The 57,671-nt window shown below is 61.7% G+C and carries 49 protein-coding genes and 1 pseudogene (1 of these 50 running past the window's edge); 27 read left to right on the top strand and 23 right to left on the bottom strand.

The features are described from left to right. A protein-coding gene (gene deoC / locus K7B09_RS12440; RefSeq protein ID WP_223629784.1) for a deoxyribose-phosphate aldolase crosses the window boundary here: on the bottom strand, positions 1 to 562 show its 5' portion. Its footprint begins 170 nt before the window's first position; 562 of the gene's 732 nt are visible here — the first part of the coding sequence; it begins with the start codon at positions 560 to 562; its stop codon lies beyond the left edge, outside the window. A 386-nt stretch (positions 563 to 948) separates the two neighbouring features. On the opposite strand from deoC, the gene K7B09_RS12435 reads away from it, so the two are divergent. Both K7B09_RS12435 and K7B09_RS12430 read left to right on the top strand, forming a co-directional pair. Continuing rightward, complete coding sequence (locus K7B09_RS12435; RefSeq protein ID WP_223629783.1) at positions 949 to 1,443, top strand: M35 family metallo-endopeptidase; 495 nt, start codon at positions 949 to 951, stop codon at positions 1,441 to 1,443. Between the two features lie 86 nt (positions 1,444 to 1,529). Then, positions 1,530 to 3,056 carry an esterase/lipase family protein gene (locus K7B09_RS12430; RefSeq protein WP_223629782.1) on the top strand — a complete coding sequence of 509 codons (1,527 nt, stop codon included), beginning with the start codon at positions 1,530 to 1,532 and terminating at the stop codon, positions 3,054 to 3,056. A gap of 15 nt (positions 3,057 to 3,071) precedes the next feature. Here K7B09_RS12430 and K7B09_RS12425 read toward each other — a convergent pair whose 3' ends face one another. Continuing rightward, on the bottom strand, positions 3,072 to 3,407 hold the full coding sequence (locus K7B09_RS12425) for a DUF3817 domain-containing protein (protein ID WP_223629781.1): 336 nt from the start codon (positions 3,405 to 3,407) through the stop codon (positions 3,072 to 3,074). Positions 3,408 to 3,482: 75 nt separating this feature from the next. Next, entirely contained in the window at positions 3,483 to 4,340 is an 858-nt protein-coding gene (locus K7B09_RS12420) for a PA4780 family RIO1-like protein kinase (RefSeq protein ID WP_223629780.1), read from the bottom strand. 129 nt (positions 4,341 to 4,469) lie between these two features. Between K7B09_RS12420 and K7B09_RS12415 the strand changes: the two genes are divergently transcribed. The 4 genes from K7B09_RS12415 (at position 4,470) to K7B09_RS12400 (ending at position 8,068) form a co-directional block, all read left to right on the top strand. Then, positions 4,470 to 5,192, top strand: a complete 723-nt coding sequence (locus tag K7B09_RS12415) for an rRNA pseudouridine synthase (protein ID WP_223629779.1) — start codon at positions 4,470 to 4,472, stop codon at positions 5,190 to 5,192. Positions 5,193 to 5,297: 105 nt separating this feature from the next. Next, positions 5,298 to 6,449 (top strand): SPFH domain-containing protein, encoded by a 1,152-nt coding sequence (locus K7B09_RS12410; protein WP_223629778.1) that lies wholly within the window; start codon positions 5,298 to 5,300, stop codon positions 6,447 to 6,449. 21 nt (positions 6,450 to 6,470) lie between these two features. Further along, the gene (locus K7B09_RS12405) at positions 6,471 to 7,808 is read left to right on the top strand and encodes a TFIIB-type zinc ribbon-containing protein (RefSeq protein WP_223629777.1); all 1,338 of its coding nucleotides are present in this window, start codon (positions 6,471 to 6,473) and stop codon (positions 7,806 to 7,808) included. Next, on the top strand, positions 7,805 to 8,068 hold the full coding sequence (locus tag K7B09_RS12400) for a hypothetical protein (RefSeq protein WP_223629776.1): 264 nt from the start codon (positions 7,805 to 7,807) through the stop codon (positions 8,066 to 8,068). The genes K7B09_RS12405 and K7B09_RS12400 overlap by 4 nt, the downstream gene beginning before the upstream one ends. Before the next feature lie 63 nt (positions 8,069 to 8,131). Here K7B09_RS12400 and K7B09_RS12395 read toward each other — a convergent pair whose 3' ends face one another. The 3 genes from K7B09_RS12395 to pyrC form a co-directional block, all read right to left on the bottom strand. After that, a complete protein-coding gene (locus tag K7B09_RS12395; protein ID WP_223629775.1) occupies positions 8,132 to 8,416 on the bottom strand; it encodes a hypothetical protein in 285 nt (94 codons plus the stop codon). Positions 8,417 to 8,542: 126 nt separating this feature from the next. After that, positions 8,543 to 10,192: a sensor domain-containing diguanylate cyclase gene (locus K7B09_RS12390; protein WP_223629774.1), complete on the bottom strand. Its 1,650-nt coding sequence runs from the start codon at positions 10,190 to 10,192 to the stop codon at positions 8,543 to 8,545. A gap of 12 nt (positions 10,193 to 10,204) precedes the next feature. Next, complete coding sequence (gene pyrC / locus K7B09_RS12385) at positions 10,205 to 11,290, bottom strand: dihydroorotase (protein ID WP_223629773.1); 1,086 nt, start codon at positions 11,288 to 11,290, stop codon at positions 10,205 to 10,207. A gap of 154 nt (positions 11,291 to 11,444) precedes the next feature. Between pyrC and K7B09_RS12380 the strand changes: the two genes are divergently transcribed. Beyond that, the gene (locus K7B09_RS12380) at positions 11,445 to 12,515 is read left to right on the top strand and encodes a sensor domain-containing diguanylate cyclase (protein WP_223629772.1); all 1,071 of its coding nucleotides are present in this window, start codon (positions 11,445 to 11,447) and stop codon (positions 12,513 to 12,515) included. Between the two features lie 5 nt (positions 12,516 to 12,520). Here the strand turns inward: K7B09_RS12380 and K7B09_RS12375 are convergent, their stop codons facing one another. The 3 genes from K7B09_RS12375 to K7B09_RS12365 form a co-directional block, all read right to left on the bottom strand. Beyond that, entirely contained in the window at positions 12,521 to 14,086 is a 1,566-nt protein-coding gene (locus tag K7B09_RS12375) for an ABC transporter permease (RefSeq protein ID WP_223629771.1), read from the bottom strand. A gap of 1 nt (position 14,087) precedes the next feature. After that, the gene (locus K7B09_RS12370) at positions 14,088 to 14,966 is read right to left on the bottom strand and encodes an ABC transporter ATP-binding protein (RefSeq protein WP_223629770.1); all 879 of its coding nucleotides are present in this window, start codon (positions 14,964 to 14,966) and stop codon (positions 14,088 to 14,090) included. 354 nt (positions 14,967 to 15,320) lie between these two features. After that, positions 15,321 to 15,701, bottom strand: coding sequence for a YajD family HNH nuclease (locus K7B09_RS12365; protein WP_223629769.1), 381 nt, complete (start codon positions 15,699 to 15,701; stop codon positions 15,321 to 15,323). A 129-nt stretch (positions 15,702 to 15,830) separates the two neighbouring features. Between K7B09_RS12365 and K7B09_RS12360 the strand changes: the two genes are divergently transcribed. Continuing rightward, positions 15,831 to 16,274: a hypothetical protein gene (locus K7B09_RS12360; protein WP_223629768.1), complete on the top strand. Its 444-nt coding sequence runs from the start codon at positions 15,831 to 15,833 to the stop codon at positions 16,272 to 16,274. Positions 16,275 to 16,387: 113 nt separating this feature from the next. After that, positions 16,388 to 17,701 (top strand): metal-dependent hydrolase family protein, encoded by a 1,314-nt coding sequence (locus K7B09_RS12355; protein WP_223629767.1) that lies wholly within the window; start codon positions 16,388 to 16,390, stop codon positions 17,699 to 17,701. A gap of 310 nt (positions 17,702 to 18,011) precedes the next feature. On the opposite strand, the gene K7B09_RS12350 is transcribed toward K7B09_RS12355, so the two are convergent. After that, positions 18,012 to 18,404 (bottom strand): VOC family protein, encoded by a 393-nt coding sequence (locus tag K7B09_RS12350; protein WP_223629766.1) that lies wholly within the window; start codon positions 18,402 to 18,404, stop codon positions 18,012 to 18,014. A gap of 300 nt (positions 18,405 to 18,704) precedes the next feature. On the opposite strand from K7B09_RS12350, the gene K7B09_RS12345 reads away from it, so the two are divergent. Next, positions 18,705 to 19,145 carry an FKBP-type peptidyl-prolyl cis-trans isomerase gene (locus tag K7B09_RS12345; RefSeq protein ID WP_223629765.1) on the top strand — a complete coding sequence of 147 codons (441 nt, stop codon included), beginning with the start codon at positions 18,705 to 18,707 and terminating at the stop codon, positions 19,143 to 19,145. A 161-nt stretch (positions 19,146 to 19,306) separates the two neighbouring features. Further along, complete coding sequence (locus K7B09_RS12340; protein WP_223629764.1) at positions 19,307 to 19,960, top strand: class I SAM-dependent methyltransferase; 654 nt, start codon at positions 19,307 to 19,309, stop codon at positions 19,958 to 19,960. Between the two features lie 193 nt (positions 19,961 to 20,153). On the opposite strand, the gene K7B09_RS12335 is transcribed toward K7B09_RS12340, so the two are convergent. Both K7B09_RS12335 and K7B09_RS12330 read right to left on the bottom strand, forming a co-directional pair. Continuing rightward, positions 20,154 to 20,837, bottom strand: coding sequence for a type 1 glutamine amidotransferase domain-containing protein (locus K7B09_RS12335; RefSeq protein ID WP_223629763.1), 684 nt, complete (start codon positions 20,835 to 20,837; stop codon positions 20,154 to 20,156). A 171-nt stretch (positions 20,838 to 21,008) separates the two neighbouring features. Continuing rightward, positions 21,009 to 22,004, bottom strand: coding sequence for an LLM class flavin-dependent oxidoreductase (locus K7B09_RS12330; RefSeq protein WP_223629762.1), 996 nt, complete (start codon positions 22,002 to 22,004; stop codon positions 21,009 to 21,011). A gap of 136 nt (positions 22,005 to 22,140) precedes the next feature. Here K7B09_RS12330 and K7B09_RS12325 point away from each other — a divergent pair, with 136 nt between their 5' ends. Together K7B09_RS12325 and K7B09_RS12320 are read left to right on the top strand one after the other, a co-directional pair. Beyond that, the gene (locus K7B09_RS12325; RefSeq protein WP_223629761.1) at positions 22,141 to 22,830 is read left to right on the top strand and encodes a transposase; all 690 of its coding nucleotides are present in this window, start codon (positions 22,141 to 22,143) and stop codon (positions 22,828 to 22,830) included. A 28-nt stretch (positions 22,831 to 22,858) separates the two neighbouring features. Then, complete coding sequence (locus K7B09_RS12320) at positions 22,859 to 23,149, top strand: hypothetical protein (RefSeq protein ID WP_223629760.1); 291 nt, start codon at positions 22,859 to 22,861, stop codon at positions 23,147 to 23,149. Positions 23,150 to 23,182: 33 nt separating this feature from the next. Here the strand turns inward: K7B09_RS12320 and K7B09_RS12315 are convergent, their stop codons facing one another. The 4 genes from K7B09_RS12315 to K7B09_RS12300 all read right to left on the bottom strand — a co-directional run bounded on the left by K7B09_RS12315 (position 23,183) and on the right by K7B09_RS12300 (position 30,919). Beyond that, on the bottom strand, positions 23,183 to 23,578 hold the full coding sequence (locus K7B09_RS12315) for a phospholipase effector Tle1 domain-containing protein (RefSeq protein WP_223629759.1): 396 nt from the start codon (positions 23,576 to 23,578) through the stop codon (positions 23,183 to 23,185). 100 nt (positions 23,579 to 23,678) lie between these two features. Then, positions 23,679 to 24,665 (bottom strand): ComEC/Rec2 family competence protein, encoded by a 987-nt coding sequence (locus tag K7B09_RS12310; protein ID WP_223629758.1) that lies wholly within the window; start codon positions 24,663 to 24,665, stop codon positions 23,679 to 23,681. A gap of 642 nt (positions 24,666 to 25,307) precedes the next feature. Then, the gene (locus tag K7B09_RS12305; RefSeq protein ID WP_223629757.1) at positions 25,308 to 28,844 is read right to left on the bottom strand and encodes a methylmalonyl-CoA mutase family protein; all 3,537 of its coding nucleotides are present in this window, start codon (positions 28,842 to 28,844) and stop codon (positions 25,308 to 25,310) included. Positions 28,845 to 28,924: 80 nt separating this feature from the next. Continuing rightward, positions 28,925 to 30,919 carry a serine hydrolase domain-containing protein gene (locus K7B09_RS12300; RefSeq protein WP_223629756.1) on the bottom strand — a complete coding sequence of 665 codons (1,995 nt, stop codon included), beginning with the start codon at positions 30,917 to 30,919 and terminating at the stop codon, positions 28,925 to 28,927. A gap of 161 nt (positions 30,920 to 31,080) precedes the next feature. On the opposite strand from K7B09_RS12300, the gene K7B09_RS12295 reads away from it, so the two are divergent. From K7B09_RS12295 to K7B09_RS12275, 5 genes are all read left to right on the top strand, one after another. Then, entirely contained in the window at positions 31,081 to 31,893 is an 813-nt protein-coding gene (locus K7B09_RS12295) for a ChaN family lipoprotein (protein ID WP_223629755.1), read from the top strand. A 243-nt stretch (positions 31,894 to 32,136) separates the two neighbouring features. Further along, positions 32,137 to 35,052, top strand: coding sequence for a ligand-binding sensor domain-containing diguanylate cyclase (locus tag K7B09_RS12290; protein WP_223629754.1), 2,916 nt, complete (start codon positions 32,137 to 32,139; stop codon positions 35,050 to 35,052). Between the two features lie 172 nt (positions 35,053 to 35,224). Beyond that, positions 35,225 to 36,325 carry a Glu/Leu/Phe/Val dehydrogenase dimerization domain-containing protein gene (locus tag K7B09_RS12285; protein ID WP_223629753.1) on the top strand — a complete coding sequence of 367 codons (1,101 nt, stop codon included), beginning with the start codon at positions 35,225 to 35,227 and terminating at the stop codon, positions 36,323 to 36,325. Between the two features lie 2 nt (positions 36,326 to 36,327). Next, positions 36,328 to 37,485, top strand: a complete 1,158-nt coding sequence (locus tag K7B09_RS12280; RefSeq protein WP_223629752.1) for an isovaleryl-CoA dehydrogenase — start codon at positions 36,328 to 36,330, stop codon at positions 37,483 to 37,485. A 56-nt stretch (positions 37,486 to 37,541) separates the two neighbouring features. Further along, on the top strand, positions 37,542 to 39,056 hold the full coding sequence (locus tag K7B09_RS12275) for a DUF3369 domain-containing protein (RefSeq protein ID WP_223629751.1): 1,515 nt from the start codon (positions 37,542 to 37,544) through the stop codon (positions 39,054 to 39,056). A 36-nt stretch (positions 39,057 to 39,092) separates the two neighbouring features. Here the strand turns inward: K7B09_RS12275 and K7B09_RS12270 are convergent, their stop codons facing one another. Next, positions 39,093 to 42,848, bottom strand: a complete 3,756-nt coding sequence (locus K7B09_RS12270) for a sensor histidine kinase (RefSeq protein WP_223629750.1) — start codon at positions 42,846 to 42,848, stop codon at positions 39,093 to 39,095. Between the two features lie 72 nt (positions 42,849 to 42,920). Beyond that, entirely contained in the window at positions 42,921 to 45,752 is a 2,832-nt protein-coding gene (locus K7B09_RS12265; protein WP_223629749.1) for a S8 family serine peptidase, read from the bottom strand. Between the two features lie 316 nt (positions 45,753 to 46,068). On the opposite strand from K7B09_RS12265, the gene K7B09_RS12260 reads away from it, so the two are divergent. The 3 genes from K7B09_RS12260 to K7B09_RS12250 all read left to right on the top strand — a co-directional run bounded on the left by K7B09_RS12260 (position 46,069) and on the right by K7B09_RS12250 (position 48,205). Next, positions 46,069 to 47,244, top strand: a complete 1,176-nt coding sequence (locus K7B09_RS12260; protein ID WP_223629748.1) for a thiolase family protein — start codon at positions 46,069 to 46,071, stop codon at positions 47,242 to 47,244. A 122-nt stretch (positions 47,245 to 47,366) separates the two neighbouring features. Continuing rightward, the gene (locus tag K7B09_RS12255; RefSeq protein WP_223629747.1) at positions 47,367 to 47,681 is read left to right on the top strand and encodes a hypothetical protein; all 315 of its coding nucleotides are present in this window, start codon (positions 47,367 to 47,369) and stop codon (positions 47,679 to 47,681) included. 206 nt (positions 47,682 to 47,887) lie between these two features. Continuing rightward, the gene (locus K7B09_RS12250; protein ID WP_223629746.1) at positions 47,888 to 48,205 is read left to right on the top strand and encodes a hypothetical protein; all 318 of its coding nucleotides are present in this window, start codon (positions 47,888 to 47,890) and stop codon (positions 48,203 to 48,205) included. Positions 48,206 to 48,327: 122 nt separating this feature from the next. Here the strand turns inward: K7B09_RS12250 and K7B09_RS12245 are convergent, their stop codons facing one another. Genes K7B09_RS12245 through rlmD form a run of 5 tightly spaced genes read right to left on the bottom strand, consistent with a single transcriptional unit; the run spans position 48,328 to position 52,573 of the window. Continuing rightward, complete coding sequence (locus K7B09_RS12245) at positions 48,328 to 49,086, bottom strand: S-methyl-5'-thioinosine phosphorylase (protein WP_223629745.1); 759 nt, start codon at positions 49,084 to 49,086, stop codon at positions 48,328 to 48,330. A 3-nt stretch (positions 49,087 to 49,089) separates the two neighbouring features. Beyond that, positions 49,090 to 49,647, bottom strand: a complete 558-nt coding sequence (locus tag K7B09_RS12240) for a hypoxanthine-guanine phosphoribosyltransferase (protein ID WP_223629744.1) — start codon at positions 49,645 to 49,647, stop codon at positions 49,090 to 49,092. Beyond that, positions 49,644 to 50,696, bottom strand: coding sequence for a beta-N-acetylhexosaminidase (gene nagZ / locus K7B09_RS12235; protein WP_223629743.1), 1,053 nt, complete (start codon positions 50,694 to 50,696; stop codon positions 49,644 to 49,646). The genes K7B09_RS12240 and nagZ overlap by 4 nt, the downstream gene beginning before the upstream one ends. After that, entirely contained in the window at positions 50,697 to 51,224 is a 528-nt protein-coding gene (locus K7B09_RS12230) for a CYTH domain-containing protein (RefSeq protein ID WP_223629793.1), read from the bottom strand. It abuts the gene before it with no gap. Positions 51,225 to 51,226: 2 nt separating this feature from the next. Continuing rightward, positions 51,227 to 52,573 (bottom strand): 23S rRNA (uracil(1939)-C(5))-methyltransferase RlmD, encoded by a 1,347-nt coding sequence (rlmD, locus tag K7B09_RS12225; protein WP_223629742.1) that lies wholly within the window; start codon positions 52,571 to 52,573, stop codon positions 51,227 to 51,229. Between the two features lie 109 nt (positions 52,574 to 52,682). Between rlmD and K7B09_RS12220 the strand changes: the two genes are divergently transcribed. The 6 genes and pseudogenes from K7B09_RS12220 to K7B09_RS12195 all read left to right on the top strand — a co-directional run bounded on the left by K7B09_RS12220 (position 52,683) and on the right by K7B09_RS12195 (position 57,185). Further along, positions 52,683 to 54,293: a carboxyl transferase domain-containing protein gene (locus K7B09_RS12220; RefSeq protein ID WP_223629741.1), complete on the top strand. Its 1,611-nt coding sequence runs from the start codon at positions 52,683 to 52,685 to the stop codon at positions 54,291 to 54,293. Positions 54,294 to 54,400: 107 nt separating this feature from the next. Next, complete coding sequence (locus tag K7B09_RS12215) at positions 54,401 to 54,895, top strand: bactofilin family protein (protein WP_223629740.1); 495 nt, start codon at positions 54,401 to 54,403, stop codon at positions 54,893 to 54,895. After that, positions 54,892 to 55,248, top strand: a complete 357-nt coding sequence (locus tag K7B09_RS12210; protein ID WP_223629739.1) for a hypothetical protein — start codon at positions 54,892 to 54,894, stop codon at positions 55,246 to 55,248. The genes K7B09_RS12215 and K7B09_RS12210 overlap by 4 nt, the downstream gene beginning before the upstream one ends. 43 nt (positions 55,249 to 55,291) lie before the next feature. Further along, a pseudogene (locus K7B09_RS13365) lies at positions 55,292 to 55,642 on the top strand (integrase core domain-containing protein); the annotation flags it as partial. A gap of 29 nt (positions 55,643 to 55,671) precedes the next feature. Continuing rightward, positions 55,672 to 56,766, top strand: coding sequence for an RHS repeat-associated core domain-containing protein (locus K7B09_RS12200; protein ID WP_484600476.1), 1,095 nt, complete (start codon positions 55,672 to 55,674; stop codon positions 56,764 to 56,766). Between the two features lie 2 nt (positions 56,767 to 56,768). Then, the gene (locus K7B09_RS12195; protein ID WP_223629737.1) at positions 56,769 to 57,185 is read left to right on the top strand and encodes a hypothetical protein; all 417 of its coding nucleotides are present in this window, start codon (positions 56,769 to 56,771) and stop codon (positions 57,183 to 57,185) included. The last annotated feature ends 486 nt before the right edge of the window (positions 57,186 to 57,671 follow it).

Here is a 57,671-nt window from a genome sequence, read left to right as displayed (position 1 = left end):
CACGCTCGGCAATCGCATCCAGCATCAATGTGGCTGCCGGCAACGTGGCATTGACTGGCACTTTGCCGGTGGATGTTTTGAGGAAATCCACCCCTGCATCCAACCCGATCGCGCTTGCATCGCGGATCAATGCAGGGCTGGCCAACTCGCCGGTTTCCAAAATCAATTTCAAGGTGATGCCGGTTCCGCAGGCTTGCCGGCAGGCCTCCACACCCGCTTTGGCACGCGCGGCATCGCCTGCCCTCAACGCCCGCCACGCCAATACCATGTCGATTTCATCGGCACCAGCCGCAACCGCACGACGGGTTTCCCGATGCACCCGCTGCGGGTCATCGCCACCTTCCGGAAAGTTCACCACGCTGGCAATCTTGATCGGTGTCCCGGCCAATGCTTCACGCGCACTGGTGACGTGCTCGGGGTACACGCACACCGCCGCAGGCTGGCCATACGGTGTGCACGCCGATGCACACAGGGCGCGAATCCTGATCGGACTATCGTCCTCCCCCAAACTGGTGAGGTCCAACAGCGCCAGCAAGCGGCTGGCAAGGAGTGATTGCGGCATGAACGAACACTCGAGACTGGCGAGTGCGCCAGCGTAAGCAGTTGCCGACTGGCAAGTCTTGATTTGGGACAAATTCACGCAGGTTCACCCGCCCACCCGCTGCTGGCGCAATGCCGGGTGCCGCAACGACTCCCCATTCACGAAGCCATCGCTGTCCGCTCGCCACCGATGCCTGCGTTAACCCCGGTACGGCAATGCATTCCGGAGTTCCGGACTTGCGCCCCGCAATCGCAGCGACCGGTATCGGTCCAGCGGATGCATGCCGATTCCCCCGACATTTAAGGAGTACACCGATGGGATTCAACTGTTCTGGACTTGGCCCGGCCGATCAACAAATCTTGATAAATCTGCAGCCCACCATCATTGGAACCTTGCGTGGTGCTGCCATGAAGATCCAGCAAGGCGGTGGACGCGCTGAAAGCAAGAAATGGTTCGGGGATGACAGCAACCAATGGATGAGTGAGCTGGGGCCGAAGTTGTCGATGCTGGCCAGCATGATCAATGTCAAGCCCATCGACGTGCATTTTTCGAAGCTGCAAAAGCGCTGTGGTGGCGAATTTGCGGCGGCAAAAATGCCGTTGGATGGCTGGCAGGATTTCACCGATGGGCAGAAACCGATGAGCCAGGCCGAAGGTCAGAATTTCCGCATCATTCTCAATTTGAGCTGGAATTCATCGCCACTCTATCGGCCATTCAAACGCCCGGCAGACAGTAAATTCCAGACCATGGTGCATGAGTGCACGCATCTGTTCCTGAACACCGATGACGATGCTTATGGCGTGCCCATGTGCGAAGTCACCGCCGCCCGTACCCCCGCCATTGCCAAGAAAACCGCTGATTGCTGGGGCTATTTCGTGGAGGAGTTTCGCAGTCAGGGCTGACCTGCCGACAATGCAGGCCTTGCAATGCCTCGCCAATGGCATTGCAAGGTCGATCGCAACCCTCACCGCATGCATGGATGCCCGTCATGGCCAAGCTTGAACGCCCGTTTTTTCCGATCATCTACGTGCGCGGTTACGCGATGACGCGCGATGAAATCGTGCAGACCACCTCGACGCCATATATGGGGTTCGAGGCTGGTTCGACCAAGGTGCGGCAGGCGCAGGATGGCAGCATCGTCAAGTTTGTCTTCGAATCGCCGTTGGTGCGATTGATGAAGGACTACAACTACCGCGACGTCTATGCCGCCGGTGCCGAACAAGCCGACAAGCTGCCGGCGCGTAGCTTGGTCATCCACCGCTATTACGATGAGGCCGACCCTGCATTTGGCAATGGCAAGACTCCGTCCATCCCGGAAGCTGCCGCGGCGCTGGGGCAACGCATTGCACGTTTGCGTGACAGCGTATGTGGCGACGATACCGAGGCGCGCAAAGCGTTCAAGGTGTATCTGGTTGCACACTCGATGGGCGGGTTGATTTGCCGTTGCCTGTTGCAAAACCAGGACGTGGCCAGCGCTGAAATTCGTGGCCTGGTGGACAAGGTGTTCACCTATGCCACGCCGCATAACGGCATCGAATTGGGCGGAATGAATGTGCCCAGCTTCTTGTCGATGAATGACATGGACAACTTCAGCCGCCCGCGCATGGCCGAGTATTTGCAGACCGCGCCCGATCAGGTCAACACGCTGGGCAATTCAGGCTTCCCCGCGGCGCGGCTGTTTTGCCTGATCGGCACCAATAGCCGCGACTACGCCGTGGCACATGGCCTGTCGTCGATGGCGGTAGGACAAATGAGCGATGGCTTGGTGAAAATCGAGAATGCGTATGTGGCGGGTTGTCCGCGCGCATTCGTCAACCGCAGCCACAGCGGATTTTTCGGCATTGTCAATTCCGAGGAGGGCTACCAGAATCTGGTGCGCTTCCTCTTCGGGGACATGGCTGCCACTGGCCGGTTGCAGTTCAAAGCCCTGCCCTTTCCACCGGAGGTCGAACGTGCGCGCAAACAAGGCAAGCACATCCAAACCGCCTACTACATCGAGACTACGGTTGCCCCACGCGGGGCCTACACCTACGAACTGACGGCGCGCAACAAGGCACAGGAAAGCGCGGTACGCCGCCAGTATGACGAGCTGTTTGATGCTGCTGGCAACCTGATGCCGGATGCGCGCTCGCCAACCCTGTTTTCCGTGTTCCTGGACAGCTCGAAAATTCTGGCGGGCAGTGAAGTCGCGTTTTCAATCGACCTGGCAGTGTTGAATGCCGGTTATGAAATCGATGGTGTACTGTTCCTGAAACAGCATATCCCGGGCGAATACCTGTTCCGCGATACCGTGGTGTTGTTTGCCAAACGCGAGGACAACGGCCAGTGGGCGTTGCGCTATGTGCTAACCGGTGATCATTGGGCCACCGATAAAAAATCGGCCACGGCATTGGCCAGCCTCGGCAGCCATGCCGCCAGCGTCAACATGGCATCTGCAACCCAATTCAGCATTCCGTTGGCCTCGACCAAGGGCTTCCAAGCGGAACTGGTGGTCTCCCTGGCGGCATGGGTGTGATGCTTTGCCGCTGGTCTATGCCGACCGCGGCGCCAGCAAGCCGCGCTTGCGATACCACAACTCCAACGGCAGCGTGAACAACGGGGGTATCGCCGCGAACAAGGCCAACAGCAGCGCCCACAGCGGCCAGCGCAATTGTGTCCCGGCAACAAGGGCAACCACCACATAACCGATAAAGGCCAGCCCATGCAGGCGGCCAAACAACCACACGCCCAGATCCGTGCTGCCGCTGCCGTACTTCAAATACATGCCTGCCAACAGGCCGGCCCAGGTGAAGGCTTCGATCAAGGCAATCGCTGCAAATGCCTTGCCTGCCCAAGTTGTTGTCGATGCTGCTGGTGCTGTTGTCATGCCTGTTGCGTCCTCGTATGCAGGGGGGGCTTGTGCGTGTTCGATTTCAACCTCATCTGGCTACGCCAGCGGACATCAGTCCATCTCGGCCGCCGCTTCGCGGCCTTGTTGGCGAATTAGGGCTTCTTCACGCGCATCGTTGATGGCATGCCGCACCCCCTCCAGGTCTGGCTTGGTGGTGTCGTGCACGAACGTACCGGTCAATTCGGTGTCCGGGTGCAATTCACCGGCCTCGTACAACGCCCACATCTCTTCGCCGTACCATGTATCCAGCAGCTCCGGCGCCCACGCACCCAAACTGGCGGTAAGGTTGTTGACATCGCGCAGCAGCATGCTGCGCGATGCATTGTTGCCGGCGGCGCTGACCACCTGCGGGAAATCGATGATCACGGGGCCGTCGGGACCCACCAGTACGTTGTATTCCGACAAATCGCCGTGAATCAGCCCCACGCAGAGCATGTTCACCACTTGCCGCATCAGGCAACGATGAAAGTCGCAGGCTTGGGCGTGCGACAGCTCCACTTCACCCAGCCGCGGTGCCGAATGTCCATCGGCATCCACTATCAGTTGCATCACCAATACGCCGTGGAAATAGCCGTAGGGCTCGGGCACGCGCACACCGGCATCGCGCAACTGGTACAGCGCGTCCACCTCGGTGTTCTTCCAGGCGGTTTCCTGCTGCTTGCGGCCGTATTTGCTGGCCTTGCCAATCGCGCGCGCCTCGCGGCTGCCGCGTACCTTGCGTCCTTCCTGATATTGCACGCGCTGCTGGAAACTGCGCTGCGCCATGTCTTTGTAGACCTTGGCGCAACGGATCTGATCGCCCGCGCGCACCACATAGACCGCCGCTTCCTTGCCGCTTTTCAAGGGCCGCAGCACCGCATCGATCACGCCATCGTCGATCAAGGGTTGCAGGCCGGTGGGAGTTTTCATGCCATCTCGAAGTTCAAGAGTAAGGCGCAGGCCGGAAAACCCTGTGCGCCAGCGAAGGGTTGCAGCAATAGAGTGCCTGATCGCTACACTGCCTGTCCTGAATCACGCGCCAGTCACCCGAGAACCTGCATGCCCACTCCCATTCGACTGGCCAAATACGTGGCCGACCTGGCCCATTGTTCGCGGATCGAAGCCGAGCAATACATCAAGAATGGCTGGGTGTCGGTGGATGGCCGCGTCAGCGAAGACCCGGCGCTACCGGTGCTGGGCAATACCGTGGTGCTGGATGCCGCCGCGCAATTGGAGGCCATTGAACCGGCCACCGTGCTGCTGCACAAGCCTGCCGGCTACGACACCATCAGCGGCCGCAACATGGCCGCCGCTCTGGTGCAGGCGGGCAACCACTGGCCCGAAGACCCGTCCGGCGTGCGCGTGCTGGAACGCCACTTCCAACGGCTGACGCCATTGGTGCCGCTGGATGCCGAAGCCAGCGGCCTGATGGTGCTGACCCAGGATGGCCGCGTGTGGCGGCGATTGACCGAAGACGGCGACGCGATCGAACAGGAATTCGTGGTGGAAGTCAGCGGCAACATCGCCCCGTACGGGCTGCGCAAACTCAACCATGGCCTGCATTACAACGGCCGCGCACTGCCGCCCTGCAAGGTGAGCTGGCAAAACGAAATTCGCCTGCGGTTTGCCCTCAAGGGCGTACAAGGCGGACAGTTGCGGGATATGTGCGCACAAGTGGGGCTGGACGTGGTGGCCATCCGCCGCCTGCGCATCGGCAAGGTTGCACTGGCCAAAATGCCGGTGGGCCTGTGGCGCTACCTGCCGGTGGGGGAACGGTTCTAACACTTTGAGTCTATCCCCCTTCGCACACTGGCCCTGTGGCCCCGAAATGTGTAGTTTGTCGAACAACGCGGGACCCCCCGCAGCCACGAATCACGGAGAGATGTCATGGGTCTTATTCAAGCGGTGAAAGGTGCAGTCGGCGGCATGCTGGGTGACCAGTGGAAGGACTTCTACACCATTCCCGATGGCCTGCCGCCCACCGCGGCGCTGTTTGCCGCGGTTCCCCACGGCACCAATGCCGGGCGTGGCTCCAACACGCATGGCTCGTCCAACATCATTACCAATGGCTCGAAGATCATCGTGCCGGAAGGCTACGGCCTGCTGCTGTTCCAGGACGGCAAGATCACCGGATTTGCGGCCGAAGCCGGCGGCTATGAATGGAAATCGGACGACCTCAATTCGAAGTCGATCTTCTCCGGCGACGGCATCGTCGATTCGCTGATCATGCAAAGCTGGGAGCGCTTCAAGTTCGGCGGCCAACCCGGCTCGCAGCAAGCTGCGTACTTCGTATCCCTGAAGGAGCTGCCAGACAATCGCTTCGGCACGCAGTCGGAGATCTATTGGGACGACGCGTTCTTGAACACGCAGGTCGGCGCGGTGACACGCGGCTCGTACACGATGAAGATCGTGGATCCCATTTTGTTCGTGAAAAACTTTGTGCCGGCCGCGTATCTGCAACCGGGCCAGGTGTTCGACTTCACCGACATCGACAACGCCGCAGCCAGCCAATTGTTCAACGAAGTGGTGGGCTCGCTGGCGCCGGCATTCAGCCTGTACTCCAACGATCCCAGCAAGGGCAACCGCATCAGCAAGCTCCAGCAGGATTCGATCGGGTTTGCCAAGAGCCTGTCGGAGGCGGTGGAAAACGCCTACCAATGGAAGTCCGACCGCGGCTTGATGATTGCCAAAACCGCGATCATCTCGATTGAGTACGACGCCAACACCAAGGAACTGCTCAAAACCGTGCAGCGCGCCGATGCGCTGTCGGGTGCACGCGGCAATTCCAACCTGCAGGCCAGCGTGGCCGCAGGGATGCAGGCCGCCGGCGAGAACGGCGGCGCAGCCGGCATGATGGGCATTGGCATGGCCAGCGGCATGATGGGCGGCATGGCGGGTTTGCAGCAGCCAGTCGCCCCGCCCGCCCCGGCGGCTGACGACCCAATTGCGAAGCTGAAGAAGGCCAAGGAAATGCTGGATCTGGGCCTGATTTCGCAAGCCGATTACGACGCCCTGAAAGCCAAGGCGCTGGGCCTGTAAGCCACCTATCAGGTCATCACCATGTCCAACACCACTCCCCCGCCGCCGCTGCCCCCCAGCGGCGCGGGCTCCCCCCCGCCGATGCCAACCGGCCCGGGTTCACCGCGCGATGTCCCGCCGTTGCCGGGCAGCTCGCCGATTGACCCGGCAACCCTGCCCAAACCGCTGCGCGATGAAATCCTGGCCCCCGATCCGGTGGCCATCGACACCGCTGCGGAAGAGCTGAAGGACGGTGCCAATCACTGCCCCAAATGCGGTGCCACTGATATCAAGCAGCGCCCCGGCACGGACTTGCTGATCTGCCTGTACTGCCGCAATGAATGGCATGGCGCACGGGTGGAAGAAGAGTTCGGGTTGGGCGAAAACATCGACCAACTCAACAGCACGGTGATTGCCTCTGGCGCGCAGAACATCGCCGCTGATGTCAGCGCAGTGATGACCTACAAATGCACCGGCTGCGGTGCTGAAGTGACGGTCAATACCGAAAATGCGATGACCGCGCGTTGCCACTGGTGCCGGCATGTGTTCGGCGTCAACGAGCAAATCGCCAATGGCGCGGTGCCCGATGCCGTGTTGCCGTTCCACATCAAGAAAGATGATGCCGTGGCACGCATTCGTCAATTCGTGGACAAACGCAAATTCCTCGCACTGAAAGCGTTCAAGGAACAATTCACGCCGGAAAACGTGGTAGGCGTGTACCTGCCGTACATGATCGTGGATAGCAACGCGAGTGCCGATGTGGCCGGCATGGCCGAAATCAAAACCCGCGAATACACCCGTGGCAGCGACAACGACAAAAAGACCTACTACGATGCCGATGTGTACCAAGTAGCGCGGCATGTGGACTTCACCGTGGACGATTTGCCGCTGGAGTCCTCCAGCGAACGCGGCAACCTCAACACTGGCGTCAACACCAACAACATCATCAATACCATCCTGCCGTTTGACACCAAGAACGCAGTGAAGTGGAACGCCTCGTATCTTTCCGGCTTCACGTCAGAAAAGCGTGATTTGGATGTAGAACAACTGCGGCCGCATCTGGAAGATCAGCTACTCTCCATCGCGCGTGCGCAGGTGGAAGACTCGGTGAGCGGATACGACCGCGGTGTGCGTTGGGAACAAGAGCGCCTGCAAGTGCATGGCTCGCGTTGGGTGGCGATGTATCTGCCGGTCTGGCTGTATTCCTACCATCAGCCCGGTGCCAATGGCGGCATGCTGCACTACATCGCGGTGAACGGCCGCACCGGCGAAACCATGGGCAGCGTGCCGATCCAGCAATGGAAGCTGCTGGCCACCGCCCTCAGCGTGGGCACCTTGCTTGAAGTCATCGCACTTTGGATTGTGGGGCATTCGTCATGAGCGACGGTGGACTTGAACTGCTTGCACTCGGCCCAGCCGGTGCCGCCGGGCTGTACTGGTACTTGTATCGGTACTACCGCAATACCGACAAATCCCACGCCTTTGAACGTGAAACCCAGGTCGAAGCCAAACCGGTGACCGGTGCCGAAAACGACCGCAAAGTCGATGAGGTCAAAGGCACGCGCAACAAACGCATCGAAGACGATAACGTGCACGACTATCGCGAGCGCGTGCAGCGACTAGGTGGGGACTCGTCCTGATTGAGCCGGGTTGCATCCACGTGGGAAACAGCGCACCTGCCCATCACCCGGGCAGGTGTTTGTTTATCCGCGTGCACCGAGTTCCCGCTCGGCGATAGCGGCTGCAGCTTGCAAGGCATTGGCATACGTGCTGCGAATCCGCCCCGCATCATCGGCAGCCGCTTGCAGTCCTTGGGCGTACGCAGACAGCAACTCGCGGGCGTTGTACTGGTGGCCAAGGTCATTGATTGTCTTTGCCACGGCATCGCGCAGATACCAGTCGATATTGACCCCTGACTCGGCCTGCTTGGCCAGATCCATTATGCGCAACACATGCGGAGTGACCAGACCAACAACAGTGGCTTTCATACAGTCGACCTATGGGGGATGCCGAACCGGGAAGATACCCTACACACGCCGGTGGCACCTGACTGGCAGTTCAGCCAATCAAACGTCAGCCCCAAATGCCGCCGGGCAACGAATGCAATGCCGTATTCAGCCAAGCCATTTTTCAGCATCTTCCCCTGCAAACACGCATACCCCCAATGCCCCACTCTTGGCCCGGTACATGGCGGTGTCCGCAGCGCGCAGATAGGCATCGATGCTGGTCAGGCCGGATGCGCTGCTGACCAAACCGATACTCGCGCTGATGACCACGGTGTGCGCGTCGATCAGGTACGGCTGGTCCAGCGCAGCCGCAATCTGGCAAGCGCGGTCGGCGGCTTCGGCGGGGTCGATGGACTCCAACAGCACGTTGAACTCATCGCCACTCATGCGAGCGACCAGATCAACCGCTCGCACGCAGGCTTCGAGCCGGCGCGCCACTTGCTGCAATAGCTGGTCGCCCACAGGGTGCCCGTGGCTGTCATTGACCGCCTTGAACCCGTTGAGATCCAGCAACAGCACGGCGAACGTCGTGCGGCCCTCGCCGGCCGGCCCGCCATCACCATCCGCCAGCGCGTTCCGATGCAGCGCGATGACATGTGCGAGGCGATCGCGGAACAACGGCCGGCCGGGCAAGTTGGTCAGGGCATCGTAGGAACTGCCGCGTTCGGCCAAGTCGCTCAACGAGCCGGCCATGCGCACGGCCACGCCATCTTCGAACTGGGCGAGCCCACGCCAATTGACCCAGAGCAGCCGCCCTGAGCCGTGAATCGCACGGAAGTCCACCGAAAAGTTCGGGCTGCTTCCCGCCAGATGGCTGCGGTAGGCCGTCTGCACGCGCCCGCGATCCTCGGGATCGATCAGCTGCGCAAGAAAGCGCCAACCACCGTCATGCACGTGATCGATATCGCCCAGCCCGACGATCTGGTGAAAGCGTTCGGACACGTGCAGGACGTCCGTGCGCAGGTCCCAATCCCAGATGCCGTCATTGGATCCGCGCGTCGCCAGCGAATAGCGGTTGTCGGAGCGCAGCAACTCGAGTTCGGTGTTCTTCTGCCGGGTGACGTCGATCATCAGGCCGATCATCCGGTTCGGCCGCCCCGGCTCAACCACTGCGCGGCACAGATCGCGCACCCACACCACCCTGCCGGACTTGGCAATCAGCCGGTAGCTCATTTCGTAGGCATGGCTATGCGTGGCGTTGTAGGCGGCATCATCGATGCGCATCGCCTCCGCCAGATCATCGGGATGCACATGCGCCCGCCAAAAGCCCGGGTCAGCCCGCCACTCCTCCACCGAGTAGCCGAACAGCCGTTCCACCTGCGGGCTCAGGAAGGTATTGCCCACGCCGATTTCAGCTTCCCACACCACGCCATCAATGGTTTCCAGCAGGCGCAAGAAGCGCTGACGGACCTCCACCAGCACTTGCTCGGTGACCTCGGTAATTTCAATGAGCACGCCCTGGCGGCTGATCACCCGATCCACCGCGTCGGTTTCCGGGTGAAGCTGCAAGCGCACCCAGTGATAGTCCGCGTTGGCAAATCGCAGCCGGAACACCGGCATGCCCGCGCGCAAGGTGCCGATGTCGTCAGGATGCACGAATTCAAGCAGCGACCTGCCGAGCGCCGCCTCCTGCGCATGGCCGGTGCGCGTATGCCACGCCGGATTTAGGTAGGTGATCTGCCATAGTGCATCGGTTTGCACCACCGCCTCGGGCAGCAGCTGCAGCAGGTGGCCGGACGGCGTGGAGGGGTTGGACATACGGAACTATAGTCAGCGCAGCGCAACCGTCCAGCCCAGGGTTTCCCCTGGCGCCAGTGGCACCAGGGTGCGCTCGCCATACGGCAACTCGCTGGGGATCGCCCAGTCCTGTTTGCGTAGCGTCAGCGTGCCGGTATTGCGTGGCAGGCGGTAGAAGTCGGCACCGAAATGACTGGCGAAACCCTCCAACCGCTGCAGCCGGCCAGCCGCCTCGAATGCCGTGGCGTACAGCTCCAGCGCGTGCAAGCCGGTGTAGCAGCCAGCGCAGCCGCAGTCGGCTTCCTTGTCGCCGCGTGCATGCGGGGCCGAATCGGTACCCAGAAAGAACCGCGCATCGCCGCTGGTTGCCGCATCCAGCAGCGCTTGGCGATGCCGCTCGCGCTTGAGTACCGGCAAGCAGTAGTAATGCGGGCGGAGGCCGCCGGTAAAAATGGCATTGCGGTTGTACAGCAGGTGATGCGCGGTGATCGTTGCGGCGATATCGCCACCGGAATCACGCACATAGTCCGCCGCATCCCGGGTGGTGATGTGCTCCAACACCACGCGCAGGCCGGGGAAATCACGGCGCAGCGGAATGAGGATGTTGTCGATGAACATCTTTTCGCGGTCGAAGATGTCGATCTGGCGGTCGGTCACTTCGCCGTGCACCGCCAGCACCATGCCGGTTGCCTGCATCGCCTCCAGCGCCGCGCAGGCGTGCTTCAAGTCCGTCACGCCGGAATCGGAATTGGTGGTGGCACCGGCCGGGTACAACTTCACCGCATGCACCAGGCCACTGGCCTTGGCGCGTTGGATTTCCTCAGCTGGCGTCTTGTCGGTGAGGTACAGCGTCATCAGCGGCTCGAAGTCCGAGCCGGCCGGCCGCGCCGCCAGGATGCGCTCGCGATACGCCACAGCCAGTGCCGTGGTGGTCACCGGCGGCCGCAGATTCGGCATCACGATGGCGCGGCGAAACTGCTTTGCCGTATGCTGCAGCACCGCCTGCAACAGCGCATCGTCGCGCAGGTGCAGATGCCAGTCGTCGGGCCGGGTCAGGGTCAGCGTGGTACCCGCGGGGACCTGTGCGGGATCGGGAACATGGTGGGCAAGCGTGGGCATGGAGGCTCCGGGGCCGGGACGGCTGACCGGGCAATTTTGCCAGAGGCTGCATTAAGAAGAGCCCAAATGCGGCCAGAGACCATTCGCCTGGAAATATCATTCGTTCTTCCGGCCAGCTTTTGAACAATTCCGGAAATTGAAAGAAGATGCGCTGATGCACACCGCCTCCACGCCGCCACCGGCCAATCTGTTCGCACCGCTTGCCGACACACTGACCACGGCAACATCGCTGGAAGGGTTGGTTCGCCCCTTGCTTGAACTGCTCGAGGTGGCCAGCGGGCTGGAGTCGACCTATATGACGACGATCGATGAAACCGTAGGCGTGCAGCATGTGCTTTATTCACGCAATTCGCGCAGCCTGATCATCCCGGAAGGGCTCACCGTTCCGTGGGGTGACACCTTGTGCAAGCGCGCGCTGGAAGAAGGCCGCAGCTACACGGATGACGTGGCCGGTTGCTGGGGGGATTCCGATGCCGCGCAGGCATTGGGGATTGCCACCTATGCCAGCACCCCCATTCGGGGCGCGGACGGCGCACTGCATGGCACCCTGTGTGCAGCCAGCAACCAACGGCTGCCGCTGCGTGACGGTACCGAGCGCGTACTGAATCTGTTTGCCTATCTCATCGGCCGGCAAGTGGAACGCGAGCAACTGCTGCAGTCCTTGCAGGCCGCCAATAGCCAACTCCAGCGCAATGCCATGACCGACGTGGTGACCGGCCTGCCCAATCGCCGCGCACTGCTGGAGGAGCTGGACCGCCGCCTGCGCCATCGCGCACGCGATGGCGGCGACGTCCTGATCGCGTTTATCGATCTGGATGGATTCAAACATATCAATGACCACTTTGGGCATGACGCCGGCGATCATTTCCTTGTCGCCATTGGCAGTGCACTGGCGTCCTGCCACCGCTCCGATGATTTCTGTGCCCGTATTGGCGGCGATGAATTCGTGGTGGTTGGCAGTGTCCCTGCAGATAGCGAAAACGCAACGCAGCAGATGTGCGAACGCCTGCGCGCAGCCACCACCGGGCGGTTTGACCTGGGCGGCCGGAGCATCGAATACGCCGGGCCCAGTATCGGCGTGGTGAAGGCAGCCACGACCGAGGCCGAGGCCGAACTGGCGCGTGCAGATGCCGCGATGTACGCCGACAAACGCTTGCGGCGCCAGACGGAAAAAGGGGACGGGACGGAGCCGCCATCGGGGACGGAGGGAGTCAAGCGCGCTTGATTCCCTCAGGCAGCGTCCCTGACAGCATTGATCAGGCGCGGCCATGCCACGGCAATGGCCACCCACGAGATTGCGGCCACCATCAGGTGCAACCGCAGCGTTGGCAGCGGGGCGGACTGGACGTTGAACAGTGTCGCGCCTTGCGTGGCCGCGTAGATCGCCGCCACCAGCACCAACTCGAAGGGGCGCGCATTGCGGCACACCGCAGCGAACGCCAGCCCGGCGCTGGCCAACGCGGCGGTGACTACCAGCGCAGCAAGTGCCTGCAGCGGCGCCTGCAAGGCCAACCGGGTGAGGCCTGCAAACGTGCACACCAACAACAGCGACACTGCGACCAGCCAGCGCGATGCCAGCACGCGCCACACCGCGCCGGCACTGGAAAACACGATCATCCCGGTGCGCTGGTCGCGCTCACGCAGGGCGCCGCGTGCCAGCACGTCGAGCGGCAGCAGCCAGCCCAGCAACAGCCCCATCCGCATACCCTCGGGCTGCCCGAACAGCTGCAGGCCAAGGACCACCACCCACGCCAGCCACCACCAGCGCGGGCGCTCGCGCAGGCATGCCGTCAACTCGGTCGCAACCAGCGCCCCGAACGCCATCCGCGCCAATGGCTGCAAGACCGTGCCCAGCCAACGTAGCGCCAGTCCCGGCGCACGCACCTGCGCCTCGCGCCCGGACGTGCGCGCAGCAAAGCGATCCAGCAGCGGGACGGCAAGCAGCACCATGCCCATGCCCGCCAGCAACCACAACACGCGGCCCAGCAGATCCATCGGCCGCACCGTCCAGTGGCGCCATTCAAAGCGCACGATGCCTGCCTTGGGGGCTGGGGAAAACAGGCTGAACCCGTACCCCTGCGGCTTGCCGGTCTGCGCCTCGCGCACCCGATGAAAGTCGCGCCCGGCCACCAGCAACCCACCAGTATCGCTGATCCAGCCTTCGCGTACCACCGGGCTTTTCGCCTCGAAGCCGGCCACACCCACCGCCAGCGCCGTGGTCCACAGTACGAAGAACAGCACGTTGCCCGCAGTGCGCCGTAACGGCGGCAGCAGGTCAAACCAGATCGCCGCGGCAGCGGTCATGGCCAAGCCCGGCAAAGTCAGCAGCAGCACCGGCTTGACCAGTTCCATCAGATCGATGCCGCGGTCCTCGGCGCGCACCCATTGCGCCACCAGACCCACGCCCAAGCACGCCACGATGATCACCGCGAAGACCAGCATGTGGCTGGCCCATTTTGCGAGCAGATAGGCACGCCGCGTCATTGGCGTGGCCACCAGCAATTCCCACACGCGGGTCTCGATGTCGCGCACCAGCGTGCCGCGGGCCAGATAGAACCCGCCCAGATTGAGCAGGAGGGTGAACGCCATCGCCAGCACCATGCCCACCCACGCACTGGAGAAACTGCCACGCGCCCCCCCCCACAGCATCACCACCGCGTACGGCGCATCAGCGCCGGGCAGGCACCACCAGGCCGCCACCATCATGACCGCAAGCACGCACCAGAAACGGGCGGTGCGCGTGCGCACGCGAAGATCAGCCAGCAGCATGGCCAGAAACCGTTGCAGGGCCGGCATGTCAATGTGCTCCCTGCAACAACCAGCTGTAGCCGTCCTGCAGGCAGGCCGCCACCGGGCGCGCCAGCGGGTCCGGAGACGCCTCGCTCAGCACGCGCACACGGATGCCATCCGGGCGGCGCAGGGAGCCCACCAAGGTCTGCCCGCTGCGCACTGCGGCGAGATCCGATTCCTGCACCGTCCATTCCCAGACCCGCCCTTCGGCGCTGGCGATCAGCTGCCCCGGCGTGCCATGGAAGCGCAACTGGCCGGCGGCCATCACCGCAATCTGGCTGGCACTGGCTTCCACGTCCGACACGATATGGGTGGACAGGATCACCACACGGTCTGCCGCCAGATCGGTGATCAGATGTTGGAAGCGCAGTCGCTCGTCCGGATCCAGCCCCACCGTGGGCTCGTCCACGATCAGCAGGGCCGGGTCGTTCAGCAGCGCTTGCGCGATTCCGACCCGCTGCCGCATGCCCCCGGAGAATTGTCCAAGCCGGCGGTCGCCGGTGTCGGCCAGCCCCACCATGTCCAGACAGGCCTCGATGCGCAGGCGCGCCGCCTTGCCGCCGATCCCCTTCACGGCGGCCAAAAACGCGAGGAATTCCCGCGCATCCAGACTGTCGTACACCCCGAAATACTGCGGCAAGTAGCCCAGCACGGCCCGCAGGCGGTCGGGTTCCTTGGCGATGTCATGGCCATTCCAGCTGACACTGCCGGAGGTCGGCTTGGTCAGCGTGGCCAGAATGCGCATCAGCGTGGACTTGCCGGCGCCGTTGGGGCCCAGCAGCCCCAGCACGCCGGGGGCAAACTGCAATGAAATATCCTGCAACGCACGGTGACCGCCGCGGAATGTGTGGTTGACGGCATGGACGGTGAGAGCGTGTGTAGACATGGCGTTTCCGTGTGTTCCCGGCCGGGCGGCCAGAATTTCATGGTCGGTATTGTAGTTCACTACAACACCGAATTACCAGATCACTTTTGTCGGTCCATAGCCGCTATGCTCAAACCTTGTCCACAGACTGGCCACTGCATCGCATGCTTAGCTGGTAAACGGGGCCAGGTTGACTCCTGATACAACGAGATACGTGAACCTGACCCCGTTTTGTTGATTTTGGACCGCGGCCAGATGACGGCGCAGCCGGGTCTGTTCGCCATCGACGACGTGGTCAGCGGCCTCAACCTGCGCCTCAAATCCTGCGACCAGCAAACACGGCAAATGGGGTGAGGTTCCCTGCTTTTCCCCAACCTACCCCGTTCCCGGCGGACCCTTCCCCAGCAGCGACTTCAGATCGGCGAAGGGATTGGACGTGGCTGCGGCTGGTTTGTCTTCGGCGGCCTGCGCGCTGACCCCGGTGTGGTCGATCTGGCGCGAGTGCTCGTTGTCGTGGCAGTACACGCACAACAGCTCCCAGTTGCTGCCGTCGGGTGGGTTGTCGGCGTGGTTGTGGTTGCGGTGATGGACGGTCAGTTCGCGCAGGTTGGCGCGGGTGAACTCCCGCGCGCAGCGGCCACAGATCCACGGGTACATCTTCAGCGCCCGCTCGCGATACCCTTGCTCGCGCTGCTCGGCGTTGCGCCGGGCTTCGGCAACGATGCGGTCTAGCTTGGTGTCTTGGGGCGTAGGCATGGTCATGATTATCCGTGGGGCAAGTGAACTGGACCCGGTTTTGGCTGTGCGAAAGACAGCAAGCATTCAACTGGCTGGGACTACCGTGCCGCAATAGCCTGCTTCCCGACAGGTACCGGAATTGCTGCAATGAAGCCCATTCTATTGATGGCAATTGCGCTGCTGGCCATTGCCCCGGCGTTTGCCGCAGACAGCAGCCAATCCGACGTGCCATTGGCCAAGTCACTCAACCTCAGTGCTCCTGCACAGGCCAGCAACACCTACGCTCCCATCGCATCAGCTGACAGCAACATGCCACCGGGCAGTTATCCCTACGACCCGGCCACGCGTTTCGCCGCGCCTTATGCCGCAGCGCAAGCGCAACCTGCCGACACTTGCGACAGCAAGCCACATGGCAGCGTCACCGCCGGTGTCGGTTATTCCAGCCGCATGGGCAACAGCAATTTCCAGGCAGCCCAGTTCAACACCTGCAAACGCTATTACGACGATAACGGCAACGCACACCAAGTTGGTATCAGTATCGGGATTGGCCAGGGCAATTTTGGCTCGGGCCGCCGTGGGCGCGGTTGGTGACCTGAACCTAGTAAACCGGGGTCAGATTCACTTCCAATACAACGAGATAAGTGGACCTGCCCCCGTTTTGGTGGAATACACTCCAAGCTCACACCGACTTGGGGAAGTCCCGTATGACCTACCGTTTCGCCGCACTCGCGGCCGGCTTGCTGTTGGCCTTCGCCAGCAACGCCCAAACCTCGGCCGCCGCGCCTGTCACCCCTACCACCACGGTACTCAAGGCCGTGCGCCTGTTCGATGGTCGCAGTGGCCAATTGGTGTCGCCCGGGCTGGTCGTCGTGCAGGGCAGCAAGATCATCGGCATCGGCACCCATGCCGCCATTCCCGCCGACGCCAAGGTCATCGACCTGGGTGACGCCACCCTGCTGCCGGGCTACATCGATGCCCACACCCACATCGCCTACGATCACGACGACAACTGGGCGCAAGGGTTCTACGACGGCATGCTGCGCTTCCCGGTCGAACAATCATTCCATGCCGGGCGCAATGCCAAAGTGACACTGCAGGCCGGCGTCACCAGTGCGCGTGATCTGGGTGCCGGCGACTTCATCGACGTCGCCCTGCGCAACGCGATCAATGCCGGCCTTGCCGAAGGCCCACGCATGCTGGTGGCCGGCCACGCGCTGGGTTCCACCGGCGGCCATTGCGACAGCTCGCCGTTCCCACCCGATCGGGTCACGCCCTCAGGCCCGCTGGAAGGCGTGTGCAACGGCCCGGACCAATGCCGTCTGGCCACGCGCCTGCAGATGAAGTACGGCGCCGACGTGATCAAGATCTGCGCCTCCGGCGGCGTGCTGTCGGAATCCGACCCGGTGGACGTGCCGCAGCTCACGCCGGCCGAACTCAGCGCAATCATCTCCGAGGCGCACGCCTGGGGCCGCAAGGTCGCCGCGCACAGCCATGGCGACCTGGCCGCGAAGCAGGCGGTCGAGGCCGGCGTGGATTCGATCGAACACGGCAGCTTCCTGCAACCGGCCACGCTGCAGTTGATGAAGCAGAAAGGCGTGTATCTGGTGCCAACCCGGCTGGCACTGGTGTGGACGGTCGGCCACGCCGATACCTATCCGCCGAAGATCGGTGCCAAGGCACGCGCGGCCGGGGCCTCGCATGGCGGCATGTTCAGGAACGCGATGCGGATCGGCGTACCGATTGCCTTCGGTACCGACTCGGCAGTATCGCCGCACGGGATGAACGCGCAGGAGTTCGGCGATATGGTGGACTTGGGCATGGCCCCGTCGGCGGCACTGCTCACCAGTAGCCAAGGTTCGGCGCGACTGTTGGGCATCGATGGCGAGACCGGCACGCTGGAGATCGGGAAGTTCGCCGACATCGTCGCCGTGCCAGGCGATGTACTGCAGGACATCCGGGCGACGGAAAGGCCGCTGTTGGTGATGAAACAGGGCGTGGTGGTGCGTGGCAACCACTGACTGGCGCGAGGAAAAAGGCAAAAATGGGGTCAGGTACATTTCCGACCGCCATCCGGGTGTTGCATCGATGGCTTACGCCGTTCCCGGTGCCGGGCAGGCCATCCGCCCGCGCAGGCGCCCCCCGATACACGGGAAAAAACGCACCGGAAAAATGTACCTGACCCTTTTTTACTCAGCACTGCCAAGGCAGGCGCCGCTTGCGCCGTTCACATTTGGATCCGGCGGGAATTCCCCGGAGGCGCCGGGGCCACACTCGCCGCCGGGGGCCGCCGGCCTCACGCCGGCGGGCACGGTCGTGCCGGCGCTTGCCTCAGCCCGCGCGGTACAGCGCGCAGAGCTTGTTGCCGTCCGGGTCGCGGACGTAGGCCAGGTGCAGGGTGCCCAGCGCGCCCTGGCGCGGGCCCGGGGCGTCCTCGATGGACGTGCCGCCGTGGGCCACTGCCACGTCGTGGAATTGCTGCACCTGCTCCGGCGAGGCGCACTTGAAGCCCACCGTGCCGCCGTTGGCGTGGCAGGCCGGCTCGCCGTTGATGGGCTGGGTGACGCAGAACATGCTGCCGTCGTGCGGGTAAAACAGCCGCACGTGGCCGCTGCCGGACACGTTGCGAATGGGCTCACCGGCGCCCAGCAGGCCCAGCAGCGCGTCGTAGAAGCGCTTGGAGCGCTCGATATCGTTGGATCCCACCATCACGTGACTGAACATGCTGCTGCTCCTGGGAAAGTCCGGCGCAACGCCGGGCGTAGTTGGAAAGTGTGGCAGGTACGCGAGCGACGGGGCGTTCGGATGCAGCGGGCGCACGGCGGTCCGCCGCCTTCACCCTGTGACGGGGAAATTGCCGGGCACCGCGCGGCGGGGCCGGCGGATGGAACCAGTCTGCCCAGCGCCTCAATCGGCAACGTGGGCGCAACCCGCAGGGAGCGGCCCCAGCCAATGGAGGGGTTCCGATCTTCGCTTCGCCTGCCCCGCAACGTATCCTGCCCCACCCTCCACCGCACCGCTGCCATGGCCCCCCGCAAGCTCCGCCTGATCGCCACGCTCTCCGTCCTGCTGCTCACCGCCTGCCGCCAGCCGCCGCCCTACACCGGTGGCGACGTCGCCGAACTGCAGCGCATCGATGTCGTCACGGGTCAGGGCGCCGTCGCGCAGGCCGGTGACGAAGTCAGCGTGCACTACACCGGCTGGCTCTACGACCAGCACGCGCCCGACAAGCGCGGCCGGAAGTTCGACAGCTCCCGCGACCGCGGCCAGCCGTTCGTGTTCCTGCTGGGCGCCGGCCGCGTCATCCGCGGCTGGGACGATGGCGTGGCGGGCATGCGGGTGGGCGGCAAGCGCGAGCTGCGCATCCCCGCCAACCTGGGCTACGGCAGGGACGGGGCCGGCGACGTCATCCCGCCGGGGGCGTCGCTGGTGTTCGAAGTCGAGCTGCTGGATATCCGCAAGTAAGCTGCAACCCGCAGGGCACGCGACTCCGCCCCTGCGTGCCGGTGCTAGGATGCATTGCGGGCGTGCGCCCGCTTCTCGCGTTCCGCGGCATGCATTGCCCGCCTCGCTTCCTCTCACGCGTTATCGCCCGTCCCGATGGGCGACGCTTCAAGGGGAGCAGCATGCCCGGCTTCAACACACGCAACCTCACCGTCCACGTGGGTGGCCACGCCTACCTCCTGCGCGTGCTCAGCGACCGGCAGCAATTCGCGGACCCCGATGGCCACGGCGAGCGGCTGGGGATTTCCTCCGCGCAATGGTGCCTGTTCGGGCAGTTGTGGCCTTCGGGCAAGTTGTTGGCGCAGGCGATGGCACGCGCGGATATCGCCGGCAAGCGGGTGCTGGAGATCGGCTGCGGCATCGGCTTGCCGAGCCTGGTGCTGCAACGCCGCGGCGCCGATGTGGTGGCCTCCGACATGCACCCGATGGTCGAACCCTTCCTGGCCTACAACGCCGCGCTCAACGGCCTGCCTGCCCTGCACTACCGGCAACTGCGCTGGGGCCACCCGCTGCCCGCCCTGGGCGACTTCGACATGCTCATCGCCAGCGACGTGCTGTACGAGCGCGGCCACGCCGAACTGCTCGCGAAGGTGGTCGAGCGCCATAGCCGCGCAACTTGCGAGCTGGTGCTCATCGACCCCGGCCGCGGCCACAGCGCCGAACTCACCCGTTTGCTGGCGGCGCAGGGGTTCGAGGTCAGTGAATCGCGTTGTCCGATGGACGATGCGGACTGCGATGCGCGTGGGCGCTTGTTGCACTATCGACGCGCGGCCTGAACGGCGGAAGGGCGCCGGAAACCATTCGCGCTGATGCTCGCCGCGCACGCCCCAGCGCCGCACCTCGTCCTCACTAGGCAGCGCAGCCTCCACCATCGGAGCGCAAAGCGGGCGAGCCAACCAGGCGTTCCTGCTGCCGCTCAGGCACGCCTTTTAGCACTGCTCCCCGCGGGAGTGAACCGGGGGATTCCGCTCAGGCAGCGCCGCGCAGCCGCAGCAGAGCGTGCGCCGTATCCGCGGAGGACGCCGGGTTCTGGCCAGTCACCAGATTGCCGTCGGTGACCACGTGGCTGGCGAAATCCGCGCCTTTCTCGTACTGCGCGCCATGGTCCTTGAGCATGTCCTCGACGAGGAACGGCACCACCTCGGTAAGTCCCACCGCCTCCTCCTCCGTGTTCGTGAAGCCGGTCACCTTGCGGCCGCGCACCAGCGGCGCGCCGTCGCGGCCCTTCGCCCCCTGCAGCACGCCCGGCGCATGGCAGACCAGGCCAAGTGGCTTGCCCGCCGCGTCGGTGGACTCGATCAACCGGATCGAATCGCGATCATTCGCCAAGTCCCACAGCGGGCCATGCCCACCCGGGTAGAAGACCGCGTCGTAATCTCCGGGTTGCAGTTCGGCCAGGCGATGCGTCGCCGCCAACGCCTGTCGGGCCTCGGGATCGTCGCGGAAACGCAATGTCGCTTCGGTCTGCGCATCGGGCGCATCGCTCTTGGGATCCAGCGGCGGCTGCCCGCCCTGCGGCGACGCCAGCACCACGTCCACGCCGGCGTCCTTGAACACGTAGTACGGCGCGGCGAATTCTTCCAGCCAGAAGCCCGTCTTCTCGCCGGTGTCGCCCAACCGGTCGTGCGACGTCAACACCATCAGAATCTTCATTGGCCCATTCCCGTTCGATTGCCCACAGGCTAGGCCAAAAATGGGGTCAGGTACATTTCCGACCGCCATGCGGGTGTTGCGTCGATGGCATACACCGTTCCGGGTGCCGGGCAGGCCATCCGCCCACGCGGGCGTCCCAAGGCTAGGGAAAAATGTACCTGACCCCTTTTCCTACATTCCGCCCGCCGCCGCCATCGCGAGCTCGAACGAACGCAGGCGCGCGCCGGGATCGTGGATGTTCGCGGTCAGGATCAACTCGTCCGGCCGGTGGCGGGCCACGAACTCGGCGAGCCGCGCGCGCACAGTGCCAACCGATCCCACCGCCGCGCACGCCAGCGCCTCGTCGACGCCCGCCAGCACCTGCGGCGCGTAGCGGTACCGCAACGCCTCCGCGGAGGCCAGCGGCGGGGGCACCAGACCCGGCCGCCCGCTGCGCAGGTTCGCGAAGGCCTGCTGCTGGGTGGTGAACAGGCGCGCGGCGTCCGCATCCGTGTCCGCCACCACCGCGTTCACCGCCAGCATCACCCGCGGCTGCGCCAAGCGCGAAGACGGCCGGAACCCGGCGCGGTACGCCGCCACCGCCGGCTCCAGGAGCGCGGGCGCGAAATGCGAGGCGAAGGCGTACGGCAAGCCCAGGCGGGCGGCCAATTGCGCCCCGAACAAGCTCGACCCCAGGATCCAGACCTCCAGTTCCACGCCGGGACCGGGCACCGCCTGCACGGCCTGGCCGGGCTGCACCGGTTCGAAATACGACAGCAGCTCGACCACGTCGGCCGGGAATTCGTCGGCCGCGGCGTAGTAGCGCCGCAGCGCGCGCGTGGCGGCCTGGTCGGTGCCCGGCGCACGCCCGAGCCCCAGGTCGATGCGCCCCGGATGCAGGGTGCCCAGCGTGCCGAACTGCTCGGCCACCTGCAGCGGCGCATGGTTGGGCAGCATCACGCCGCCCGCGCCGACGCGGATGGTGCGCGTGGCCGCGGCCACGTGCGCGATCAGTACCGCCGTGGCCGCACTGGCGATGCCCGGCATGTTGTGGTGCTCGGCCAGCCAGTAGCGGCGGTAACCCAGCGCTTCACCCAGCCGGGCCAGGTCGAGCATGTGGGCGAAGGTGTCGGCGGGCGCGCTGCCCTCGGCAACGGGCGCGAGATCGAGGATCGAGAGGGGGATCATTCCCTGATTCTAGGCGCTCCAAAGGGAGTAAGAACGGGGTCAGGTTCACTTCTGACACGGACGCGGCGCATTCGCCGACCCGCAGCGCCTGCGTTCGCCGATGGGCGACGGGCGCCGCCCGGGCGAGGCTTCCGACATGGCGCGCCTGCCCCGCATCGACCTCCCCGGCATCCCGCAGCACGTCGTGCAGCGCGGCAACAACCGCCTGCCCTGCTTCCTGGACGACGAGGACCGCGCCCGCTATCGCCAACTGTTGCGTGAAGCCCTGCTGGCCAGCGACTGCCGGCTGCACGCCTACGTGCTGATGGACAACCACGTGCACCTGCTGATCACGCCGCCGCGGACCGGCGCCATCGGCCAGCTGATGCAGCGCCTTGGCCGCCAGTACGTCGGGCAATTCAACGCCCGCCACGGCCGCACCGGCACGCTGTGGGAAGGCCGCTACAAGGCCTGCCTGGTCGACACCACCGAGTACCTGCTGCGCTGCGCCCGCTACATCGACCTCAATCCCGTGCGCGCCCGCATGACCGACGACCCCACCGCGTTCGCCTGGTCCAGCTGCCCCGGCCTTTGCGGCCTGCGCGACGACCCGCTGCTGGCGCCGCATCCCGTGCAACGCGCCCTGGGCGCCGACGGCTATCGGGCGCTGCTGGCCGAAGCCTTGGGCGAAGAAGACCTCGCCGCCCTCCGCCTCTACCTGCAACAGCAACGCGCCTACGGCCGCGACGCCTTCCGCGCGATGGTGGAAGCCAAGACCCAACGCTTCGCCGGCGTGCGCCCCGCGCATCGACCGGCCAAGACCAAGTCAATCACTGAAACGGGATAAGTGAACCTGACCCCGTTTTTCCGGATAAGTGAACCTGACCCCGTTTTTCACAGTCTACGAAGATCTGTCCACCGATCCAGGAACACGCCAACGCAACTACAGGGCGATGGTGATGGCAACCGTCAACCCGCAGGATGTCGAATCCATCCGCCGCCACCTGCAACGCCAGCATGCCTATGGCGGCGATCGCTTCCGCCAAGCCATCGAGGCGCAGCTGGGCAGAACCGCAGGGCCGCAGAAGATCGGGCGACCGAGGAAGGAAAACAGGGGTCAGAGTCGACTTTTAGAGCCGACCAACCTCAACCTGCCTGATCTCTGAAAAAGTCGACTCTGACCCCTGTTTTAAAGTCAGTCACTGAAACGGGATAAGTGAACCTGACCCCGTTTTTGGTTCCGTTTTTGGTTTAACCTGACCCCGTTTTTGATAGACAAGCTGCGGCCTACCATCGGAATCCTGCGGCGCAACAAGCGCGCGCATCCGCCAGACGTTGGTATTGCTATCGACGCTATTCCAAGTGCCGTCGAGAAAGATCGCCAAACGCTTCGGCTGCTGCGAGACCCCCGCGATCGCCGATTGACTACTGTTCTTTTCTGACGGTTGAACTACAACACTCACGATCGCCGCAATTGCAATGAACGCCAGCGCTAGGGCAATCCAATGCATACCACGGCGAACCAAGTGCATCATCTTCAGTAGAACAACGAGACTAAGACTGCCTATCAGCCTGGATACATCCACAAGCTTCATCTTGCCCCTCCCGCCAGTTGATCAGAAGGCAACAGAGTTCTTTCCTGACACGCCCTCAATCGCAATGTAATTCGAACGCACTCTTGTTACCCGGCTTCCTCTATGCCGAGATTCGATAGATCGCAAACATACCTTGCCCATCCGAATGGACGGCCTTTCCTGCTAACGCTTCCGCATACCGTCCGTTCTCGATTGAAATAACCAAACCGGACTCATCGGAGTCAACCACAATATTCCCTGCCTGATTACTGGTGAGCACCGTCAAGTTCCGTCTCGACCACTGCCCGTAATCAATGTGCTGACATGGAGCACATCCCATGATAGTTAGTTTCGGTCTAATGAAATCAAGAAAATCGTAGGATCGCCCCGAATCACGCCCATGATGCGGAGCAAGCATGATTTCCACATCCTGAACATCAGCAAGGTGATGCCGCTTAATGTGCTCAAACGCAGCATCATGGGCATCACCGCACAATAATATCCGACCACCAAGAGATCGATAGAGAATTACATATGAACCCTCATTGATATCGTCTTCAAGATCAGGGTCAGCTAAGAGCTCTCTTGTGGGGGCCAGCACATGTAAACCATCGCCACCGCCTTTACCATCCTCAGCTTGGTTCGCAAATTTGAACCTAGCCCCATCAAGCGGATTAACGACTGTGACACCAGCTTCCTTCTTGTCACGGAGGCTGATGTATCTATCCCAATCCTTCTCAAGGTAAGGGCAACCACCACCGAAGTCGGGCTTTTCGCGGCGCGCACCGGAATCCCAGAAATTTGTGATTCCGAGTTGACGTACAACCTCATCTATCCCATCCATGTGATCCATATCAGGGTGGGAAAGGATAAACCTGAAGACATCGGCAATACCCCACCTCTTGCAGTAATCAAGAGGATTTGTGTTCTTCTTGCACATTCCAAAGTTTCCGCTTGCGGACTTCACAAGAGCGGTCTCTTCAAAAATGATCCGATCTACTGTTTCTATATTCCCGTCACAGACATCGATCATCGACACACGTCCAGACGCATGCTCAATGATTGTGCAATCGCCGGGATGCACGTTCACGAAATGGATACGAGACACTAGTTACTCCCCTTTGGCAGCTCTAGATTTTTCAATCCCCCAAATCGATTGAGCTACGTCTTCGAGCTTCCCAATAAATTTGTCCACATTGAGCCCTGCGATAAACGCCAAAGCCAGGAAGCCGAGCCCTGTGGACTCAGCACCTGCCACAGACTCGAGGACAAGAAGACCGGCTTTAAGAAAGACAAATGCCGCACCACCAGAAATGCAGCTAACCACGGGCCGAATCAAGTACCAAGGAGCCCAATGAGCCGTCCAACTTCGGCGCACGCATGCATTCAGATAAACTGCTCGCAGGCAATAGAGGCATCCGCCTAGGCCACCGAAAAGACAGCACTTAAAGACTTCACCAAGCGGACCGACGGTGAGGTGCCCATCGAAGACCCCCCAAACCGCGTATAGAAGTAGCGCAAGAACTGAGATCAGGTAGGCGACGATAAGCCACATACTCCAACCAGGGGAGTCAGAACTGGCTGCGCAAAGTGGTGGGCTTGATTCTGGATTCCGCGGAGTAACGTCAGATGGCGTGGCGGCCGAGGAAGATGCTGCTCCCACTCCAATTTCCTCAGCGGAACGCTGCGCTTCGGGATCTACCTCAGTTGGCATCACATCATTCCCCCTGACCAAATGGTGGCTAACGACCTACATATTCCGTCTGTACTCCCCACCCACCTCATACAACGCATGGCTGATCTGTCCCAGCGAATGCGTCTTCACCGCTTCCACCAACGATTCAAACACATTCCGTCGCTCCCGCGCCGTCGCCTGTAGCGCCTTCAGCCCCTCGGCAGCAAACCCGTTGCGGTTGCCCTGATACCCCGCCACGTTCGCGATCTGCTGCCCCTTCTCCTCTTCCGTGGAGCGGATCAGCTCGATCTCGGTGACGATGTCGCCGCCGTGTTCCTTGGGCAGGAAGGTGTTCACGCCCACCAGCGGCAGGCTGCCGTCGTGCTTCTTGTGTTCGTAGTACAGGCTTTCTTCCTGGATCTTGCCGCGCTGGTACATGGTGTCCATGGCGCCCAGCACGCCGCCGCGCTCGCTGATCGCTTCGAACTCCTTGTAGACGGCCTCTTCCACGATGTCGGTGAGCTTGTCGACGATGAAGCTGCCCTGCCACGGGTTCTCGCAGAAGTTCAGCCCCAGCTCCTTGTTGATGATCATCTGGATGGCCACGGCGCGGCGCACGGACTCTTCCGTGGGCGTGGTGATGGCTTCGTCGTAGGCGTTGGTATGCAGGCTGTTGCAGTTGTCGAACAGCGCGTACAGGGCCTGCAGCGTGGTGCGGATGTCGTTGAACTGGATTTCCTGCGCGTGCAGGGAGCGGCCGCTGGTCTGGATGTGGTACTTCATCATCTGGCTGCGCGGGCTGGCGCCGTAGCGCTCGCGCATGGCGCGGGCCCAGATGCGGCGGGCCACGCGGCCGATGACGGTGTACTCCGGGTCCATGCCGTTGCTGAAGAAGAACGACAGGTTGGGCGCGAAGTCGTCGATCTTCATCCCGCGCGCCAGGTAGTACTCGACGATGGTGAAGCCGTTGGACAGGGTGAAGGCCAGCTGGCTGATCGGGTTCGCCCCGGCCTCGGCGATGTGGTAGCCGGAGATGGACACCGAGTAGAAGTTGCGGACGGCGTGGTCCACGAAGTACTGCTGGATGTCGCCCATCATGCGCAGGGCGAATTCGGTGCTGAAGATGCAGGTGTTCTGCGCCTGGTCTTCCTTGAGGATGTCCGCCTGCACGGTGCCGCGCACGGTGCGCAGGGTTTCGGCCTTGATGCGGGCGTAGGTCTCGGCGTCCACCAGCTGGTCGCCAGTGACGCCCAGCAGTGCCAGGCCCAGGCCGTTGTTGCCCTGCGGCAGCTCGCCTTCGTAGCGCGGGCGCCGTCTTTTACCAGACGCGTCGCCTTCGAACAGCGCGTCGATCTTCTTCTGGGCATCGGCCCAGCGCGCCGGGTCGGCCTTCAGGTATTGCTCCACCTGCTGGTCGATGGCGGTGTTCATGAACATCGCCAGGATGATCGGCGCCGGGCCGTTGATGGTCATCGACACGCTGGTGGTGGGCGCGCACAGGTCGAAGCCGGAGTACAGCTTCTTCATGTCGTCCAGCGTGGGCACGTTGACGCCGGAGTTGCCGATCTTGCCGTAGATGTCCGGGCGCGGCGCCGGGTCTTCGCCGTACAGGGTCACGCTGTCGAAGGCGGTGGACAGGCGCGCGGCCGGCTGGCCCAGGCTGAGGTAGTGGAAGCGGCGGTTGGTGCGCTCCGGGGTACCCTCGCCCGCGAACATGCGGATGGGGTCCTCGCCGGTGCGGCGGTACGGGTACACGCCGCCGGTGTAGGGGTAGTAACCGGGCAGGTTTTCCTTCTGCAGGAACACCAGCAGCTCGCCCCAGGCCTTGTAGGTGGGCGCGGCGATTTTGGGGATCTGCTGGTGGCTGAGCGATTCGCGGTAGTTCTCCACCCGGATGGTCTTGTCGCGCACCTGGTATTCGTTCACCGGTTCGGTGATGGCCTTCAGGCGGGCCGGCCAGTCGCGCAGCAGCTTCAGCGCCTCGGAATCCAGCGACTGGATAGCGTCGTTGTAGCGCTGGCGCAGGGTCTTGAGGCTGCGGTCGTCGCCTTCGGTCAGCGCGTCGGCGGCGTAGAGGTCGAGTGCGTTCGGCAGCTTGTCGTCGCCCAGCTCCTTCAGCGCGTCCCACAGCGACTGCGCGCGGTCGGCGATCTCCGCCTGCGATTCGATGCGGGCGTTGATGCCGCGGCCCTGCTCGGCGATCTCGGCCAAATACCTCACCCTCGCGCCGGGGATGAGCACGGTGGCGCGGGGCTCCTTGAGGGTGGTGTCGATGGTCGGGACCGGGAAAAGGGGGTCAGAGTCACTTTTCGACTCACCCTCACCGCCACCAGCACTGCCTGCATCCGAAAAGTGACTCTGACCCCCTTTTCCTTTCTCGCGCAGCAGGCGGCACAGGTTGGCGAACATCCAGTTCAGGCCGGGGTCATTGAATTGGCTGGCAATCGTCGGATAGACCGGGACGTCCTCGTCCTTCAAGTCGAACTTCACGCGGTTACGCTTCCACTGCTTGCGCACGTCGCGCAGGGCGTCCTCGGCGCCGCGCTTGTCGAACTTGTTGAGCACGACGAGTTCGGCGTAGTCCAGCATGTCAATCTTCTCGAGCTGGCTGGGCGCGCCGAAGTCGCTGGTCATCACGTACATCGGGAAGTCGACCAGGTCCACGATCTCCGAGTCGCTCTGGCCGATGCCGGCGGTTTCCACGATGACCAGGTCATAGCCCAGCGACTTCAGGAAGGCGATGCAGTCCTGCAGCACCACGTTGGTGGCGGCGTGCTGGCGGCGGGTAGCCATGGAGCGCATGAACACGCGCTTGCTGCGCAGCGAGTTCATGCGGATACGGTCGCCCAGCAGTGCGCCACCGGTGCGGCGGCGGGTCGGGTCCACGCTGACCACCGCGATGTGCATGTCCGGGAAGCTGGACAGGAAGCGGTTCAGCAGCTCGTCGGTGACCGATGACTTGCCGGCGCCACCGGTGCCGGTGATGCCCACCACCGGGGTCTTGCCGCCGGCCAGCTGCCATTCCTTGCGCAGGTGAGCGAGCTCGCTTTCGTCGAGCGCCTGTTCCTCGATGGCGCTGAGCATGCGGCCGATCTCGATCTCGTTGTCGAAGGCCACCTTGTGCGGCTTGTCGACCGGCTGGCGCGCGGCCTCGGCGCGCTTGACCACGTCCTCGATCATCGCCACCAGGCCCATGTGCATGCCGTCGTTCGGGTGGTAGATGCGTTCGACGCCGTAAGCTTCCAGCTCGCGGATTTCCTCGGGGGTGATGGTGCCGCCACCGCCGGCGAACACGCGGATGTGCGCGGCGTTGCGCGCCTTCAGCATGTCCACCATGTACTTCAGGTACTCGACGTGGCCGCCTTGGTAGCTGGACAGCGCGATGGCGTCGGCGTCTTCCTGCAGCGCCGCGCGCACCACGTCTTCCACGCTGCGGTTGTGGCCCAGGTGGATGACCTCCGCGCCCTGCGCCTGGATCAGCCGGCGCATGATATTGATGGCGGCGTCGTGGCCGTCGAACAGGCTGGCGGCGGTGACGAAGCGCAGCGGGCTGCGGTGTTCGTCCAGTGCAGTGGAAGCCGTGGTTGGAAGCTGGGCGGTGGGGGTATTCATGAGACTGCGTTCACATGGGACGTGGCAATTTGCCCATTGTACCGCCCATGTGAACGCAGCCCGCTGCGTCTGCTGCTGCCCTACTTCACTTCATCAAACACGTACTCATGCTGGCCGTCGCGCACAATGAGCTGGCGCACACCAGCCTTCACTGCACCGACAAACGGGAATCCGGCGGCCACCGGGTCGATGGTGACAAACGCCAGACTACCGTCAGGCTGTGGCTGGGTCGCAACCGCAGATGCAAACGCGCCCACATCGAAGACCACTTTCCCCGGCTTGCGAACGACCTGCACATCACCCAGCGCAGCGTTGTGATAGCGCGGCGCAAGGGCGGCCAGCGCTTTGTTGTCTGCGGGCCACTGCAGCAACTTGCGCTGCGCATCGAATGCGGCGCGATTGGCTTTGGCTGTGGCGGCGGCAGCGGCCACCGCCTGCGGCTCGCCATCGAACATCAACTCCATCAGCCGCCGCTTGAACGGGCCACGTAGGTACACGCCTTCATCGGCATTGGTCAGGATCACCGCACCCACTTTCTGCTCCGGCCACCACATCATGTTGGAATGGAAGCCGCCCAAGTCGCCGCCGTGGTCGATCACGGTGACGCCGTCACTGTTGTCCACCATCAAGGCCATTGCATAATTCTTGTCCACGCCGAGGGCGATTTGCGGCTCACGACGTTGCAATAAAGCAGCCTCCCCGATGTAGCGTTTGCCATCCGGCAGCAGGCCACGGTCGATTTCCATTTGTACATACTTGAGCATGTCGTCCACCGTGCTCCACGCCGCACCGGCTGGACGCGAGGCGATGATGGTGTCGTTCAACCCCATGCCCATGACCTGCACCTTGTGGTTGATGTCGTAACCATGCGGCGCAGCGTAGTCACCGGTTTGCGCCTTGACATAATCGAAGGTGGTGTTGCGCATGCCCAATGGATCAAATACCAGCGCCTGCATCGCCCTGTCATAGCCGGCGCCCAGCTCACTACCGGGGTACGCAACTTGGCCGCCGATATAACCCGCAGCCGCAGCCATCGGGTTGGAATACTGGAACAATTCACCAAACCCGCTGGTGGGTTGCATCGTGCCCAGCGTTGTCAGCACGCTGGCGGGGGTTTGTTTTTCGCCTTCAAACAACCACTCCATATCCTGCCTGGGCACACCAGTGCACGCGCAGATCAGGTGTTTCACCAGCACCTTGTCAGTGGTGGCGGCATCCCCCAGTTTGAAGCCGGGATACACATCTTCGGCGCGCGCATTCCAATCCAGCTTGCCGGCATCCACCAGTTTGGCCAGCATCAGCGTGGTCAACGCCTTGGTATTGGAGGCGATCATGAAGCGGGTGTCGGCATCGACTTTGGCAGGCTTGCCCAGCTGACGCACCCCGAAGCCACGTGCCATCACCACTTTGCCATTCTGAATGATGCCGATGGCGACACCCGGCACATCAAAATCCTTGCGCATCTGTTCGACAAAATTGGCCACTTGCTGCAGGCGGGCCGCATCCAATGGATGTGCACTGCGCCCGGCGAAGGTTTCACGCACATAACCCGCTGGCAGTAGTCGTTGAAAGAGTTTGCCAAACTGCGATGCGCGCTTTTCGGCGATACCTTGGTCCACATCGGCCAGGATCACCGTCCACAATTTGCCGCGCCGATAGGCCGATGCGTTGACGACCCGCTTGGCATTCTGCGGCACGTCATAATCATAGGAACGACGCTGCTCCCAGCCATCACGCGGGGCGGCCTCGGTGGCCAGTAAAAATTTCGGCGCCATGCCCAATGCCTGCCATGCCTGCGCTACGGCGTCATCCGCGCTGCCAGCCGTCGCATCCACAATCACCAAGCGCGAGCCGTCAGCTTCGGGCGGGGTCAACACCACGGCATTGCCGCGTTGCTCGCGTGTCCAACCCTCGGGAAGAATAAACGTTGTCCCACGCGGTGTTGTGGCCGGTTGATCAGCCGCTGCCGTCGCAGCTTGCGGTGCAGGCGCAGCTGCGACCGAGATCGACATCGGGAGTGCCGTGGAGATCGAGAGTCCGATCACCAGCGCGGTGTGCTTGAACATTGGGCGCATTGCAATTCTCCGGAAAGTGGGCAGGTATGGCGCGGTAGCGACGCGTGGTGAAGCAATGCAATTTCAATTCAACGGTGCCTATTGGCAAACGTGGTCAGCATGCCACGCAGGCCATCCACCATAATGTGGCATGCTGGAGTCACTATTTCTGGTGACCCTACATGACCCGCCACGCGCTGCTGTTGCCTCTGCTGATCGCCCTGTCCGCCTGCTCCACGCCGGCCACTGTCAGCGATGTTGCGCCACAGGTGCTTGTGCTGGGCGAAGTACACGACAACGCCGCAGGTCATGCTGCGCGCGTGGCCTTGCTGCAGGGCAAACTTGCCGCCGGCTGGCGCCCTGCGATTGCGATGGAGCAGTTTGATACTGATCAGCAACCTGCGCTGGACACGGCAATGCGCGAATGCGCCGATGCCGCTTGCGTGATTGCCAAAGTGGCTGCGGCCAAGAGCAGCTGGACATGGGAGTACTACACACCGGTGATTGCGCTGGCATTGCAATACAAACTGCCACTGTATGGTGCCAATTTGTCGCGCGGCGATGCGTCCAAGGTCGTGAAAGATGGCTTTGCCGCCGCGCTGCCGGCCGCTCTCATCGCACATTATTCGCTGGACACTCTACCCAGCGGGGTGCTGGCTGCACAGGAAAACGCAGTGCGTGACAGTCACTGCGGCGCACTGCCGGAAGCACTGGTCGGCCCGATGGCCAAGGCGCAGATCGCACGCGACGTGGTGATGGCGCAAACCCTGCGCGCGCACGCCGCCACTGGCATCGTCCTGATTGCCGGCAACGGCCATGTGCGCAGCGATATCGCGGTGCCGTTCTGGCTGCATCGCGATGGCTTGCGCGTGCACTCCGTGGGCTTTCTGGAACCCGCTACCGATACCACCGCCTTCGATGACATCAGGTACATCCCCGCCAGCACCCGTGCGGATCCGTGCGTGGGCTTCAAAACCGGCAAGCCGGCTGGCTAGCGCGGCTCGAAACTGACGCTACGCGTCACACTCTGCCGCCAAAGCAAGGCAAATCAGCTCTTGGCTGTATGGCACGGGAGTTGCTTTGGCTTGTTGGGCATGGACAGCCCGTTCCCCCGTCGAGCCAGTCGCCACGCCTTGCCAACCCTCTTGTTGGCCATGTGCGCACTGCTGAGCATCCCCGGGCAAACGCAATCGGCGGGCACGACTCCATCACAACCACCACAATCGCCGCTTGGCTGGATGCCGCCTGACGTATTCGGTACCGGTGAAGGCTTGCCAGATCCCACCGTCAACAGCATTGCAAGCCTTCCGAATGGACAAGTGTGGATGGGCACCATGCAAGGCCTGGCACGTCAGGATGGAGCGCGCCTGACCCATATCAATGGACTGCCGGGAATGAATGGCCGCGCCGTTCACAGCGTGGCCACCAGCACAGATGGCGATGTCTATGCGGCCTATGAAAGTACCGGGATATTCCGGTTGCAGCACGGCGTTTGGGCATCACTGGGCTCGCCGTTCGGTGCACAGCGCAGCCGCCGCATTCGTATCATCGAGGTCAATGGCGAACAACGCATTTATGCCACTGGTGACGGTGTGGCGCGCTGGGTTGGGCAACACTGGCAGCACCTGCCGTTGCCAGTAGACATGCAGGGCTATGAGATTTTCGATATCGCCGTGCAAGCTGCCTCCGACAATCAGCCGGAAACCATATGGCTGGGGAGTTTCGGTGCTGGGCTATTGCGTTGTATCACTGGGCAAGCCTGTACCCGGGTAAAGATTACCGGCGCAGGGCCACGCACCAATGAAGTTCGCAGCCTGCTGCTACAGCCGCGCGAGGATGGCCAACAAGCACTCTGGGTGGCGATGCTGGGTGGCGGTGTTGCCCGCTTTCAGGCAGGTGTGTGGACCCGCTGGAGTACCGCCAATAGCAGCTTGCCGAGCGATTTCGTGAACGATCTCGCGCAGGTCAAGCCGGATCCATCACATACCGAGATTTGGGCTGGTACCCGTGGTGGTTTGGCGATGATGAGCAATGAGCAAGTGTGGCGTACTGACCACACGGCCAGTGCGCAGACCCAGCAAACTTCGCGCATTCGCAGCATCAGTACGCACACAACCAGCCAAGGCCAGCCGACGGTTTGGGTGGGTACCGATGGTGGCGCGATGCGCATTCCGCTGGCCGGGCCATGGCAAGTGATCAGTACATTGGGGAATGACGCCAACGGAATTTGGGGTCTTTGGGTCGAGTCGGTGGAGGATGGCCAACAACGCGTATGGCTGGCGACCGATGGTGACGGTGTGGCGCGTCTTGAACATGGCCAATGGCAGCACTACGGCAAGGCGGAAGGCATTCCCAATCAAACTGTGCGCAGCGTGCTGAGGGTGCCCAATGGCAGCAAGCAGGGCTCGCTCTGGATTGGCACCTGGGCCGGCCATGTCCTGCGCCTGCAAGGGGACCACTTCATCGAAGTCGCCACGCCATGGCGCAAGCAGGACGATGAATCTGCCAGTTTGATGTTGGCTGACAACAGCGACCTGTGGGCCAGCTCACGCACGCAAGGAATTGCACATTGGAATGGCCGCGAATGGGATTGGATGCCGGCCGGGCACGAAGCGCCCAACCGCATCTATGCGGCGGTCAAGCTGGGGCAGGATGTGTGGTTCAGCACCCTTGAACGCGGGTTGGCACGCTTGCGCGCCGGGCAATGGCGCTATTTTCAATCCAACATCGGACTCCCGCAGGACACCTTGTACGACTTGCGTGTAATTACGGTGGATGGCCACCCCCAGCTATGGACAGGAAGTAATAAGCATGGCTTGCTGCGGATCGATGTCAGCGATCCCGATCAGCCGCGCCTGATCACCCAGCCAGCCTTGCCTACGCTGCCCATTCCGCTGGTGTACGGCGCATTGCAGGATGGCGCGGGTGATGTATTGGTATGCACCGACTATGGCGTCTTTTTGTGGCGCGCGACGGCCACCGGTTACACCTCCACTGCCTACCATCGGCAAGATGGCTTACCGCATGACGAATGCAATGGCAGCGCCATGCAAAAAGATGCCAATGGCAGGGTGTGGATCGGTACCGTTGGCGGCGCCGCCGTTTACACCCCTTGGCGCAATGCTGCGCGCAAGCCATCGCAGCTCATCATCAGCGACCTGATGGTCGATGGCAATCCCATCGCCATGCGCGGTGGTGTAATTCAACTCCCGAAGCGAGACAGCAGCCTAGAGCTGAAATACAGTCTGCTGACTGGTGAGAAAGAAGCTGCATCACGTTATCGCGTGCAGTTGTCGGATGTTCCAGCCAAGCGTGACCCTTGGGGAAACGCCGACTCGCATGTGCTGGCACGTCTGCCCAGTGGACGTCAGCACGTGCGTATTGAAGCGATGGATTTTGCCGGAACGCTGGCCGCACCGATCGAGCTGACCGTGGATGTGCCCTACCTGTGGTGGCAAACGCCGGTGGCGCGCACTTTGATGGCGATGTGCTTGCTGTTGCTGTTCTGGGCTGTGTTGCGCTTGCGCTTGCAGCATCTGCGCAAACAGGAAGACTTGCTGCGCGAGATGGTGAAACAGCGCACTGCGCAATTGCAGGCCAGCGATGGCGCACTGCGCAAAGCCAATGATGACCTGCATCGCTTGTCCTATACGGATGCCTTGACTGGGCTGGCCAATCGCCGCCGCCTGTTTGAAGCGCTGACTAGTCAGTTCCGCAATGCACAGGCGCAACAGCGCCCGCTTGGCGTGTTGATGATCGACCTGGATCACTTCAAGCAACTCAATGACAGCCTTGGCCACCTGACCGGTGACCGCTGCCTGAAGGAAATTGCGCAGTGTTTGTTGGCGCAACTGCCGCCACAGGGCTTGGCTGCACGCTATGGTGGTGAAGAGTTCTGCGTGCTGCTGCCAGGGCTGGATGCAACCGCAAGCACAGCCATGGCCGAGCTGCTGCGGCGCTGCGTGGAAACCATGCCAACCCCCTGCTGCGACAGCCATCGGCCACGGCTGACAATCAGCGTCGGTGTGGCCGCACTGGCGGCAGGCCAGTCAGGGCCAATACATGATGCTGATGCCTTGCTGGCGGCCGCTGATCGTGCGCTGTATGCCGCCAAGGATGCAGGGCGCAACCGGGTAAAGACCGCACAAGACTGACCCACCATACTGCTGCGTACTTGCACGCCAGGGCAAGCGAATCGAAAGAATGGCTTAAACTATGCGCCGCTGCAAACCCCCAATGGCTGCAGCCCTCTCATTCGTATTCAATCCATCCCTACCCTAGCCGCCGATACCGCTATCTCCACCTAGCACCGGCCGGAGTTTTGCCATGATGTTCGAAACACTCGCCACCTACGGCCATGAACAGGTCGTGTTTTGCCATAACAAGGATGCTGGCCTGAAGGCGATCATCGCCATTCACAACACCGTGCTGGGCCCTGCCTTGGGCGGCACCCGCATGTGGCCCTACCAGAGCGAGGCGGAAGCGCTGAACGACGTGCTGCGCCTGTCACGCGGCATGACTTACAAGAACGCAGTGGCCGGGCTCAATATCGGCGGCGGCAAGGCGGTGATCATCGGCGACCCGGCCAAGGACAAGTCCGAAGCGCTGTTCCGTGCCTTCGGCCAATTCGTGGAGTCGCTGGGCGGCCGCTACATCACCGCCGAAGACGTGGGCATCGACGTCAACGACATGGAATACGTGTACCGCGAAACCGAATATGTGACCGGCGTCCATCAAGTCCATGGCGGCTCTGGCGACCCCTCCCCGTTCACTGCCTATGGCGCGTTGCAGGGGCTGCTGGCCACCTTGAATCGCAAGTTCGGCGATGAGGACGTGGGCAAATATTCCTATGCCGTGCAGGGCCTGGGCCATGTGGGCATGGAATACGTGAAGCTGCTAAAAGAACGCGGCGCGAAGATTTTTGTCACCGATATCAACAAAGCGCTGGTGGACAAAGCCGTGTCCGAATACGGCGCGGAAGCCGTGGGTCTGGATGAAATCTACGACGTGCCGGCCGACGTGTATTCACCGTGTGCGCTGGGCGGCACCATCAACCCCCAAACCCTGCCACGCCTGAAGTGCAAGGTGATCTGCGGTGCAGCCAACAACCAGCTGGCCGATAACGAGATTGGGGATGAAGTGGTCAAGCGCGGCATCCTGTACGCGCCGGATTATGCGGTGAACGCGGGCGGCGTGATGAACGTGGCGCTGGAGCTGGATGGCTACAACCGCGAACGCGCCATGCGCATGATGCGCACCATCTATCACAACCTTGCACGGATCTACGAAATTTCCGATCGCGACGGCATCCCCACCTACAAAGCCGCCGACCGCTTGGCCGAAGAGCGCATCGAGACCATTGGCAAGCTCAAACTGCCATTGAGTCGCGGGCGTACCCGCTTCCAAGGCCGCGTGCGCGGGAGCTGATGATGCGTCCATTTCCTCTTGGTGAAGACACCGACGCCCTGCGCGAAGCCGTTGCACGGTTTGCTGATGCCGAAATCACCCCGCGTGCGGCCAAGGCCGACGAAGACAATTGGTTTCCGCAGGAACTGTGGCCAAAATTGGGCGAAATGGGCCTGCTGGGGATGACCATCCCCGCCGAATTCGGTGGCAGCGAAATGGGCTATCTGGCGCACTTGGTGGCGATGGAAGAAATCAGCCGCGCTTCGGGTGCGATTGGCCTGTCCTACGGCGCGCATTCCAACCTGTGCGTGAATAACCTGTACGCCAACGGCACGGCCGCGCAGCGCACCAAATACCTGCCCAAACTGTGCAGCGGCGAACACGTCGGCGCACTGGCGATGAGCGAGCCGGGCGCCGGTTCCGACGTGGTCGGCTCGATGGCCTGCCGCGCCGAACTCAAGGGCGATGTGTGGGTGGCCAACGGCAACAAGATGTGGATCACCAACGGCCCCGAAGCCAATGTGCTGATCGTCTACATGCGCACCGCCAGCCGTGAGCTGGGCAGCAAATGCATGACCGCCTTCATCGTCGAAAAAGGCATGCCGGGGTTCTCCACCGCGCAAAAACTCGACAAGCTGGGCATGCGTGGCTCCAACACCTGCGAGCTGGTGTTCGAGAACTGCGAAATCCCGCAGGAAAACGTGCTGGGCGAGCTCAACAACGGCGTCAAGGTACTGATGAGCGGCCTCAACACCGAGCGTTTGGTGCTGTCGGGTGGCCCGATCGGGCTGATGCAGGCGGCGCTGGATATCGCCCTGCCCTACGTGCGTGAACGCCGCCAGTTTGGCCAAGCCATCGGCACGTTTGAATTGATGCAGGCCAAGATTGCGGATATGTACACCGCGCTGCAATCCTCGCGTGCGTTTGCCTATCAAGTGGCCCGCGATTACGACGCCGGCCACAAGAGCCGCATCGATGCTGCCGCCTGCTTGCTGCATGCCTCCGAAGCCGCGGTGCAAGTAGCGCTGGAAGCGATCCAGTCGCTGGGCGGCAACGGCTACATCAACGAATTTGCCACCGGCCGCATCCTGCGTGATGCCAAGCTGTATGCCATTGGCGCCGGCACCAATGAAATCCGCCGCATGCTGATCGGCCGCGAATTGTTTGCAGGGAATCACTAGCCCCCCCCCTTACATGCCGGCGACAGGACGCATAGACTGGCCGCAGGGGGCCAGTCGTGAAAGACACTCTGTTCGAACCAATCCGTTCGCCTGCGGGGACACCGTGGAAGGTGTTGATCGCAGATGACGAGCCCGAAGTGCATGAGGTCACTCGCCTTGTGCTGGGCGGCTTTCGTTTCGAAGACCGCCCATTGTCCTTCCTGTCTGCTTACAGTGCGGCAGAGGCATTCGAACTGATTCGGGCGCAACCGGATATCGCGGTGTTGTTACTCGATGTGGTGATGGAAACCGAGCACGCCGGGCTAGAAATCGTGCGCCGCATTCGCCAGGAGCTGGGTAACCACCGGGTGCGTATCGTGTTACGCACGGGGCAACCAGGCCAGGCACCCGAGCAACATGTCATCAGTTCATATGACATCAATGACTACAAGGAAAAGACCGAGCTGACCGCCGCGCGCTTCCAGACCACATTGTTTGTGGCCTTGCGCGGCTATCGAGACCTGATGACGATCGAGACCAGCAAGCAAGGGCTGGAGCAGGTGATCGACGCCAGTGCTGAAATTTTTTCCCAGCGCGAAGACAGCAGCTTTGCCGCCAAGGTTCTCAAGCACTTGGCGCGCCTATCGCAAGCCGATGGCATCACCTTGTTATGTCGCGCTGAGGATGCCGGCACCGACCAGCAGCGTTACCCGATTGCGCTGAGTACCGCCCCGCATGCGGATCTGGTTGGCCGCGAGGCCGATCAGGTATTGCCTGACAGCCACATGGCATCGTTGCGTAGCGCGTTGCACAACCGCAGCCATGTATTTGGCAGCGACCACTATGTGCTGCACTTTATCGACAGCAATGAGCACGAGAGCCTGCTCTACATCGGCGAAGGCGGTTTGATCGGAGAGGTTGAGCGCAAATTGCTGGAAGTATTTTCCACCAATGTTTCGATTGCCTACAAAAACCTGCACCTGAATCAGGATCTGGTGGATAGCCAGCTGGAAATGATCTGGTTGCTGGCCGGGGCCGCTGAAACCCGCTCGCGTGAAACCGCCAACCATGTGTTGCGGGTCGGTCTGTTGGCCGAGTTGCTGGGGCGCGCCGCCGGTTTGGATGCCAAGGCCGCTGAAAACCTGCGCTTGGCCGCACCACTGCACGATATCGGCAAAATTGGTATTCCCGACGCCATCCTGAATAAACCTGGAAGTCACAGTCCGGAAGAAACCGCGATCATGCGCTCACACGCACAACTGGGCGCGCAGATGCTGGGTAATTCCAAGCGCCCCCTGTTGCAGCTGGCCTCGCGCATTTGCCTCGAACACCATGAAAATTGGGATGGCAGCGGCTATCCCAATGGCCTGCATGGCGAAGCCATCAGCCTTGAAGGACGAATTGTCGCACTGGCTGATGTGTTTGACGCACTTGGCAGTAATCGCGTGTACAAAGCGCCGTGGCCACGTGAACGCATCCGTGAATTTCTGATCGAACAAACCAGTCGCAAGTTTGACCCGCACCTGATCGATTTGCTGTTTGCCCGCTGGGACGATGCCGAAGCCTTGCGCAAGCAATATCCCGACTCCTGAGGTCAAAGCACGGCGCTATTGTGCGCGCACCTACAGCTAGCGATGCGGGAAACGCAGCGTGAATTGGGTGCCTTTGCCAAGCTCCGACTCACACTCGATGCTTCCTTCCAGGGTTTGCACCACGAGCTTGTAAACGATGTGCATGCCCAAGCCAGAGCCGCCTTGCCCGCGCCGCGTGGTAAAGAACGGGTCATAGATGCGTCGCCGCACAGACTCTTGCATGCCCACGCCGTTATCGCTGTAGTGCAACACCCAGCCATCGCCGTCCGCAGCCGCAGCAATCTGCATGCGCCCGTGGGCAATCCCGGCAAACGCATGGGTCAATGAATTGGTGACCAGATTGACCACGATCTGATAAATCGCCCCGGGCTGGGTGTACACCGCCAGTCCCGCAGGGATATCGATCTCGAGCTCGTGCGGGCTGCGCTTGAGTACCGGTTGCAGTGAGACCAGGATCTCATCCATGTATGCAGCGAGCTGAATCATGCGCGGCGCTTCGCTGGTTTGATCCACTGCTACTTGCTTGAAACTGCGAATCATTTTGTCCGCGCGCTGCAAATTGCGTAACACCATGGCACTGGCATCACTCACGGTTTGACTGAACGCGGAGACTTGCTGGCTACTGACCGCGCCAGCCGTGATTGCAGCACGAAACTGCTGCGCCTGCTGCTCCAGATGGGATGCCGCAGTCACCCCCACACCCAGTGGTGTATTGACCTCATGTGCGATGCCGGCGACCAAGCCCCCCAAAGCCGCCAATTTTTCCGATTCCACCAACTGATGCTGAGTCATTCGCAATTGATCGATGGTGCTGCTCAACTCATGATTGAGCAAGGTCAAATCGGAAGTGCGCTGATCAACCCGCTGTTCCAATTCCTGATTGACTCGCTCCATTGCAGACTCGTGTTCACGCAGCTCCGAGACGTCCACGGTAACGCCAGCCATGCGCACAGGGCGACCGGCCGCATCGTATTCCACCAACCGCCCGCGCGAACGCAACCATCGCCAATGATCGTGCACATCCAGCATGCGGTACGTGTTATCGAAGTCTGAAGCACTGCCGTTGATATGCCGCGACAGTGCTGCGGTCAACTCGGCTTGATCCTGTGGATGCACTGCGGCGACCAGGTCGGAAAAACTCAATTGCGCGACGTCACCAAGCCCTTTGATATTCGGCATTGGGTTGATCCGAACCAATCGTCCCGTGACTAAATCGGCATCCCAGAATTCATCCCCGGTTCCCCATAGCGCCAGTTTCAAGCGCTCCTCGCTTTCGGCAAGAACTGCCTGCGTGTTTGCACGCTCAATAAACAGCTTGCGGCGGTTCCAGCCCCATAGCCCGAACGGCAGCAACAACAGGAGCGCCGCCCCCAGTCGTGCCCACAAGGTTTGCCACCAGAGTGCTGCCAAATGCACATCAACGACGCGTTCGGGGCCGTAACTTTCACCGGGAAACCGGGCCCGCAACCGCAGCCGATAATCGCCGGGTGACAAATGCGGATAGCCGGCATTGCGCTGGTTGGCATCCGCCTTAATCCAATCACTGTCCAAGGGTTCCAGACGGTAGCTGTACTCCACCAATTCCGGATCCGAATAGGTCAATGCGGAAAAGCTGAAACCAAATCCCCCAGACCCTGCACGCAACCACAAGCTATCCGGCTGATGATCTGACCCTTTGCGGTAACGCCATTCCGTAACCTTCGCATTCGAACTTTGATAAGCGCGCACATCAGTCAACATCGGACGATGGATGGCATCGCTGGAAAACACCGCATTGGGATTGAAAATGGTCAACCCACGCAGCCCGCCAAAGGCGATGCGGCCATCTGGCATGGCCGCGCCGGATTCAACAAAGTAGCCTTCGCCTTGCGCACCTGCGCGCGAACTGAAGTTCTGGATGAACCCGCTCGCCGGATCCAGCCGGCTGATGCCCAGGGTGGTGGATGCCCAAATATCACCACGCGCATCTTCGAAAATCCTGCCGATGGCCTCTGCTGCCAGCCCCTGTTTGCGCGTGTAGGTCTGCAAGCGAAACCGCCCCCCTTGCACCGGTGTAAGCCGCGCTAGGCCGCCTCCTTGAGTGCCTACCCACAGTTCGCCATTGCGCGACTGGGTGATCATGGTGATTGCACGCGGCAAGTTGGATGTTGGTGCTGACAGCACATCGGCCAATGGGGTCGTGCGCCCGGACACGCGATCAAGAATCGAGAGCCCCCCCGGTCGCGCACCCACCCACAAGCGCCCGGCACGATCCTCGAACACCACACCAATCGTCTGCCCGGGCAGGCTGTCGCGCGCAGTTGCATCGAAAGTGAAATGTCGAAAGCGATCGCAGCCGCGGCATAAGGCATCCAATCCTTTGTCTTCGTAGCCAACCCACAAGGTTCCGGTACGATCCACATGCATCGTCAGGACGTTGCCGGCAGCCGGACTGGCTGCATCATCAGGGCGCGGCGGCAACAGCTCGAACTTGCTCGTACCCGGCCGGCGATACGCTAGCCCCACATCCATAAAGCCAACCCACAGCCCGCCATCCAAATCGCGGGCAAGCGCCTGAATCCGGTCGCTGGGCAGTTGCAGCGGACCTTTGCCCCCGGTGTAAAAGCGCTCCAGAACGCCGCGATCAGGCGAAAAATGAATCAGACCGCCGCCGCCCAGAATACCCAACCATAGGCTGCCATCCGGATTTGACAGCACGCTACGCACGCCATTGCCGGGCAAACCACGTGGGTCCTGCTGGTCGCTGCGAAATTCACGGAAAGTGTCGGAACCTGGCAGATACACATGTGCGCCACCCAACCAGGTGCCAATCCAGATCAAGCCATCGCGGTCTTGCAACAGTGCATGCACGCGTCCAGAGACCAAGCCGTCACTTCGGCTCTCATTTCCCAGCCAACGATGTGGTGCTGCGCCCTCGGCATCAATACGCGACAGCCCGTTGTAAGTGCCAATCCAGATACGCCCACGCGCATCTACCAGCAGTGAGCGAACATCGTCTGCAGCAACACCATCATCAAACGATACTTGGCGCAACACAGCGCCATCGCTTGTGAGCTCAAATGCTCCCTGGCTCGCGGTCCCCACCCACAAGTTGCCATGCACGCCTTCACGGGCCAATGCTTGCACGTCGGCAGTACCCGCAGATAGCGCCTGAGCGGCCCAGGCCTGAATTCGTTGCTGTGAATGGACCCAGCGCAGCAACCCTTGCGACGTTCCAATCAATACATCGCCATCGGGGAGTGCCAATAGCGTTCGCACCTGCGATTGGGTGGGCAGCACAATCGTGGTGAACCGTTCATTCGTGGGGTTCAGCCGTTGCAAATGACCATGCCCACTGGCCACCCACAACTCACCATCCGGCATCGCCAGGATGGCATTTACAGGGGTTGCTGCCAAAGCATCGGAACGGTTCAGTGCGACAGGAAAGTTATGAAAGGCCTGCTGCTCCGGGTCGTACCGACCCAAGCCTCCGGACTGCGTACCTACCCACAGCCTGCCGGCCTTGTCGGTTGCCAAAGCCGTCACATGGTTATCAGGGAGACTGGTGTTGTCAGCGGCATCATGTCGAAATACGTGAAACGTATAGCCATCGTAGCGGTTCAACCCATCTTGGGTACCAATCCACAACATGCCATCGCCGTCCTGTGCCAGCGCACGTGCGGTGGACTGCGACAAGCCCTGCTCCACGCCCAGGTGTTGCAGACGCAGATCGATTTCACCTGGTACTTGTGCGGCGGCCCCATTGGCCAACCCGCCAAGCAGCATCAATACGCACAGCAACACTCGCTTCATCGCATCAGCCCCCTGCCATGCGCAATGCTCTCCGAACGTCACTTCGGCCACAACGGCCTCAACGCGTCTGTGCTAGTAACGATAACTTGCCCACAAGGATGCCATCTGGTCAGCCCCCAACGTGCGACTCCGCTGACTCAGATCGAAGCGCAGCAGCGCATTACGTCCCAACAGCGCCGATAGCCCCAGCCCAATCTGCTGCCCGCGCAACGCCGGCGGCATGCCTTGCAGCGGCGACCATTGGTTCAGACCCATATAGCTGGCATCAAACACCATACCGCGCATGGCCAACGTGCGCTGCCACTCCGCACGTGCATCGGCACGCAACTGCACATCGCCAATGCACCAATCGCGCTCAGCACGCAGCCCCACCATGGCTTGCCAGCGGCTGGCATCCCACGCATTGGCGCGCAGGCCAAAGCCACTGCTGCCACCCTCATCAAACCCGGCGTTGGACAGTCGCACATATTGCGAACCCAGATAGGGCGTCAGCGTGAAGTCATGCGCACTGAAGTTGCGCCCCAATTCAACATAAGCTGCTTGATAGTTGCCGGAGAGTTGTGTGGCGACTACATCTTGCAAACTCCCCAGCAATAAATTGCGCTGCATCTGGCGTTGGAAACCGCCACTGATCACCTGCGCCTGCGCCTGCCACGGGCCGCGCCAACCGGCGGCATAGACTTGCAACTCACGTTGATGGCCCCGGCTGTGGTCACCCAGTGTGCCCAGCCAGCTGCTTTGCTCAAGCTTGTTCATGGCGATGCCCAGCACCGCATTGGAACCGATACGCCAATCATTGCCGATCATCTCACCTCTGCTATCCAGCCCCACGCCGTCAAACCCCGCCTGCGCCAGTTGCCCACTGCTGGCCAAATTGCGATACCAACCGCCCGCCTGCGCCGGGGCTTGGGCCAAGCCGTCAACCCGCTGGCCCAGCACACGCCGGCCGGCATCAATACCGTCAAGGGTCAACGTGGTGGAAGCCGCGTGGAGTTCGCCAGACAAACTGCGCAGCGACAGATCGGCATTGACCTTGCTGGTCGATTGCTGCAACGCGCCGGCTGCGTTGATGAAACTAGCACCAATGCCGCCCGGCGCACCCCCGCCCAGTTGTGCATCGATGGCCTGCATCGCCGACTCCACCCGCACCGCCGACATCACGCTGATGCCATCCAGCCCCATCCCGGCCACCGCCTTGCTGACATCGATACGGTTGATGTTGAGGAAGACGTTGTTGGGGTCATAGCCCAGCGCTGCATCCAAAAACACATTCGGCGCGGCCTTCAGCGACGCAAACGTGCCGCTGACACCACCCCCTGCATTCAACAGGGTTTCCTTGCTGGTGGTGGTATAGCCGGACTTCACACCCAGAATCGACATCGTACCGTCCAAGGTGGCACTGCCTGTCACGCGCAGCGTGCTGCCCAGCCACACCCCCAGATTACCGCTACTGGATTGGATGTAATTGCCGCTAATGTTGGCCGGCGTGCCGGCACCACTCAGGAATCGTCCACTGTTGTTGACGTTGCCGGCGAACACGCCGCTCCCCCAGACCGTGGCCCCGTTGACAATGGCCAGATTGGACTGCAGCCCCTTGCGCACATCCAATGCGCCAGCGTTGACCTGGGTGGCACCGGTGAACTTGCCTGCTTCGGTCAGCGTCAAGGTGCCGCTGCCGCCTTTGATCAAGCCACCGCTGCCGATGATTTCATTGCGCCACACCGAATTTCCCGAGAACGCCACCGAAAAATCGCCCCACGCAAAATTGCTCGGCCCCATCGCGGCCTTGGTCACATCCAACAACCCCCAGCCGAACACCGCATCCACCCCCGGCGCGCCCAAATCCTTGGCCCCGCCTAACAGCGCCTGGCGCACCTGGTCATTGTTGAAATAGGGAAACGCCGACCACACCACCGCCGCCGCACCCGACACCAGGGGTGCTGCATACGACGTACCGCCTCCTTGGTACAACTTGTAATTGGCGTCCCCGACTTTGGCCTGCGGGTCGATAAACACGGTATTGCCGGGAGCCACCAGGCAATAGTTCATCGCCGTTCCGCAACGCTGGGAATAACTGGTTAGCTGACTGGGGACGTCCGGGTCCAGCGCACCCACCGTCAGCCAACCTTTTTCCAGCTGCGCATCATTGGCTAGCGTGGGTAGTCTTGCATTATCGGAGGGGTTGTCGACATAGCGCGAATCTTCGCCGCTATTGCCATTGGCAAACACCACGATGCCGCCACGATTGACCACAAAATCCTTCCATGCCGTGGCCAACTCCGTGGTCAGTGCCGGATCCTTCCAATACAAGCCGCCCCACGAGTTATTGATGATCTTCGCCCCCGCATCAGCCAACTCGCCATTGATCGACTTGAAAAAATCGCCATACCCTTCGCCGGCATGAATCTCAGTGCCTGCACCCGAACCATCATCATCCGGACGCTTGTCGTTGATGATGCGTGACGACACCAGACTGGCATTCTGCGCGATGCCGCCGCCCCAGTTGCCCAACTGCCCGCCGCTATAGGTTCCCGTAACGGGCCGGCCGGCCGCCAACGAAGCGACGGTGGTGCCGTGGCCCACCACATCATCCACGCTGGTGTTATTGGTATTGGGGTCAATATGGATGAAACTGGCTCCCACCCGCCCGCTCAGGGCCGGATGATTGCGATTGATCCCGGTATCCACAAACCCAATTGTCACCCCTTGCCCTTTTAGCCCCGCACCCAGCGCGCCGGCGGCATTGGTCAGACTGAGGTGTTTGTTGATCGCAGGATCGGTGAAGGTGACCGGTGCACCCAAGACCGGCACTGCAGGCGGGTTGACCACGATCGAGGCGTCATTGGCTACCGTCGGTGTAAACCCCGGGCCAGTTGGTGTGACCGGTGGCGGATCTGAGCGCACTGCGCCCCCTCCGCCTCCGCCGCCACAGGCGGCCAGCGCAAGCGCAATGCAGGCAGGCAACAACGCCCGTGCAAATGACATTGCAGGTGATCGACGTGTGCTCTGAGTGGATGCGTTCATCATCATGACAAATTCCCTTGCATCGACTTCGCAGCATGGCGAAGCAGGCGAATGATGCCTCCTTGTAAGCCCCGGCGCGGGCTGGCGCAATGGGTTTTGACTGAACCGAATGCGGCAATGCAGCAAACCGACGCGAATCGCGCCATAATCAGTGCTTCCCCGGCATCGCCGGCCCCACGGATTTTCGGAGCTTCCCATGAGCGACGTCGTCATCGTCGGTGCCAAGCGCACCGCCATCGGTTCTTTTCTTGGCCAATTCACCGGCACCCCCACGCCCGCATTGGGCAGTGCAGCCATCACCGGCGCATTGGCGCAAGCCGGGCTGAGCGCCGACAAGGTGGATGAAGTCATCATGGGCTGCGTGTTGCCAGCCGGGTTAGGCCAAGCTCCGGCACGTCAGGCTTCACGCAGCGCCGGCATTTCCGATGCTGCGGGCTGCACCACCATCAACAAGGTCTGCGGTTCCGGCATGAAGGCGGTGATGCTGGCGCATGACATCATCAAGGCCGGCTCCGCGCAGGCGGTGGTCGCCGGCGGCATGGAGTCGATGACCAATGCCCCGCACCTGCTCAACAACTCGCGCACCGGCATCCGCTACGGCAGTGCTGAAATGCTGGACCACATGGCTTGGGACGGCCTGACCAACCCCTACGACGGCAAGGCGATGGGCGTGTTCGGCGATGCCGCCTGCGCCAAGTACGGCTACGACCGCGCCGCCATCGATGGGTTCTCCGCCGAAAGCGCACGCCGTGCGCAGGCCGCGCAGGCTGCCGGTGCCTTCGATGCCGAAATCACCCCGGTGACGGTCAAGACCCGCAAGGGCGAAGTGGTCATCGCGAAAGATGAAGAGCCGGGCAAGATCGATCTCAACAAGATTCCCGAACTGCGTGCGGCGTTCGGCAAGGATGGCGTGCTGACCGCCGCTTCGTCTTCCAAGATTTCCGACGGCGCCGCCGCATTGGTCGTGATGTCGGCAGATGCCGCCGCCGCTGCAGGTATCAAGCCGCTGGCGCGCATCAAAGCCCATGCCACCCACGCGCAGGCGCCGGAATGGTTCACCACCGCGCCGGTGGCCGCGGTGCAGAACGTGCTGGCCAAGGCCGGCTGGAACGTGGTCGACGTGGATTTGTTCGAAATCAACGAAGCCTTTGCTTGCGTGGCGATGGCGCCGATGAGCGACCTCGGCATTCCGCACGACAAACTGAATGTGAATGGCGGTGCGCTGGCACTGGGCCACCCGATCGGCTGCAGCGGTGCCCGGCTGCTGGTCACCTTGATCCACGCGCTACAGGCGCGCGGAGGCAAGCGTGGCGTGGCTTCGCTGTGCATTGGTGGTGGCGAAGCGACCGCCATGGCAATCGAATTGGTATGACCCCATGCAACGCCGGATTGAAAAAAAACCGGCCAACCGCTTGACACGCGACACAAGCGCGTCATCATGTTAGGGCGCGCGTTTCGTGTGTGCTCAGAATTAACGACGAGGAAACAGAAATTATGTCGATCAACAAAATCCTGCTGGCAATGGCGTTGGGCTTGGCCCTGACCGCCTGCAGCAAGTCCGAGCCGGCTGCTGATGCCGCTGCCGCCGCTCCGGCTGCCGATGCCCAGGCCGCTGCCGACACTGCCGCCACCCAAGCTGCTGCAGCGCCTGCTGCTGACGCAACCGCTGAAGCACCGGCCGATGCCGCTGCTGCCCCGGCTGCCGATGCAAATGCCGCTCCGGTAGACGCCGCTGCCACCCCGGCGGATGCCCAGAAAGCAGCCGACGCTGCTGAAACGGCGGCCACCTCGGCCGAAGCGAAGAAGTAATCGGACTGGCGGAGAGTTAGCCAAATCGATTATTCTCAAAGAACTCGGAAAAGCTGTCGGTACGCCGACGGCTTTTTCGTGCCCCGGGCAACCGGGAACGTCGAAAGTCAGTGAAACGACCCCCGGCCCTGGCCGATTTGCCAAGTGCACCGGCGTTGCCTGATTTACCAACCTTAGCTTTTCAGTCAACCCTATTGGAGATTCAAATGAACAAGAAGCTTTTCGTGTTGCTCGCCGCTGGCGTCCTGGCCCTGTCGGCTTGCAAGAAGGAAGAAGCTGCTCCGGCCGCTGACGCTGCCCCGGCTGCTGACGCTGCTGCTGCCCCGGCTGACGCCGCTGCTGCTGCCCCGGCTGCCGACGCTGCTGCTGCTCCGGCTGCCGACGCTGCCGCTGCTCCGGCTGCCGACGCTGCTGCCCCGGCCGCTGCTCCGGCTGACGCCGCCGCTGCTCCGGCTGCTGATGCTGCCAAGCCGGCTGACGCTGCTGCTCCGGCTGCTCCGGCTGCCGACGCTGCGAAGAAGTAATTCTTCCGCGTTTTGCTAGAAAACAAGGCCCGCTTCGGCGGGCCTTGTTGCATTTTTGGATCTGGAAAACTGTTGTGGCTCTGGAAAATTGTTGAAGCGACGCGTGAATCAACGCACATGCATCATTCCGAATGACGCACCAGCAGCCGCTGCAATACCTTCGGCACACCTGCCATCGCCACCGCGACGTTATCCAACACGTCCTGCAGGGTAATGACTGCATCCGCATCCGGGCCTGCACCCGCCGCCCAATTGGCCACAATCGCCAAACAGGCGTAATCCAGCCCCAGCTCCCGCGCCAACCCGGCCTCTGGCATGCCGGTCATGCCGACCAGGTCGCAACCATCGCGGCGCATCCGGGCAATTTCAGCCTTGGTTTCCAGTCGCGGCCCTTGGGTCGCCCCATAGCAACCAGCATCCACTATTGCCACGCTTGCTTGGTGTGCCGCCTGCACAATGGCTTGCCGCAACGACGTGGTGTACGGCTCGCCGAAGTCCACATGCAGCACCTCGCTGCCGGGTTCTTCGCAAAGAGTCGAAATACGGCCCCAGGTGTAATCAATCAGTTGATCCGGGCAGGCCAACACGCGCGGGCCGAAGCGTTCGCTGATACCGCCAACGGTGTTAAGCGCCAGCACACGCTGCGCACCCATCTCTTTCAGCGCCACCAGATTGGCGCGATAGTTGATCTTGTGCGGCGGCAGTGAATGCCCTTCGCCATGCCGCGCCAGAAACGCCACGCGCTTGCCGGCATAGGTGCCCACCCGGATCGGGCCGGATGGTACGCCGTAGGCCGTGTCTGGCTGGAATGCCTCCGCATCGGCCAATTCGCCCAATGCATATACGCCGGTGCCGCCGATAACGGCAAGGTCAATGGTCATCGCCTAATCCCCCAGCGCATAAATCGCCGGCAGATTGCGCCCCTGTTCGTGGTAATCCATGCCATAGCCGAACACATAAGCATCCGGTACCTGCACCCCTACATGGTCAGCGACGATGCCTTCCACGCAACGGTCATGCAATTTTTCTGCCAATACCGCGGTGCGTACTTCGGTCGCGCCCTGATCTTCACACCAGTGTTTGACCGCCAGCAGGGTATGCCCCTCATCGAGGATATCGTCGGCCAGCAACACCTTGCGGCCATGCAGCGGAGTGGCCGGCCGATGCAACCAGGCCAGCCCGGAGCCGCTGGTTTGGCCGCGATAGCGAGTGGCATGCAGATAATCAAATTCCAAATCCAATCCGCGCTCGCCCAACGCAAATGCCAATTGCGCCGCAAACGGCAAACCACCGTTCATCACCGTCAAAAACACCGGCACTTCGCCTTCGACATACGCTTGCGCGATGTCCTCGGCGATACGCTCAATCGCTGCCTCCAACGTGGCGCGATCGAACAACACCTGCGCCGACGCCAATGCGTCGACAAGCTTGGGCACGCTCATGCCACATCTCCAATTGAAATTGCAGCTGAAAGCACATCGGTGTTCAGCTCCGGTGCGCGCAAGCGCGCAAGCTTGGCCTGAATTCTTGCCCGCCGCGTGTCGGCCAACAGACCATCCCACGCCATCGGGCCGCGCCCGATCAGATTGACCAGTGCCATGGTGTTGAGCGTGCGCCCCTCGATGGCACGCAGTGCTTCGTCCACCTGCTGTGGATGGCAAACCAGCACCACATCGCAGCCGGCATCCAGATGGGCGTGGATCCGCGCTTTGACGCCGCCCACCGAATGCGCCGCGGCCATGCCGATATCGTCGGAAAACACCACACCACGAAAGCCCATTTGCGTGCGCAAAATTTCACCAATCCAACGCAGTGAATACCCCGCCGGCTGCGGTGCAACCTGCGGATAAGTGACATGCGCCATCATCACGGCATCGGCCCCAGCCGCAATACCGGCAGCAAATGGCAGCAGGTCTTGCTCGCGCATCTCATCCAAGCTGCGCGAGTCAACAGCAGCAGCATGGTGGGTGTCTTCCAACACCGAACCGTGGCCTGGAAAATGCTTGAGCGTTGCCGCCATGCCGGCTTCGTGCATGCCCTCGACATACGCACGGGTGAACGCGGCCACCACCTGCGGAGATTGTGCAAACGCGCGATCCCCAATCGCACGGTTGCCGCGCGCCAAGTCGACCACCGGGGCAAAACTCATGTCCACACCGCTGGCGCGCACTTCGCTGGCCATCAGCCACGCGTGCTCACGCGCAAGTGTGAGCGCTGCGTCGGCATCGGCTTGGTACACGGCTTCAAATCCCTGCAAAGCAGGCAGCCTGCTATACCCTTCGCGAAAGCGCTGCACGCGGCCACCTTCCTGATCCACGCAGATCAACTGCGGGCGCGGCGTAGCCTCACGAATGGCTAGGCACAACTCGTGCACTTGTGCCTGCGATGCAAAATTTCGACCAAACAACACCACGCCTGCGCAGGCATCGTGCTGTAGCCAGTCGCGCTCACGCGCGGTCAGTTGGTGCCCGGAAACGCCAATCTGCAGCATCTAGTGTCCTTGGTTGAGATCGCACGCCCGTTGCTCGTCCTCGCGCCATTGCGAATACGGGCGCGAGGCCAGCGCAAGATTGTAATAGCGCGGCGCATGGGTGGCCTCCACACCTACCCAGCCGGGTTTGGCGAAGGCTTCGTGTTCGCTGCCCAGTTCGATTTCGGCCACCACCAGCCCGGCGTTGTCGCCAAGGAATTCGTCCACTTCCCACAGATGCCCCAGATGCTCGACATAGTGGCGGGTCTTTTCGATCCGCCCCCCCACGCACAAGGCCAGCAGCGCCTGCGCATCGGCCAGCGGGATGGCGTATTCGAACTCTTGCCGACGTGCGCCGAGTTCGCGCGATTTGATATTGAGAAAGGCAGCATCGCCCTCGATGCGCACCCGCACCGATGCCTGCATTGCGCCACTGTCGACCATGCCGATGTCGTTCAGATAGCCTTGCGCCATCGCCACCGTCTTGTGCGCAGCAGCGCGCCATCCGTCGTTGCTGGGTAGAAATTTGCGTTCGATTTCAATCCCCATGCTCATGCCTTTTTAGGTGGGTCGAACACCGCGATGGATTCCACATGCGCGGTATGCGGGAACATGTCCATCACCCCCGCGTCGCGCAGCGTCCAGCCGGTTGCATTCACCAGATAGTCCGCATCCCGCGCCAATGAACCGGGGTGGCAGCTGACATACACGATGCGCTTGAGCCCTTTCAGCGGCAATTGCTTGAGTACTTCCAGCGCACCGGCGCGAGCCGGGTCCAGCAGCAGTTTATCGAAGCCCTGTTTCAACCACGCCTGCCCGGCCAAATCCTGCGCCAGATCGGCGGCATGAAACTGCACATTACTCAGCCCATTGTGCTGCGCATTCGCGCGCGCCCGCGCCACCAAGCCAGCATCGCCTTCCACACCCACCACCGTGCCCTCGCCCGCTACCCGCGCCAGAGGCAAGGTGAAATTGCCCAAGCCGCAGAACAGGTCCAGCACGCGCTCACCCGGCTGCACATCAAGCAAGTCCAGCGCACGCGCGATCATCGCCTCGTTGAGCTTGGCGTTGACCTGGATGAAATCCAGCGGTCGAAAATGCAGCTCAATCTGCCACTGCGGTAACTGGAACGATAGCCGTGGCGCTTGCCCATTGAGCGGATGCACCGAATCCAACCCACCCGGTTGCAAAAAGATGTAGAAGCCGTGCGCCTCGCCAAACGCAGCCAACCGGGTTTTGTCGGCATTACCGAGTGGCTGCAAATGGCGAAACACCAGCACGGTGGCGGCATCACCGGCGATGAATTCGATCTGCGGGATGTCGCGGCGGCCATCCATGCCATCCACCAATGCGCCCAGTGCATCCAGCTTGAGGCCTAGTTGTGGCACCAGCGTGTGGCACTCGCGCAGGTCGGCGACAAAACGCGGATCCAGCTCGCGGAACCCCACCAGAGTGTTATCTTTTTTCTCGACCCGACGTACCGACAGCCGCCCCTTGCGCCGATAACCCCAGCTATCACCCCGCAGCGGCGGCAACACACTGCCCGGGGCCACATGGCCGATGCGCTGCAAATTCTCCAACAGCACGCGCTGCTTGGCTTCGATCTGCTTGTCTTCGGCCAAGTGCTGCAACACGCAACCGGCGCACACACCAAAATGTGGGCACCGTGGCTGTACGCGATCTGGTGATGCCGCCAGCACCTCCAGTGTTTTGGCTTCATCAAAATGTTTGGAACGCGCGGTTTGCTGCACGCGCACGGTTTCGCCCGGCAGTGCGCCGGTGACGAATACCGCTTTACCGGCCTGAACATGCTCGTCTGGCCAGCGGGCCACGCCACGACCATCGTGGATCAGGTCGGTGATGTGCAACGTTTGAGGGGTGTGATCGAGACGGGCCACGGCAAAGAGTGCAAACGAATGGCCGCCTATTGTCGCAGACTCGCAGCGCCATTCCGGGAATTTGGCCACAACGGGTATCCTTGGCGTTTTGCCACACCGGATTGCTCCTATGCCCGCGTTGACCAGCCAGCTTGACCCGCGCTCGCAAGACTTCCAAGACAATGTGGCTTATCACCGCGCATTGGTGGCCGAGCTCGACCGCCGGCTGGCCCGTGCGGCCGATGGTGGCGGTGAAAAAGCACGCAACAAGCACACCGAGCGCGGCAAGCTGCTGCCACGTGAGCGCATCAACGCGTTGCTGGATCCAGGCTCACCGTTTCTGGAAATTGCGCCGCTGGCCGCCGAGGGCATGTATGACGATGCCGCGCCCGCCGCCGGCATGGTCTGCGGGATTGGCCGGGTGATGGGTCAGGAAGTCGTCATCGTGGCCAATGACGCCACCGTCAAGGGCGGCACCTATTTCCCGATGACGGTGAAAAAGCATTTACGCGCACAGGAAGTGGCACGCGAGAACAACTTGCCTTGCGTGTACCTGGTCGATTCCGGCGGCGCGTTCCTGCCGCTGCAAGACGAGGTATTCCCGGACAAGGAACACTTCGGCCGCATTTTCTACAACCAGGCACGTTTGAGCGCGGACAACATTCCGCAGATCGCGGTGGTGATGGGGTCGTGCACCGCCGGCGGCGCGTATGTCCCGGCGATGTGCGATGAATCCATCATCGTCAAGGAACAAGGCACCATTTTTCTGGGCGGCCCGCCGCTGGTGAAGGCGGCTACTGGTGAGGTGGTCGATGCTGAAACGCTGGGTGGCGCCGATGTGCATACCAGCATTTCGGGCGTGGCCGATCACTTCGCAGAAGACGACCGCCACGCGCTGGAAATCGCGCGCGGGGTGGTAGCGATGCTCAATCGCAAAAAAGTGCTGCCGGTGGCCACCGTGCCGGCGCGTGAACCGCTGTATGCCAGCGAAGAGCTGTACGGCATCGTGCCGAAAGACCCACGCCGGCCATTTGACATCCGTGAAGTCATCGCCCGGATTACCGACGGCAGCGAGCTGCAGGAGTTCAAGGCGCGCTACGGCAAAACCTTGATCACCGGCTTTGCCCATCTGCATGGCTACCCGGTAGGCATCATTGCCAACAACGGCATCTTGTTTGCGGAAAGCGCGCTCAAGGGCGCGCACTTCATCGAACTGTGCAACCAACGCGGTATCCCGCTGGTGTTTTTGCAAAACATCACCGGTTTCATGGTCGGCAAAAAATACGAACAAGCCGGCATTGCCAAAGATGGCGCAAAGATGGTGACCGCCGTTGCCTGCTCGCACGTGCCCAAGCTCACCGTGGTGATCGGCGGCAGTTTTGGTGCCGGCAACTATGCGATGTGCGGCCGTGCCTACGGCGCACGTTTCTTGTGGATGTGGCCAAATGCACGGATCAGCGTGATGGGCGGCGAACAGGCCGCCAGTGTGCTGGCGACGGTCAAGCGCGACGGTATCGAAGCCAAGGGCGGTGTATGGACACCGAAAGAGGAAGACGCCTTCAAAGCCCCCATTCGCCAGCAGTACGAAGACCAAGGCAACCCGTACTATGCCACGGCACGGCTATGGGATGACGGCATCATCGACCCCGCCGACACCCGCCGCGTACTGGGGCTGGGGTTGTCGGCATCGCTCAATGCGCCGATGGAAGCGCGCACGCAGTTTGGCGTATTCAGGATGTAAGTTTTTTCGAAAACAGCAGCTTGTCGCTTAAAGTTGTCGTATTCATGCAGGAAATCCTTGCAAAGTGATGTTAGCCTCGGCAGTCCGCCCCCGAGGAGAGCTGTCGCATGGCTATTTGGAAAGACCCCACCCCGGCCCCGAAGGCTGCCGAACCTGTACGCTTCGAGCCACCGGCACCCACCCCAATACCGGCCGAACCGGTGGTATCGCAGACTGCACCGATTCGCACTGCTGATGCTGCGGCACGCGAATCGGTGATCGCCTCGGATCTGATCATCGAGGGCAAGATTGAAGGCTCGGGCCATGTGCGCATTGCTGGCAAGTTCAAGGGTGACATCAAGGTGCAGGGCAATCTCAGCATTGACCAAGGCGCCAAAGTGTCCGGCGGCGTGTCTGCCAATAAGGTCACATTGGCCGGCGAATTGGACGGCAATATCGCCTCGGCCAAACAGGTCGAGTTGCTGTCCAGTGGCGCGATTAACGGCGACCTCAAGGCCGGCAGTTTGACCGTGGCCGCGGGCTCACGCATTCGTGGCCATGTGGAGTGTGGCTGGGGCGATGTCAAACCGGCTGCGAAAATGGAGAGTGGCGGCGCTGCATGAGTGCCGTTCGCCCGGGCGAGGCCGGCGCCACCCGCGCCTGCCCGCATTGCAAGGCCACCATTCTGGAAAGTTCGGCGGTCTGCCCGGCCTGTCGCGGGCATTTGCGTTTTGATGCCTCAGCCAGCGATGCCGCACAGCGGTTTGTTCCGTTGCAAGTGGAAGGCACGATCAACGGCAACGACACCGGCAGCTTCGAATACACGATGGTGGTGGTGATCCGCAACGAACGTGGCGAGGAAGTGGGCCGTCACGTTGCCGGCGTCGGTGCCGTGCATCCGGGTGAAGCACGCAGCTTCAACGTGACCGTGGAAGCGGTACCGGTAGCCGTCGGCAAGCGCCGGTTGAAGCACTAGAGACGAGTTCAACGCTGATACGCACAGTGCTCTGACACCATTTTTGTGTCTTGATTTGAGTTTTGCAGAGCGCCTCATCAAGTACCTGGCGATCGTCGACGACGCTACCCACGAAACCGTCGCGATCAAGGTGGAGCGCGTGATCTCCAGCTTGAGCATGATGCGCGTGCTCAAGCACCTGACGCTCTCGCGCGGCCTTCGGCAAGTCATCCATGCCAACAATGGCCCGGAATTTCTGGGCGAGGTATTCGTCGAATGGACCAAGACCAACGGCATGGACAGCCAGTACACCCAGCCGAGCAAGCCCAACCAGAACGTCTATATCGAACGCTCCAATCGCACCTTCCGCGAAGAACTGCTGGACCAGCATCTGTTCCTGTGGATAGATGACATTCGCGAAGCCGTCTCCACCAAACCCGCAACATGGCCTACGACGGACAAGGCAACCTCGCCAGCAGAAACGGCACCGGCTATACCTTCGACTACGGCAACCGCCTACGCAGCACCGCCGGCCAAAGCTACCGCTACGATGCCGACGGAAGAAGAGTCCGCCAGGACAACGCCGGCACCAGTCTGAAGTACAGCTATTACGCCAAAGACGGCCGCCTGCTCTGGCAACGTGACGAACCCGCCAGCAAGCGCATCAACAACGTCTATCTGGCCGGCAGCCTATTGGCCGAAATCACCCGCCCCATCGGCAGCAACGCGCCCACCATCAGCTACTTCCACACCGATGCCCTAGGCAGCCCCATCGCCAAAACCAATGCAGCGGGCGCTATCATCGAAACCAGCGAGTACGAACCGTACGGGAGGCTACTCAACCGAGCCAACGACAACCGCGCGGGGTACACCGGGCATGTGATGGATGCGGTGAGCGGGCTGACGTATATGCAGCAGCGCTACTTCGACCCGCAGATTGGACGGTTTTTGAGTGTGGATCCGGTGACGGCTACAAGTGTGGGTGGGAACTTCAATCGGTATTGGTACGCCAATAACAATCCGTACCGTTTTACGGATCCGGATGGGCGACAGGCGTGTGATGGTATTTCTACTTGTCGCGTGGCTACGGAGGAACGTCTTGTTGCAAGTGGCCAAATGACACAACAGCAAAAACAAGCGAATGATCAAGCTCGGGGCGTGGGAGCACTAATTGGTGTTGCAATTGTTGTGTCACGCAATCCTATTGCTGTAGCAAAAGCGGTGTTCTCTGCGTTCAAGCGAGAGGCCCCAGATGCTGCTAAGGCACCTGCACGCGGCACGAGCCGTGAACTACCAGGTTCTGATAAGCAATTTGGCAAGAAATACGGGGAGCATCGTGACTCATCGCGGGAAGGCTATCGGTCTCCGCAAGAGTATCGGGAACGTGCCAATGAAGTTTTTAACAGCCCGAAAGCTGAAAGAACCTCTATTAGGAGTGACGCGCCAGAGCACGCTGGCGAAACGCACATAAGGGAAGGTGGTGATCTGCTTCGGCTAGATCAAAACGGAAACTTTAGAAGCATGTACCCGGACCCGTAAACATGAGCGCACGAACGAACCTAGCGATGTTATTGCCAAGCATTCAAGAAACTTTGGAGCTCATTGCTGCATTGACGCCAACGATCGGAGCAATTAACGGCTGGGATGTGATTGAGCAATTAGATATTCGGCATGTAGCGTCCGGCGAAGTAAGACAAGCAGTTCAAGACGGTTTTTTGGTTATTGCGACAACTAGCAAGGATCCAGAGGTACGTATGCATTTGTCGCGCGAGGGGCAGTACTTCGCAACAACCATATCTTTTCGGAAGCCTCCTGCAGAAGACTTCATGCGCTCACTTATGAGCGATCTGAGAGATCAATTTTATTTCGTTGCTGCCGCATCGGGAGAGGAGCTGGAAGTGCAAGCTGATGCATTTGGAGGCTATGAATTCATTGGCGACCATGTGGAGGTTTTATGAAACGAAAAACAGGAAGAACAGAAAACTGGGGTCAGAGTCGACTTTCCTGCTCACCGATGACGGAAAAGGTGTCAGGGACGATTAGTTCCCGCTCGTAACGCACAAGGCCCGCAATGCAAGTTGCGGCCTTTGTTGTATGCGATGCTGGTTGCGTGCATCTGCGCGAAAACCGGGACACCCACAACTCAGGCATTCCCTGACCCATAAACGTCTTGAAAGCTCACTTCGCATAACGCAACAAGCCCTCATGCCCTATCTACCCCTCCATCCCCAATCCCCATCACCACGCCGCCGGCGTGGTGCACGGGCGATGCGGTGGATGGCTCGGCAAACCCACGTCCGCCAAACCCGCACTTACGATGCCCGCAACCGGCTGCAAACACTCAGCTTCCCGGACGGCAACGGCAACCAGAGCTGGACCTACACCGCCGACGGCCTGCCCAGCACGGTCACGACATCCAACAGCGGCAACAGCGTCACCAATAC

This window comes from Thermomonas beijingensis, assembly GCF_020034655.1.
In the GTDB taxonomy this organism is placed as follows: domain Bacteria; phylum Pseudomonadota; class Gammaproteobacteria; order Xanthomonadales; family Xanthomonadaceae; genus Thermomonas; species Thermomonas beijingensis.
The sequence above is the reverse complement of the archived record's forward strand: the minus strand, read 5'-3'. Positions and strand labels throughout refer to the sequence as shown.

Coding starts and splice junctions, on each gene's coding strand:
- K7B09_RS12435 (WP_223629783.1), top strand. CDS start 949: ATGAAGATCCAGCAAGGCGGTGGACGCGCTGAAAGCAAGAAATGGTTC.
- K7B09_RS12430 (WP_223629782.1), top strand. CDS start 1,530: ATGGCCAAGCTTGAACGCCCGTTTTTTCCGATCATCTACGTGCGCGGT.
- K7B09_RS12425 (WP_223629781.1), bottom strand. CDS start 3,407: ATGACAACAGCACCAGCAGCATCGACAACAACTTGGGCAGGCAAGGCA.
- K7B09_RS12420 (WP_223629780.1), bottom strand. CDS start 4,340: ATGAAAACTCCCACCGGCCTGCAACCCTTGATCGACGATGGCGTGATC.
- K7B09_RS12415 (WP_223629779.1), top strand. CDS start 4,470: ATGCCCACTCCCATTCGACTGGCCAAATACGTGGCCGACCTGGCCCAT.
- K7B09_RS12410 (WP_223629778.1), top strand. CDS start 5,298: ATGGGTCTTATTCAAGCGGTGAAAGGTGCAGTCGGCGGCATGCTGGGT.
- K7B09_RS12405 (WP_223629777.1), top strand. CDS start 6,471: ATGTCCAACACCACTCCCCCGCCGCCGCTGCCCCCCAGCGGCGCGGGC.
- K7B09_RS12400 (WP_223629776.1), top strand. CDS start 7,805: ATGAGCGACGGTGGACTTGAACTGCTTGCACTCGGCCCAGCCGGTGCC.
- K7B09_RS12395 (WP_223629775.1), bottom strand. CDS start 8,416: ATGAAAGCCACTGTTGTTGGTCTGGTCACTCCGCATGTGTTGCGCATA.
- K7B09_RS12390 (WP_223629774.1), bottom strand. CDS start 10,192: ATGTCCAACCCCTCCACGCCGTCCGGCCACCTGCTGCAGCTGCTGCCC.
- pyrC (WP_223629773.1), bottom strand. CDS start 11,290: ATGCCCACGCTTGCCCACCATGTTCCCGATCCCGCACAGGTCCCCGCG.
- K7B09_RS12380 (WP_223629772.1), top strand. CDS start 11,445: ATGCACACCGCCTCCACGCCGCCACCGGCCAATCTGTTCGCACCGCTT.
- K7B09_RS12375 (WP_223629771.1), bottom strand. CDS start 14,086: ATGCCGGCCCTGCAACGGTTTCTGGCCATGCTGCTGGCTGATCTTCGC.
- K7B09_RS12370 (WP_223629770.1), bottom strand. CDS start 14,966: ATGTCTACACACGCTCTCACCGTCCATGCCGTCAACCACACATTCCGC.
- K7B09_RS12365 (WP_223629769.1), bottom strand. CDS start 15,701: ATGCCTACGCCCCAAGACACCAAGCTAGACCGCATCGTTGCCGAAGCC.
- K7B09_RS12360 (WP_223629768.1), top strand. CDS start 15,831: ATGAAGCCCATTCTATTGATGGCAATTGCGCTGCTGGCCATTGCCCCG.
- K7B09_RS12355 (WP_223629767.1), top strand. CDS start 16,388: ATGACCTACCGTTTCGCCGCACTCGCGGCCGGCTTGCTGTTGGCCTTC.
- K7B09_RS12350 (WP_223629766.1), bottom strand. CDS start 18,404: ATGTTCAGTCACGTGATGGTGGGATCCAACGATATCGAGCGCTCCAAG.
- K7B09_RS12345 (WP_223629765.1), top strand. CDS start 18,705: ATGGCCCCCCGCAAGCTCCGCCTGATCGCCACGCTCTCCGTCCTGCTG.
- K7B09_RS12340 (WP_223629764.1), top strand. CDS start 19,307: ATGCCCGGCTTCAACACACGCAACCTCACCGTCCACGTGGGTGGCCAC.
- K7B09_RS12335 (WP_223629763.1), bottom strand. CDS start 20,837: ATGAAGATTCTGATGGTGTTGACGTCGCACGACCGGTTGGGCGACACC.
- K7B09_RS12330 (WP_223629762.1), bottom strand. CDS start 22,004: ATGATCCCCCTCTCGATCCTCGATCTCGCGCCCGTTGCCGAGGGCAGC.
- K7B09_RS12325 (WP_223629761.1), top strand. CDS start 22,141: ATGGCGCGCCTGCCCCGCATCGACCTCCCCGGCATCCCGCAGCACGTC.
- K7B09_RS12315 (WP_223629759.1), bottom strand. CDS start 23,578: ATGAAGCTTGTGGATGTATCCAGGCTGATAGGCAGTCTTAGTCTCGTT.
- K7B09_RS12305 (WP_223629757.1), bottom strand. CDS start 28,844: ATGAATACCCCCACCGCCCAGCTTCCAACCACGGCTTCCACTGCACTG.
- K7B09_RS12300 (WP_223629756.1), bottom strand. CDS start 30,919: ATGCGCCCAATGTTCAAGCACACCGCGCTGGTGATCGGACTCTCGATC.
- K7B09_RS12295 (WP_223629755.1), top strand. CDS start 31,081: ATGACCCGCCACGCGCTGCTGTTGCCTCTGCTGATCGCCCTGTCCGCC.
- K7B09_RS12290 (WP_223629754.1), top strand. CDS start 32,137: ATGCCGCCTGACGTATTCGGTACCGGTGAAGGCTTGCCAGATCCCACC.
- K7B09_RS12285 (WP_223629753.1), top strand. CDS start 35,225: ATGATGTTCGAAACACTCGCCACCTACGGCCATGAACAGGTCGTGTTT.
- K7B09_RS12280 (WP_223629752.1), top strand. CDS start 36,328: ATGCGTCCATTTCCTCTTGGTGAAGACACCGACGCCCTGCGCGAAGCC.
- K7B09_RS12270 (WP_223629750.1), bottom strand. CDS start 42,848: ATGAAGCGAGTGTTGCTGTGCGTATTGATGCTGCTTGGCGGGTTGGCC.
- K7B09_RS12260 (WP_223629748.1), top strand. CDS start 46,069: ATGAGCGACGTCGTCATCGTCGGTGCCAAGCGCACCGCCATCGGTTCT.
- K7B09_RS12255 (WP_223629747.1), top strand. CDS start 47,367: ATGTCGATCAACAAAATCCTGCTGGCAATGGCGTTGGGCTTGGCCCTG.
- K7B09_RS12250 (WP_223629746.1), top strand. CDS start 47,888: ATGAACAAGAAGCTTTTCGTGTTGCTCGCCGCTGGCGTCCTGGCCCTG.
- K7B09_RS12245 (WP_223629745.1), bottom strand. CDS start 49,086: ATGACCATTGACCTTGCCGTTATCGGCGGCACCGGCGTATATGCATTG.
- K7B09_RS12240 (WP_223629744.1), bottom strand. CDS start 49,647: ATGAGCGTGCCCAAGCTTGTCGACGCATTGGCGTCGGCGCAGGTGTTG.
- nagZ (WP_223629743.1), bottom strand. CDS start 50,696: ATGCTGCAGATTGGCGTTTCCGGGCACCAACTGACCGCGCGTGAGCGC.
- K7B09_RS12230 (WP_223629793.1), bottom strand. CDS start 51,224: ATGGGGATTGAAATCGAACGCAAATTTCTACCCAGCAACGACGGATGG.
- K7B09_RS12220 (WP_223629741.1), top strand. CDS start 52,683: ATGCCCGCGTTGACCAGCCAGCTTGACCCGCGCTCGCAAGACTTCCAA.
- K7B09_RS12215 (WP_223629740.1), top strand. CDS start 54,401: ATGGCTATTTGGAAAGACCCCACCCCGGCCCCGAAGGCTGCCGAACCT.
- K7B09_RS12210 (WP_223629739.1), top strand. CDS start 54,892: ATGAGTGCCGTTCGCCCGGGCGAGGCCGGCGCCACCCGCGCCTGCCCG.
- K7B09_RS12200 (WP_484600476.1), top strand. CDS start 55,672: ATGGCCTACGACGGACAAGGCAACCTCGCCAGCAGAAACGGCACCGGC.
- K7B09_RS12195 (WP_223629737.1), top strand. CDS start 56,769: ATGAGCGCACGAACGAACCTAGCGATGTTATTGCCAAGCATTCAAGAA.